The sequence below is a fragment of the Campylobacter sp. BCW_6460 genome (assembly GCF_001762705.1).
GTDB classification, from domain to species: Bacteria; Campylobacterota; Campylobacteria; order Campylobacterales; family Campylobacteraceae; genus Campylobacter_D; species Campylobacter_D jejuni.
Genome location: NZ_MJXI01000021.1, coordinates 1 through 46,335, shown reverse-complemented (window position 1 = coordinate 46,335; position 46,335 = coordinate 1). Strand labels below are relative to the sequence as shown.

General features: G+C 30.5%; 41 protein-coding genes and 2 pseudogenes. 27 read left to right on the top strand and 16 right to left on the bottom strand.

Annotated elements, in window-relative coordinates; genetic code table 11:
• The first annotated feature begins 303 nt into the window (after window positions 1-303).
• The 10 genes and pseudogenes from AJ881_RS04360 (at window position 304) to AJ881_RS04315 (ending at window position 14,151) form a co-directional block, all read left to right on the top strand.
• A complete protein-coding gene (locus AJ881_RS04360) occupies window positions 304-1,485 on the top strand; it encodes a hypothetical protein (protein WP_070282592.1) in 1,182 nt (393 codons plus the stop codon).
• Between the two features lie 208 nt (window positions 1,486-1,693).
• Window positions 1,694-2,485, top strand: a complete 792-nt coding sequence (locus tag AJ881_RS04355; RefSeq protein WP_002880628.1) for an HrcA family transcriptional regulator — start codon at window positions 1,694-1,696, stop codon at window positions 2,483-2,485.
• Entirely contained in the window at window positions 2,482-3,012 is a 531-nt protein-coding gene (grpE, locus tag AJ881_RS04350; RefSeq protein WP_002880629.1) for a nucleotide exchange factor GrpE, read from the top strand. The genes AJ881_RS04355 and grpE overlap by 4 nt, the downstream gene beginning before the upstream one ends.
• A 22-nt stretch (window positions 3,013-3,034) precedes the next feature.
• A complete protein-coding gene (dnaK, locus tag AJ881_RS04345; RefSeq protein ID WP_002871433.1) occupies window positions 3,035-4,906 on the top strand; it encodes a molecular chaperone DnaK in 1,872 nt (623 codons plus the stop codon).
• A gap of 130 nt (window positions 4,907-5,036) precedes the next feature.
• Window positions 5,037-6,944: pseudogene (locus AJ881_RS04340) on the top strand (N-6 DNA methylase).
• The gene (locus AJ881_RS04335) at window positions 6,941-8,230 is read left to right on the top strand and encodes a restriction endonuclease subunit S (RefSeq protein WP_070282590.1); all 1,290 of its coding nucleotides are present in this window, start codon (window positions 6,941-6,943) and stop codon (window positions 8,228-8,230) included. The pseudogene AJ881_RS04340 and the gene AJ881_RS04335 overlap by 4 nt, the downstream one beginning before the upstream one ends.
• A 13-nt stretch (window positions 8,231-8,243) precedes the next feature.
• The gene (locus AJ881_RS04330) at window positions 8,244-9,764 is read left to right on the top strand and encodes an ATP-binding protein (protein ID WP_070285342.1); all 1,521 of its coding nucleotides are present in this window, start codon (window positions 8,244-8,246) and stop codon (window positions 9,762-9,764) included.
• A gap of 2 nt (window positions 9,765-9,766) precedes the next feature.
• A pseudogene (locus tag AJ881_RS04325) lies at window positions 9,767-12,682 on the top strand (type I restriction endonuclease subunit R).
• A 26-nt stretch (window positions 12,683-12,708) separates the two neighbouring features.
• On the top strand, window positions 12,709-13,740 hold the full coding sequence (locus tag AJ881_RS04320) for an MBL fold metallo-hydrolase (RefSeq protein WP_070282588.1): 1,032 nt from the start codon (window positions 12,709-12,711) through the stop codon (window positions 13,738-13,740).
• A 69-nt stretch (window positions 13,741-13,809) separates the two neighbouring features.
• Entirely contained in the window at window positions 13,810-14,151 is a 342-nt protein-coding gene (locus AJ881_RS04315; RefSeq protein WP_070282586.1) for a cupin domain-containing protein, read from the top strand.
• A gap of 61 nt (window positions 14,152-14,212) precedes the next feature.
• Here AJ881_RS04315 and AJ881_RS04310 read toward each other — a convergent pair whose 3' ends face one another.
• The 15 genes from AJ881_RS04310 to AJ881_RS04240 all read right to left on the bottom strand — a co-directional run bounded on the left by AJ881_RS04310 (window position 14,213) and on the right by AJ881_RS04240 (window position 29,787).
• Window positions 14,213-15,382: a pyridoxal phosphate-dependent aminotransferase gene (locus AJ881_RS04310; RefSeq protein WP_070282584.1), complete on the bottom strand. Its 1,170-nt coding sequence runs from the start codon at window positions 15,380-15,382 to the stop codon at window positions 14,213-14,215.
• Window positions 15,383-15,554: 172 nt separating this feature from the next.
• Window positions 15,555-16,193: a serine O-acetyltransferase gene (gene cysE, locus AJ881_RS04305; protein ID WP_070282582.1), complete on the bottom strand. Its 639-nt coding sequence runs from the start codon at window positions 16,191-16,193 to the stop codon at window positions 15,555-15,557.
• Complete coding sequence (speA, locus tag AJ881_RS04300; RefSeq protein WP_074487182.1) at window positions 16,194-18,029, bottom strand: biosynthetic arginine decarboxylase; 1,836 nt, start codon at window positions 18,027-18,029, stop codon at window positions 16,194-16,196.
• Window positions 18,026-19,252, bottom strand: a complete 1,227-nt coding sequence (hisS, locus tag AJ881_RS04295) for a histidine--tRNA ligase (RefSeq protein ID WP_070282580.1) — start codon at window positions 19,250-19,252, stop codon at window positions 18,026-18,028. The genes speA and hisS overlap by 4 nt, the downstream gene beginning before the upstream one ends.
• A complete protein-coding gene (gene tmk / locus AJ881_RS04290) occupies window positions 19,249-19,827 on the bottom strand; it encodes a dTMP kinase (RefSeq protein WP_004316950.1) in 579 nt (192 codons plus the stop codon). The genes hisS and tmk overlap by 4 nt, the downstream gene beginning before the upstream one ends.
• Window positions 19,818-20,294 carry a pantetheine-phosphate adenylyltransferase gene (gene coaD, locus AJ881_RS04285; RefSeq protein WP_002852633.1) on the bottom strand — a complete coding sequence of 159 codons (477 nt, stop codon included), beginning with the start codon at window positions 20,292-20,294 and terminating at the stop codon, window positions 19,818-19,820. Before coaD ends, tmk begins: the two co-directional genes overlap by 10 nt.
• A 39-nt stretch (window positions 20,295-20,333) precedes the next feature.
• On the bottom strand, window positions 20,334-20,897 hold the full coding sequence (locus tag AJ881_RS04280) for a UbiX family flavin prenyltransferase (protein WP_070282578.1): 564 nt from the start codon (window positions 20,895-20,897) through the stop codon (window positions 20,334-20,336).
• Window positions 20,894-21,556: a flagellar basal body P-ring formation chaperone FlgA gene (flgA, locus tag AJ881_RS04275; protein ID WP_002852578.1), complete on the bottom strand. Its 663-nt coding sequence runs from the start codon at window positions 21,554-21,556 to the stop codon at window positions 20,894-20,896. The genes AJ881_RS04280 and flgA overlap by 4 nt, the downstream gene beginning before the upstream one ends.
• Before the next feature lie 83 nt (window positions 21,557-21,639).
• Complete coding sequence (locus AJ881_RS04270) at window positions 21,640-22,416, bottom strand: MetQ/NlpA family ABC transporter substrate-binding protein (protein WP_052950160.1); 777 nt, start codon at window positions 22,414-22,416, stop codon at window positions 21,640-21,642.
• A 9-nt stretch (window positions 22,417-22,425) separates the two neighbouring features.
• Window positions 22,426-23,196: a MetQ/NlpA family ABC transporter substrate-binding protein gene (locus AJ881_RS04265; protein WP_002857015.1), complete on the bottom strand. Its 771-nt coding sequence runs from the start codon at window positions 23,194-23,196 to the stop codon at window positions 22,426-22,428.
• Between the two features lie 48 nt (window positions 23,197-23,244).
• On the bottom strand, window positions 23,245-24,018 hold the full coding sequence (locus tag AJ881_RS04260; protein WP_070282576.1) for a MetQ/NlpA family ABC transporter substrate-binding protein: 774 nt from the start codon (window positions 24,016-24,018) through the stop codon (window positions 23,245-23,247).
• Between the two features lie 191 nt (window positions 24,019-24,209).
• Window positions 24,210-25,121, bottom strand: coding sequence for a methionine ABC transporter permease (locus tag AJ881_RS04255; protein WP_070282573.1), 912 nt, complete (start codon window positions 25,119-25,121; stop codon window positions 24,210-24,212).
• Window positions 25,118-26,128, bottom strand: a complete 1,011-nt coding sequence (locus AJ881_RS04250) for a methionine ABC transporter ATP-binding protein (RefSeq protein WP_002872109.1) — start codon at window positions 26,126-26,128, stop codon at window positions 25,118-25,120. Before AJ881_RS04250 ends, AJ881_RS04255 begins: the two co-directional genes overlap by 4 nt.
• Window positions 26,129-26,132: 4 nt before the next feature.
• Window positions 26,133-28,745, bottom strand: a complete 2,613-nt coding sequence (locus AJ881_RS04245) for a valine--tRNA ligase (protein WP_070282571.1) — start codon at window positions 28,743-28,745, stop codon at window positions 26,133-26,135.
• Between the two features lie 22 nt (window positions 28,746-28,767).
• A complete protein-coding gene (locus AJ881_RS04240; RefSeq protein WP_070282569.1) occupies window positions 28,768-29,787 on the bottom strand; it encodes a hypothetical protein in 1,020 nt (339 codons plus the stop codon).
• Window positions 29,788-29,915: 128 nt separating this feature from the next.
• Here AJ881_RS04240 and AJ881_RS04235 point away from each other — a divergent pair, with 128 nt between their 5' ends.
• The 14 genes from AJ881_RS04235 (at window position 29,916) to purU (ending at window position 42,575) form a co-directional block, all read left to right on the top strand.
• Window positions 29,916-31,946: an ATP-dependent helicase gene (locus AJ881_RS04235; protein WP_070282567.1), complete on the top strand. Its 2,031-nt coding sequence runs from the start codon at window positions 29,916-29,918 to the stop codon at window positions 31,944-31,946.
• Window positions 31,947-31,993: 47 nt separating this feature from the next.
• Window positions 31,994-32,734, top strand: coding sequence for an AcfC family adhesin PEB2 (gene peb2, locus AJ881_RS04230; protein ID WP_002861424.1), 741 nt, complete (start codon window positions 31,994-31,996; stop codon window positions 32,732-32,734).
• 98 nt (window positions 32,735-32,832) lie between these two features.
• Window positions 32,833-33,360, top strand: a complete 528-nt coding sequence (gene tpx, locus AJ881_RS04225) for a thiol peroxidase (RefSeq protein ID WP_002856712.1) — start codon at window positions 32,833-32,835, stop codon at window positions 33,358-33,360.
• A gap of 223 nt (window positions 33,361-33,583) precedes the next feature.
• Window positions 33,584-36,358 carry a periplasmic nitrate reductase subunit alpha gene (napA, locus tag AJ881_RS04220; RefSeq protein WP_070282565.1) on the top strand — a complete coding sequence of 925 codons (2,775 nt, stop codon included), beginning with the start codon at window positions 33,584-33,586 and terminating at the stop codon, window positions 36,356-36,358.
• A 17-nt stretch (window positions 36,359-36,375) separates the two neighbouring features.
• On the top strand, window positions 36,376-37,116 hold the full coding sequence (gene napG, locus AJ881_RS04215; RefSeq protein WP_070282563.1) for a ferredoxin-type protein NapG: 741 nt from the start codon (window positions 36,376-36,378) through the stop codon (window positions 37,114-37,116).
• Complete coding sequence (gene napH, locus AJ881_RS04210; protein ID WP_074497852.1) at window positions 37,113-37,895, top strand: quinol dehydrogenase ferredoxin subunit NapH; 783 nt, start codon at window positions 37,113-37,115, stop codon at window positions 37,893-37,895. Before napG ends, napH begins: the two co-directional genes overlap by 4 nt.
• A complete protein-coding gene (locus AJ881_RS04205; RefSeq protein WP_010891887.1) occupies window positions 37,892-38,416 on the top strand; it encodes a nitrate reductase cytochrome c-type subunit in 525 nt (174 codons plus the stop codon). The genes napH and AJ881_RS04205 overlap by 4 nt, the downstream gene beginning before the upstream one ends.
• A 4-nt stretch (window positions 38,417-38,420) precedes the next feature.
• Window positions 38,421-39,335, top strand: a complete 915-nt coding sequence (locus AJ881_RS04200) for a WD40 repeat domain-containing protein (RefSeq protein WP_070282561.1) — start codon at window positions 38,421-38,423, stop codon at window positions 39,333-39,335.
• Window positions 39,328-39,666, top strand: a complete 339-nt coding sequence (locus AJ881_RS04195) for a chaperone NapD (protein WP_053872750.1) — start codon at window positions 39,328-39,330, stop codon at window positions 39,664-39,666. Before AJ881_RS04200 ends, AJ881_RS04195 begins: the two co-directional genes overlap by 8 nt.
• A 12-nt stretch (window positions 39,667-39,678) precedes the next feature.
• On the top strand, window positions 39,679-39,852 hold the full coding sequence (gene tatA2, locus AJ881_RS04190) for a Sec-independent protein translocase subunit TatA2 (protein WP_002876097.1): 174 nt from the start codon (window positions 39,679-39,681) through the stop codon (window positions 39,850-39,852).
• A 78-nt stretch (window positions 39,853-39,930) separates the two neighbouring features.
• Window positions 39,931-40,179 (top strand): tetratricopeptide repeat protein, encoded by a 249-nt coding sequence (locus tag AJ881_RS04185; RefSeq protein WP_002859818.1) that lies wholly within the window; start codon window positions 39,931-39,933, stop codon window positions 40,177-40,179.
• On the top strand, window positions 40,176-40,667 hold the full coding sequence (locus AJ881_RS04180; protein WP_044794316.1) for a CiaD-like domain-containing protein: 492 nt from the start codon (window positions 40,176-40,178) through the stop codon (window positions 40,665-40,667). Before AJ881_RS04185 ends, AJ881_RS04180 begins: the two co-directional genes overlap by 4 nt.
• The gene (locus tag AJ881_RS04175) at window positions 40,636-41,754 is read left to right on the top strand and encodes a CCA tRNA nucleotidyltransferase (protein WP_044779453.1); all 1,119 of its coding nucleotides are present in this window, start codon (window positions 40,636-40,638) and stop codon (window positions 41,752-41,754) included. The genes AJ881_RS04180 and AJ881_RS04175 overlap by 32 nt, the downstream gene beginning before the upstream one ends.
• Entirely contained in the window at window positions 41,751-42,575 is an 825-nt protein-coding gene (gene purU, locus AJ881_RS04170; protein ID WP_070282559.1) for a formyltetrahydrofolate deformylase, read from the top strand. The genes AJ881_RS04175 and purU overlap by 4 nt, the downstream gene beginning before the upstream one ends.
• Here the strand turns inward: purU and AJ881_RS04165 are convergent.
• Window positions 42,572-43,846 carry an aminotransferase class V-fold PLP-dependent enzyme gene (locus AJ881_RS04165; RefSeq protein WP_074497849.1) on the bottom strand — a complete coding sequence of 425 codons (1,275 nt, stop codon included), beginning with the start codon at window positions 43,844-43,846 and terminating at the stop codon, window positions 42,572-42,574. The genes purU and AJ881_RS04165 overlap by 4 nt on opposite strands.
• A 35-nt stretch (window positions 43,847-43,881) precedes the next feature.
• Here AJ881_RS04165 and AJ881_RS04160 point away from each other — a divergent pair, with 35 nt between their 5' ends.
• From AJ881_RS04160 to AJ881_RS04150, 3 genes are all read left to right on the top strand, one after another.
• Entirely contained in the window at window positions 43,882-44,754 is an 873-nt protein-coding gene (locus AJ881_RS04160; protein WP_070282557.1) for a DUF234 domain-containing protein, read from the top strand.
• Window positions 44,755-44,763: 9 nt separating this feature from the next.
• Window positions 44,764-45,783: a fla regulon two-component system sensor histidine kinase FlgS gene (flgS, locus tag AJ881_RS04155; protein ID WP_044794323.1), complete on the top strand. Its 1,020-nt coding sequence runs from the start codon at window positions 44,764-44,766 to the stop codon at window positions 45,781-45,783.
• Between the two features lie 98 nt (window positions 45,784-45,881).
• Window positions 45,882-46,335: Cj0814 family flagellar-dependent secreted protein (locus AJ881_RS04150; protein ID WP_410002330.1), on the top strand; the 454-nt coding region annotated here is incomplete at its 3' end.

Here is a 46,335-nt window from a genome sequence, read left to right as displayed (position 1 = left end):
ATCGTGGGTGATGATACTACGCCTTACTGGCAGGGGGAAAGTAGCTCATTGCGGACTTGTTAAATGTCTTCATTACTTACTTTATATATAAATCCTATGTTTATTTTTATTGTTGTTTTAGATGATGCTTAGAATTGTGTTTAAAAAAGAGTTTGTTGCTGTTTAGGGTTTTTAAGAGAATAGGGTGTTTTTAGGAGTTTGGAAGGTAATAGAGGATAAAAATTTAAAATTTTCTAAGTTAAAATTACGTAAAATATATTAGCAATATTTTTGAAAAGATGTCGAAAATTTGAAGGCATCAAAATGGATTTTATAAAATTTCTTAATCATTTTCAACCCATATCTAAATCTTCTCAGCAAGCTAGTGTATATAAATCTTTTAAGTTGAATTTAAAACCAAAGATTCTTAATGAAAAAGACGAAAATTCCTCTTCATTTCAAGATCAAAAAACAGATGTAGCTCAAACTATGCTTCAAAGATTAGAAGATGAAAAAGTTTTCAATCAAAAGGTAAGTGATAAAGTGAAAAAAGCTGAAAGAGGTATGACTACTATATATTTTAGAGATCCTATTACAAATAAACTCGTTCGTAGTGCTTTAAGTTCAACAGCCATCAATAAAATGGGGATTGAATTTGACAAAGAAGATATGACTAAAAGACTTGATGGATCATATATATTAAGTGGAAAAGCTGAAAATTTCGTGGCTGGATGGTATGCTGATATAGCATATACTAGAGCTTATGTAGCTAGCGATAGAAATAATGATGGATATTTAGAAGATTATGAGCTTGAAGATACGAAAAGTGGTTTTGTAGCACAGGAAACAAATTTAGGACTTTTTGTGCAATCTTATACACAATTAAATGGTAGCGTGGATACTCTATTTGGTTTTGAAAAAGATTTTAGAGAAATGCGTCCAGATGATACTAAAGATACAGATTATGCTGGTAGAACTATAGGTTTAGAGCTTGATAAAATGATAAGACAAGATGGAGATTTTAATGGAGAGCTTAGTTTTAGCGAAACTGGCATGCAAGTAGTAAAAACCAAAGCTCCAAATTCTGGATGGACTGAAAGCGTAGGTATGTTAACTTTAACTAAATTTAATCAAACTAATACAATAGAAATTAAAGATATCTTGGATAAATTAGGTAAAGGTGTAAAATATGATGATTTAAGTGAAGATGAAAAATCTTTACTTAAAATGCAATTATCTGATAAAATTTTTGATGAAGTTGAAAATAAAGAAACTGGGGGTAAAAAACTTGTTTTTAATCCGGATAAATTTAAAATTTTCTATGAAGGTTTTGTGGATTTATTCAAACAAAGAAGTGCAAAAATGCTAGGTTTAAAACCTGAAGATGCAACTAAACTTAATTATGACAATCTTGGTGAAATTGTCAACGAAATGAAGCAAACTTATTTTGATACAAATTCTACAAGTTATGGAAAAATATCTGATTTGATTAAAATTTGGGCTTAGTTTTTATAATTATCTTATAAAGTGTATTGTTATTTTTATTTTGATATATTGTATTCTTATAAAAAAGTAACTAATAAAAGTTTAGTCATATAGACTAAATAAAATTAAGTATATTTTTTTATATTTATACTTGACAAAATAACACTCAATGTTGTATAATACTTCTAGCAATCAAAAAATAGAGTGCTAAAAATTTAAGGAAAGAGCTATGAAAAGCCGAGATAAAAAGGATTTGATTTTAGATTCCATCATCCAAACTTATCTTTTAGATAATGCTCCTATTGGTTCAAATGAATTGAATTTAAATCTTTGTATTCCTGCTTCAACTATACGCGTCTATCTTAAAAGGCTTAGCGACGAGGGGTTGATCACTCAGCTTCATATAAGTAGTGGTAGAATTCCTACTATTTTGACAATGCAAAATTATTGGCAAAGTTTTTGGAAAAAAGAACAAGATCAAGATATCAATATCAAAAGTGAGAATTTTTTAAAAGAGTTGAGCAAAGAATTTGAAATTTACTGTCTTGTTTATGGTGGAAGAAGTTTAGTGCTTAAAGAAGTGCTTGATCTAAATGCTAAGTTTATAGTGCTTGATTTTAAAGAAGAAGAGCTAGTTTTAAAATATGAAAAAGAAGCATGGAATTTTTTACAAAGTCTTATAGGATTAGATCTTTTTAGCATAGAAAGAATAGCTTTGAGAGTTCATTTTATGGATCTTGTAGAAAAAATAGCTAGCTTAAGACAAAATTTGATTTGCTATAGAAGTAATGAAGAAAGAGCTTATCAAATTTATCAAAATGATGAATTTGTTAAGCTCTTAGATTGTGGAGTTCATCGTTATTTTAAAGAAAGTCTTGAATTTGAACCTTTATTTAAAGAAGGTTTTATGGGGCTTAAGGTGGATGCGCAGTTTTTGGGTGAAGATGTAAATATTATCTTAGCAGGTAGTGTTTATACGGATTATAAAAAAATATTACAATACATAAAGGAGGCGGCGTGAGCGAGCAAAAGCAAGAATTTGAAAACGAAAACGCAGAAAATTCTGAACATTTACAAGATGAGAATTTGCAAAATATCGAAGATGTTGAGCAAAACAAATTGCAAAAAGACTATGATGAATTAAAAGACAAATATATGCGTGCAAACGCTGAATTTGAAAATATTAAAAAAAGAATGGAAAAAGAAAAGCTAAGCGCTATGGCTTATGCAAATGAAAGTTTTGCAAAGGATTTGCTTGATGTTTTAGATGCTTTAGAAGCAGCTATCAATGTCGAATGCCATGATGAAATTAGCTTAAAAATCAAAGAAGGAGTGCAAAATACTTTAGATTTGTTTCTTAAAAAACTTGAAAGGCATGGAGTGGCTCTTATCAAAGAAGAAAAAGAGTTCGATCCAAATTTACATGAGGCAATGTTTCATGTAGATAGTGAAAATCATCAAAGTGGTGAAGTGGTTACCGTGCTTCAAAAAGGCTATAAAATAGCCGATCGCGTAATCCGCCCAACTAAAGTTAGTGTAGCAAAATAAATTTTAATAAAAAGGATAAAAAATGAGTAAAGTTATAGGTATAGATTTAGGAACAACCAATTCTTGTGTTGCTGTGTATGAACGCGGTGAGAGTAAAGTAATCCCAAACAAAGAAGGTAAAAATACAACTCCTTCTGTGGTAGCTTTTACAGATAAAGGCGAGGTTTTAGTAGGAGATAGTGCAAAACGCCAAGCGGTGACTAACCCTGAAAAAACTATTTATTCTATTAAAAGAATTATGGGTTTGATGATCAATGAAGACGCGGCTAAAGAAGCTAAAAACAGACTTCCTTATCATATCACTGAAAGAAATGGCGCTTGTGCGATCGAGATCGCAGGTAAAATTTATACTCCGCAAGAAATTTCAGCAAAAGTTTTAATGAAACTAAAAGAAGATGCTGAGGCTTTCTTAGGCGAGAGTGTTGTAGATGCTGTTATTACTGTACCTGCATATTTTAACGATGCGCAAAGAAAAGCGACAAAAGAAGCAGGAACGATAGCAGGACTTAATGTATTAAGAATTATCAATGAGCCTACTTCAGCAGCTCTAGCTTATGGACTTGATAAAAAAGATAGTGAAAAAATTGTGGTTTATGATCTAGGTGGGGGAACTTTTGACGTTACCGTGCTTGAAACTGGCGATAATGTAGTAGAAGTTTTAGCAACAGGTGGTAATGCTTTCTTAGGGGGTGATGATTTTGATAATAAACTTATAGATTTTCTAGCTAATGAATTTAAAGATGAAACAGGCATAGATCTTAAAAATGATGTTATGGCTTTACAACGCTTGAAAGAAGCAGCAGAAAACGCTAAAAAAGAATTAAGTTCAGCTAATGAAACTGAAATTAATTTACCATTTATCACAGCAGATGCAAGTGGGCCAAAACATTTGGTTAAAAAACTCACTAGAGCTAAATTTGAAGGTATGATTGATTCTTTAGTGGCTGAAACCATCACTAAAATCAATGAAGTAGTAAGTGACGCAGGTCTTAAAAAAGATGAGATCAAAGAAATCGTTATGGTAGGAGGCTCTACTCGTGTTCCTTTAGTGCAAGAAGAAGTGAAAAAAGCCTTTAATAAAGATCTTAACAAGTCTGTAAATCCTGATGAAGTTGTGGCTATTGGTGCGGCGATTCAAGGTGCGGTTATAAAAGGCGATGTTAAAGATGTGCTTTTACTTGATGTTACTCCGCTCTCTTTGGGTATAGAAACTCTAGGCGGGGTAATGACTAAGATTATCGAAAAAGGTACAACTATCCCAACTAAAAAAGAGCAAGTTTTCTCAACCGCTGAGGATAATCAAAGTGCTGTAACTATCAATGTTTTACAAGGGGAAAGAGAATTTAGTCGTGATAATAAATCTTTAGGAAATTTCAATCTTGAAGGAATTCCACCAGCACCACGCGGTATGCCACAAATCGAAGTTACTTTTGATATTGATGCAAATGGTATTTTAACTGTTAGCGCAAAAGATAAAGCAACAGGTAAGGCTCAAGAGATCAAAATCACAGGTTCAAGCGGACTTAGCGAAGAAGAAATTAACAACATGGTAAAAGATGCTGAACTTCACAAAGAAGAAGATAAAAAACGCAAAGAAGCTGTAGATGCTAGAAATGCAGCTGATAGCTTGGCACATCAAGTAGAAAAATCTTTAAGTGAGTTGGGTGAAAAAGTTGCCACTGCTGATAAAGAAAACATCCAAAAAGCTCTTGATGATTTGCGCGAGACTTTGAAAAATCAAAATGCAAGCAAAGAAGAGATTGAAAGCAAAATGAAAGCTTTAAGCGAAGTTTCTCATAAATTAGCTGAAAACATGTATAAAAAAGATGAGCCAAATGCAGCGAACGATAAAAAGAAAAAAGATGACGATGTAATCGACGCTGAAGTTGAGTAATCCTAAAATCTTCATTCAAGCCTTGTTAAAAGGCTTGAACTCAATTCTATTTTATCTTATTTAATTTTTAAAAATTTTTTAGTAGTGATTTTATATAATATATTATTAATAAAAACATAAGGAACGCATCATGGAACAAAGCCAATTCCAACCCATTATCAACTTCATATGGAGTGTGGCAGATGATTTGCTTCGTGATGTTTATATGAAGGGTAAATACCGCGATGTTATCTTACCCATGACAATCATAAGAAGAATTGATGCGGTTTTAGAGCCTACAAAAGATAAAGTTCTAAAACCTACAATACCTATAAAGATGAATTTGAAAATTTAGAATCTTTGCTAGGTGGAAAACAAGGGAATAATCTAGGCTTTTTTAATTATTCTCGATTTAATCTACAAACCCTTCTAAACGATCCAAAAAACATAAGAATAAATTTTGAAAATTATTTGGATTGTTTTAGTGAAAATATCAAAGATATCATTTTAAAATTTAAATTCAAAAACCAACTTGACACCTTAGAAGAATCAAACATACTTTTTGGAGTGATAGAAAGATTTTGCTCGCCTAAGGTAAATTTCGGTATAGAAGATATTTTAGATGAAAAAGGTAATGTTATCCATAAAGGCTTGAGTAATCTTGGCATGGGGTATGTTTTTGAAGAGCTTATCCGTAAATTTAACGAAGAAAATAATGAAGAAGCCGGAGAGCACTTTACCCCAAGAGAGATTATAGAGCTTATGACTCATCTTGTATTTTTGCCTGTAAAAGAGCAGATCAAACAAGGAACATGGCTTATTTATGATAATGCTTGTGGAAGTGGTGGTATGCTAACAGAATCAAAAGAATTTATCACAGATCCTGAAGGACTTATACAGTCAAAGGCAAATATTTATCTTTACGGACAAGAAATCAACCCTGAAACTTATGCTATATGTAAAGCAGATATGCTGATAAAAGGCGAAGATCCAGATCATATAAAATTTGGTTCTACCTTAAGCAATGATCAACAAAACTTACAATTTGATTTCATGCTTAGCAATCCACCTTATGGTAAGTCTTGGGAAAATGATCAAAAAATTCTAGGCGTAGAAAAGAAAGGCTCAAATTCAACTTGCAATGACTCAAGATTTAGCGTAGGTATCACGAGCAAAAGCGATGGGCAAATGATGTTTTTGCTCAATACGCTTAGCAAGATGAAAACAGATACCCCTTTGGGTTCTCGTATCGCAAGCGTGCATAATGGAAGCTCACTTTTTAACTCAGATAGCGGTATGGTAGCTATAAGAAAGCATATCATAGAAAACGACTATCTTGAAGCTATAGTCGCCCTACCTACTAATATGTTTTATAACACCGGCATTCCCACTTTTATATGGATCATCACCAACAAAAAGTCAGAACACAAAAAAGACAAAGTCCAGCTTATAAACGCTACAAATGAAGAATATTTTTCAAAAATGAAAAAGTCTTTAGGCTCTAAACAAAATGAAATGACTAAAGAACATATAAAAAAATCACTAAATTATTTTTAGAAAATGCAAGCAACAAAGATTGCAAGATTTTGGATAATGAAGACTTTGGCTATACTAAAATCATCATAGAAAAACCAAAAAGCATAGAATTTCTAAAAGATGATGAAAAATTTGCAAAACTAAAAGACAAAGATAAAATCTTAGAAAAATTACAAGAATTAGAACAAAATCCACAAGACTTTAAAAACAGAGAAGAATTTATCAAATTTTTAGGTGTAAAGCTTAAAAAAGCGAAGAAAATCTCATCATCGATAGTGACAAAACCAACAATACTGAAAAAATTCCACTCAAAACAGACATACAAAACTACTATGACACAGAAGTAAAGCCTTATGTAGCAAACTCTTGGATAGCGTGGGAGAGTGCAAGTGTGGGCTATGAAATACTTTTTAATAAATACTTTTATACCTACACACCACCAAGAAAGCTAGAAGAGATAAATAACGAATTAGAAAAGCTAGAAAAAGAAGTGCAAGATCTTTTAAGAGAGATTATGCAGTGAGAGTTTTTAAAGATAGTGGCATAGAATGGCTTGGAGAAATTCCAGAGCATTGGGAGATAGTTCCTATTAGATATTGTTTTAATGAATTTAATGTAAGATGTAATGATAATAACTATCCATTGTTATCTGTAACTATAGCAAATGGTGTGGTTTATCAAAATGATATAACAAACAAAAAAGATACTTCTAATGATGATAAATCAAGTTACAAAATAGTTCCTATAGGTGCAATAGCTTACAATAAAATGAGAATGTGGCAAGGTGCTGTTGGTATAAATATGCTTGAAAAAGGTATAGTAAGTCCTGCTTATGTTGTAGCTATTCCAAATAAACAAATAAATATTAGTTTTAGTTATTATTTATTAAAATCAAAAAATATGATTAGTGAATATGAAAAATATTCTTACGGACTTTGTTCGGATATGAATAATTTAAGATATGAAGATTTTCAAAATATTAAAATTCCACTTCCGCCCTTAAAAGAGCAAGAGCAAATTGCAAATTTTTTAGATGAAAAATGCGAGCAGATAGCAAATTTCATAGAGAAAAAAGAAAAACTCATTAGCCTTTTAAAAGAGCAAAAACAAGCCTTTATAAATGAAACTATCACAAAAGGACTTGATAAAAATATAAATTTCAAAGATAGCGGTATAGAACATTTAGGGGAGATTCCACAACATTGGAAGATTGTGAAATTAAAATATTTAGGAAGCTTTCAAAATGGAATAAGTATCAATTCTGAAGCATTTGGAGTAGGATATCCTTTTGTTAGTTATGGAGATATTTATAATAATATTTGTATCCCTTATAATATTAAAGGGCTTGTGAATTCTACAGAAATTGATAGAAAAATATATTCTGTAAAACAAGGTGATATCTTTTTTACTAGAACTTCTGAAACTATTGATGAAATAGGTATAAGTTCGGTATGTTTAAAAACTATTGAAAATGCAGTATTTGCAGGTTTCTTGATACGCTTTAGAGCTGATAAAAAAGTTTTAGATAATAATTTTGCAAAGTTTTATTTTAGAAGAAGCTTTAATCAATCCTTTTTTGCAAAAGAAAATGGTTTAGTAACTAGAGCTTCTCTTAGTCAAGAGTTGTTAGGTAGATTATCCGTTGTTATCCCACCCCTAAAAGAACAAGAGCAAATCGCAAAATTTCTAGATTCTGAAATTTCTAAAATAGATGCTATAATAGAAAAAACCAAAAAACAAATAAAACTCATAAAAGAATACAAAACCACACTCATAAACCAAGCCGTTTGTGGTAGGATTAGTTTATAAAAAGGAGAAAACAATGAAGATTATTCAAGTTAAGATAAAAAATTTTAGAAGCTATGCAAATGAAGTTATAGTTGATTTTGAAGATTTAACGGCATTTGTCGGAAAAAATGATATAGGAAAATCTACTATTTTAGAAGCTTTAGATATTTTCTTTGATGGAGGTGTAATCAAAATAGATAAAAACGATATAAATAAAGAATGTGTAAAAAATGGAGATAATGAAATTCAAATATCTGTAGTTTTTGATAATTACCCTAAAAAATTAGTTTTAGATGCATCAAATCTCACCAATTTAGAAGAAGAATATTTATTGAATCAAAACAATAAATTAGAAATTATTAAAAAATACCCAAATGCAGGAAAACCTAAAATTTTCCTCAAAGCATATCATCCAACTAATGAAGAATGTAAAAATTTGCATTCTTTAAAAATTACAGACCTTAAAAAAATTACCAAAGAAAAAAATATAATGTGTGATAATTTAACAAAAAGTGCAGAATTAAGAAAGGCTATTTGGCAACATTACTCTGATAATCTTCAATTGCAGGAAGTGGAAATAGAGCTTAATAAAGAGGAAGCAAAGAGTATTTGGGAGCAATTAGAAAGAAAATTGCCACATTATGCTTTATTTCAAAGCGATAGAACAAATAATGATGGAGATAATGAAATACAAAATCCTTTAAAAAGTGCAGTAGCTCAAATTTTTAAAGACGAAAAAATTTCTGATAAACTTCAAGCTATAGCCGAAGAAGTAATAAATAAACTACAGGAAGTTACAAATTTAACTCTTGAAAAATTAAAAGATATGAATCCAGAAATTGCTAAAACTTTAAATCCTAAAATTCCGACCATAGAGCAACTTAAATGGGCTGATGTGTTTAAAAGTGTATCTATTGCTGGAGATGAAGACATTCCTATTAATAAAAGAGGAAGTGGGGTGAAAAGAATGATACTTTTGAATTTTTTTAGAGCTGAAGCTGAAAGAAAGAAAAATAATAATGAAAAAAGCAATATTATTTATGCCATAGAAGAACCTGAAACTTCACAACACCAATATCATCAAAGATTACTTATAGAAGCATTAGAAAAATTATCCAAAGAGGAAGGAATTCAAATTATTATTACAACTCATAGTCCAAGCATTGTTAAACAACTTCAATTTGAAAATATAAGATTAGTTAAAAACAATAATAATATAAAAGAAATTGTAAAATTGCAAAAACATGTACTTCCTATTCCTTCTCTTAATGAAATCAATTATTTGGCTTTTGATGAAGCAGATGAAGAATATCATAATGAATTGTATGGTTATATTGATTTGCAACAACTTTTAAAAGAATATTTTAAAGATAAGCCGACGCAAAAATATGTAAATAGTAAAACTGAAAAAGAAGAGTATCCTGCAAAAACAAAATATATAAGAGATCAAATACACCATCCTGAAAATACACATAATCCTAAATTTACTTTTGAAGAGTTGCAGCAATCTATTAAAGATATGCGAGATTTTATTCAAGCTAATAAAGGGAGCTAACAATGACTAACTACCAAGAAAAAGATTTAGAAGATTTCATAGAGTCTTATTTGTTAGAAAACCATGCCTATATCAAAAGAACAAATGAAAATTACGATAAAAATTTATGTTTCGATACAGAAATTTTTGAGAATTTCTTGCAAGCTACACAAAGTGTAGCATTAGAAGAGCTTAAAAAGCGTTGTGGGCAAAACTATAAAAAAGAACTTTTTGATCGTATTTTCTCACAGATCAAAACTAAAGGCATAGTTAAAGCCTTGCAAGGCTATGTAGAGATCAAAGGTATCAAAATTTACCTAGCCTTTGCCAAGCCAAATACCAATGCAAACGAAGAAAGCGTGAAAAAATACGAGCAAAACACCCTTTCTATCATACGCCAGCTTTACTATAGCACGCAAAATAAAAACTCCCTTGATATGGTGATCTTTTTAAATGGCTTGCCTCTTATCACCATAGAGCTTAAAAACCATTTCACCGGACAAAATGTCTTTCACGCTATAGAGCAATACAAAAAAGATAGAAACCCAAAAGAAGCTATATTTAACTATACGATAGTGCATTTTGCGCTAGATCATGATCTTTGCTATATGAGTACGAAATTAGATCAAGATGCGACTACATTTTTACCTTTTAACCTTGGTTTAAATAATGGTAGTGGCAAAATAGGCCTAGCAAATGGAGCAGGTAATCCGCCAAGTGATGGTATAAAAACAGCTTATTTGTGGGAGAAAATCTTTAAAAAAGATACTTTGCTAAATTTATTTTTTAATTTTGTGCAAGTTGTAAAAAAGAAAAATGAAGAAATCATCATATTTCCTAGATGCCATCAATTCGATGTAGTAGAAAAGCTACTCGCCCATGCAAAAGAAAACGGCACAGGGCAACGCTACTTGATCCAGCATAGTGCAGGAAGTGGCAAGAGTAATTCTATATCTTGGCTTGCACATAATCTCGTAAGCTTGCATAGACTTGAAAAAAATATCTTTGATTCTATCATCGTAGTAACCGATAGAAAAGTGCTTGATAGTCAAATAAGAGAAAATGTAAAATCCTTTTCGCAGACAAAAAATTTAGTAGAAGCTATCACTCATGGAAGCAAACAGCTTAAAAATGCTTTAGAAAAAGGTAAGAAAATCATCATCACAACTATACAAAAATTTCCTTTTATTTTAGATGAAATCAAAACTTTAAAAAGCAAAACTTTTGCTATCATTATCGATGAAGCTCATTCAAGTCAAAGCGGAAGCAATGCTCAAAAATGGCAGAAGCCATAAGGGATAAAAGCGGCGATGAAAGTCAAAATTTAGATGATGAAAATTTAGAAATCATAAAAAATAAAAAACTCCAAAGTAATGCTTCTTATTTTGCATTTACTGCTACGCCTAAGCCAAAAACCTTAGAAATGTTTGGTATGCCTTGTGATGTTAATGGAGGGCAAAGGTTTATCCCTTTTCATCTTTACTCGATGAAACAAGCCATAGAAGAAGGTTTTATACTTGATGTATTAAAAGGCTATACAACCTATAAAAGTTACTATAAAATCATATCTTGTACAAATGATAATCTAAAATACGACAAAAAAAGAGCAAGCGCAAAACTAAAAGCCTATGTCCAAAACAATATCAAAACAATCGAACAAAAATCACAAATCATGTGTGAGCATTTTTTTCAAAATAGCTTTAAAAAGATAAATGGTAAAGCAAAAGCTATGATTGTAACAAGCTCAAGAGAAAATGCTGTAAAGTATTATCTTGTTTTTAGGGAATATTTAAGAAAAAATTATCCACATTTTAAAGCCATTGTAGCTTTTTCAGGTGAAGTAAATTTAGAAGGTGAAATTTATAGCGAAAGTGCTTTAAATGGTTTTGCGGAAAATGTTTTAAAAGATGAGTTTAAAAAAGATGAGTATCGTTTTTTAATCGTTGCGGAAAAATACCAAACCGGATTTGATGAGCCATTATTACATACTATGTATATGGATAAAGCATTAAGTGGGGTAAGTGCAGTACAAACTCTATCAAGACTAAACCGGAACTTGCAAAAACAAAGAAAACACTTTTGTGCTAGATTTTGTAAATACTCATGAAGATATAGCAAAATCTTTTAGTATATTTTATGAACAAACTTATTTAAGTGAAGCCACAGATGATAATAGAATTTTTGATTTAAAGGCAAATCTAAATGAGTATGAAATTTATACCCAAGAAGAAATAGATGATTTTGCAAATGCTATTTTAAGAAAAGAAAAAGAAAATATCATTCATGCAAAATTGGACATAATGCTAGATAGATTTAATCAAAAAAGTGATGATGAAAAATTAGATTTTTATAATAAAGCAAAAACTTATCTTAAAGAGTATTCTTTTCTTGCACAAATATTGCCTTATGAAGACATAGAGCTTGAAAAACTCTATATATTACTTAAAAAACTTGCTAGTAAGATCATCTTGCTTAAATCAGAGGATTTAGCTAAAGGAATTTTAGATAATGTGGATTTTGATAGTTATCGCTTACAACTTGATAAAACACAAGACATCGTTTTACAAGGAAATGGAGAGCTAAAGCCTTCTTTTGCAGATGGTTCGAGCAAAAGTGTTGAAGCTGAATTAGCAGAACTTTCAAACATCATCAAAGATTTTAATAACAAATACGCAAATATAGACTTTAATGAAAGCGATAAAATTGCTAAAATCTTATATGATATAAAAGATGATATAGCAAAAAATGAAAGAATACGTGAAACTTTTAGCAAATCCGATATACAAAATTCTCGTATCGAGTTTGATGCGCTTTTAAAAGATAAAATTCAAGATATCTTGGAGTTAAATTTAGAACTTTTTAAACAATTTAATCAAAATATAGAATTTAAAGACAAGATAGCAAATACCATGTTTAATATGGTTTGTAATGATTTTTAAAGTATAAAATTGTCAAAAAAGGATAAATGTTCGTGAGTGTAGATTTTTTTAAAACCTTTGATATTTCAAATAATGAAAGATTAAAAGCTAAAAAAGTGCAGGGTAAAAAATATGAAATTTTTCTTAATGAAAACGAGCAAAGTCTTATAACTCCTAAAGTGTCTTTTAAAGAAATTTTGAGGTATTATTATCTTTATCCAAAAAATGCCATTCCTTCTTTTAAATTACCTTTTTTCAAGCCTGATTTGAGTGGTTTTAGCACTCCGCATATTACTTGGCTTGGACATTCTTCGCTTTTTATAAGTTTTAAAGAATATAAAATTTTGATTGATCCTATTTTTAACACTCATGCTTCGCCTATTTCTTTTATCAACAAGGCTTTTAAAAATGCTCCTATTTATAATGTAAATGATTTTAATGAAATTTTTGCTGTGATTATCACGCATCCACATTTTGATCATTTAGATGCTAAGAGTATAAAAGCTTTAAAAGATAAGGCTAAAATTTTTATCACACCTTTAAAAGTGGGAAATTATCTAAAAAGCTATGGGGTGAGTGAGAAAAAAATCATAGAGCTTGATTGGTGGAGTGGCATAGAATTTGGTGATTTAAAAATCATTGCAACACCTGCACAACACAGTTCAAGTAGGGGAGATGGTAAAAACAAAACCCTTTGGGCTTCTTTTGTGATGGAATTTTTAAGTGTAGATAAGAGAGTGTTTTTTAGCGCAGATGGAGGGTATTTTACACATTTTAAAAAAATAGGTGAGTATTTTGGAGATTTTGACTTAGCTTGTCTTGAAAGCGGACAATTTAATATCGCCTGGCCATATTCACACTCTTTTCCTGAGCAAATTTTAAAAGAAGCAAAAGATCTTAATGCAAAAGCTGTCATGCCTATACATTGGGGGAGATTTTTAGCAGGAACTCATGCGTGGAATGAGGTGGTAAAATTTCTTTATGAAAATTTAGATTTACCCCTTATCACACCAAAAATTGGCGAGGCTTATGAAGTAGGAGCTAAATTTAAACAGGATTTTTGGTGGAAAGAAGAATAAATTAACACAAGTTTATAATTTATATTTTGGTTTTTGCTATAGTTTTATAAAACTAAAAAAGGAGATTTTGTGAAAATCATTCAATGGAATAGGGCGGAATTTAGCTCAAAAGAAGTGAAAATCAATGTTTTAATTGACAATGAAAAAGGTAAAGAAATTCAAATTTTATTAGCTAAAGATAGTGTGATGAAAGAGCATAAAGCTCCTTTTGCTATACATGTTCAAGTTTTAAGCGGTAAAATTTGGTTTGAAGTGGAAAAGGAAAAATTTGAATTAAATGCTTTAGATATGATAAGCCTAAAGGCAAATGTAGCGCATTCTTTAGGTGGATTAGAAAATTCTATAATAAGATTGAGTTTAAATAAATCAGATAGTATTCAAAGGGTAAATGCTGTGCTTAAAAAGCCTTGATTTTATTTTGATTTTATAAGGTTTTAATTTGCCTAAATAATTCTAGGCTTTAACCTAAGAATTATTTATAGTTTTTAATGAAATTTGCTATTCTTTCTAAACCTTTTTTGATAAGCTCATCGCTTGTGGCATAAGAAAGTCTAAAGTATCCATCCGTGCCAAAACCTATGCCTGGAACAACGGCAACTTTTTCTTGTTCAAGTAATTTTTGGCAAAATTTCATAGAATCTTTTTCTATTTTTTGTATATTTACAAAAAGATAAAAAGCACCTTCTGGTTTATAAACACTGATATTTGGGATTTGTTTAAGCATATCTAAAGCTAAGTTACGGCGTTTTTCAAAGGCTTGACGCATTTTTTCTATATCTTTATCACATTTCCCATTTAAAGCAGGAATGGCTGCATGTTGAGTAATGGAGCAAATATTTGAAGTGCTTTGTCCTTGAAGTCTTTTAACGGCTGAAATTAGGGCTTTATTTTTGCTTGCCATATAGCCAAAACGCCATCCTGGCATAGCTCCACATTTGCTAAGTCCGTTAATAGTCACAGTGCGTTTTAAAGCGTCTTCGCTTACACTTGCAAAAGCTATAAAATCAAAACCATCATAGCGAAGTTTTTCATACATTTCATCACTTAAAACGGTAATTTGAGTTCCTTCTAAAACTTTAGCAATTTGAGTTAATTCTTCTTTAGAATAAATCGATCCTACAGGATTTGAAGGAGAATTTAACATTAAAACCTTGGTTTTAGCTGTGATAGCTTTTTTTAGTTGTTCAGCGGTAATTTTAAAGCCATTTTCTTCTAAGCCTTCTATAAATACAGGTTTTCCACCTGCAAATTTTACCATTTCAGGATAGCTTACCCAGTAAGGACTAGGGATAATCACTTCATCATCTTTTTCTACTAAGCATTCTATACATTCAAAAAGAGAGTGTTTTGCACCTACATTGGTGATGATTTCATTTGTTTCGTAATTAAGATTATTATCTTTTTTAAATTTGGTTTGAATAGCTTTTAATACTTCAGGAATTCCTGCAACAGCAGTGTATTTTCCACATCCTTTTTCAATAGCACTTATAGCGGCATTTTTGATGGTTTGTGGTGTGTCAAAATCAGGTTCACCTGCTGAAAAACTAATAATATCTTCGCCTTTAGCTTTAAGTTCATTGGCAAGCGCAGTGATAGCTAAAGTGATAGATTCTTCTAAAACTTGAGATCTTTTTGTAAGCATTTTTCAATCCTTAATAGTTTTTGTTTAATTTTAGCAGAAAATTGCATTTTTGTAATAAATTTAATTTAAAAATGAGTTATAAATTTCAGCAAATGTGAAAATTTGTATTAATTTTGTAGGAAAAATTAATACGCATAATAATATGTATAATTTTATGTATTATAAAAAATTATTATTTTTGTGATTCAGGTCGTTTTAATATAAGATTTTCAAGTTCTAAAATTTTCTTTTCTAGCTTTTCTAGTTTGTCATCGCAATTTGCATCTATAGCTCTAATGTTTTTATTTTTACGCTCTTCGATAATATAAGCAGGAATGCCAACGGCGGTTAAATTTGCACCTACATCCTTAACAACTACGGCATTTGAACCTATTTTAGCATTTTCTCCTATGGTGATATTGCCAAGTATTTTTGCGCCTGAACCTATAATCACTCCTTTTTTTATGGTTGGATGACGTTTAGCACCTTTTTCAAGGCTTGTTCCACCTAAAGTAACGCCTTGATAAATTAAAACATCATCTTCTATGATCGCTGTTTGACCTATAACCACCCCATTGGCATGATCTATAAAAATACGTCTTCCAAGTTCTGCTCCAGGATGTAAATCTACTCCAGTTAGAAATTGCGAAATTCCACTAATCATTCTGGCAATGCGTTTAAAATTTCTTATGTAAAAAAAATGTGCAAAACGGTAATTTACCACAGCCCATACTCCAGGGTAATTAAAAAAAAGTTCTATAGAAGAATTAAAAGCTGGATCTTGTGCCTTTGGTTGAGAAAAATCTTCTTTTATAATACCCCAAAAATTCATCTAAACTCCTATACTTTTTAAATAACCATTATCATTTAAGAAGAGATAAAGTTCCCCTAAAATATGTTTTTTTTGTTTGTCATTGACAAGCTTAGAATTACTTATGCGTTCATTAAGTATATTCATGATAGCGTGTATATCATAGTCTAAATCTTCTAAGGCATCAAGTATGGACTGTGCTTCTATAATCCCCTCAACTTCATAGCCTTTTTCATTGATACTTATAATAGCTTCAGTAGGATGAGTAAAAAGATTGTGTTTCATTCCAAGTACTTCTTGATAGGCGCCTACAAGGAAAAACCCTAGAAAATAATTTTCTTTTTCTACATCTACATCGTGCAAAAATAAAGGTTTATCTTTAGAGTATGAAATTTCTCCATCACTATCGCAGGTTATATCCCAAATACTTGCACTTCGAGTCGGTTCTTCATCTAAGCGATCAAGTGGCATGATGGGGAAATTCTGTTCTAAGCCCCAAAAATCAGGTATGCTTTGAAAGAGCGAAAAATTTACCAAATACCTTTCTTGTACTTCATCTTGTATGGCAAGTAAATCCGCAGGATTTTGCTTATCGCCTAAAAGCAAGATGGCTTTTTTTGTAATCAAATGAGTTAAAATTTCAGCATTGGAGCGATCTTGTAAATCCACATAGCCCAAATCAAAAAGAGTTAAAATACTCTCTAAATGATCTATGCTATCGTGCAAGTATTCTAATGCATTGGAAGGTTTTATGCTTTTATAAAGATCATAAAGCTCATCGATAAGTTTTGGATTTTGTTTTTTAAGTATGAGTTTGTTTTCTGCATATTCTTGAGAAAAAAGTTCCAATACAGGAGCGATTAAAACAGCGTGATTAGCTGCTACAAAACGTCCACTTTCTATAAAAATATCAGGTTCTAAATCTTTTTTTTGTTCAGCTATATTTTTTAGGATAAAAACTACATCGTTAGCGTATTCTCTTAGGGTGTAATTTCTACTTTTTTCATTTTTAAATTGTGAGTATTCTACAGCCAAACCACCACCAAGATTAATAGCTTTTAGATTTTTAGCCCCCATTTTTCTAAGTTCTGTATAGATATTTCCTGCTTCATTTAGGGCTTTTTTTAAAGGATGAATTTCGGTAATTTGTGAGCCTAGATGAAAGTGAATCATGGTAAATTGTTCTAAAAGTTTGTTTTCTTTGAGTAAATTTACTGCTTCTATGAGTTCAGTGGATGTAAGTCCAAATTTAGAATTAATCCCACCGCTTTTTGCCCAAATTCCAACTCCAGCAGAATGCAAACGCACACGTAAGCCTATATTTGGTTTAGGTTTAAAGCGTTCTTTGGCTATGTCTATGATAGCTTCAAGTTCATTAAGTCCTTCTATGGTTAAAGTGATATTATGCCCCATTTCAGCTGCGATAAAGCCTATATTGATAAGTTCTCTATCTTTAAAACCATTTACTGTAATAGGTGCACCTTCGTTATTATAAGCCATAGCGAGTAAAAGCTCTGCCTTAGAACCTGCTTCAAGTCCGTAGTTATAGTCTTTTCCAAGCTTTACAAGATTTTTTACAAAACCAGGGTATTGATTTACCTTTAAAGGATAAACAGCGTTAAATCCTCCTTTATAGCCAAATTCCTTTCTTGCTTTATTGAAATTTCCGTAAATATTTTCAATTTGTTTTTGAATAAGATGAGGAAATCTCAAAAGCAAGGGTCCTTTATACCCATCATCTCTTAATTCTTTGACTATATCGATGATGGCAGGTTTTTTTTCGTGATTGATGCAAACTTTACCATTTTTGATAATGAAATTTTCATTTCCCCAAATATCAATACCATAATCCATTATAAAACCTTCTTTAAGTCTGAAATTTTAATCATTTTTTCTTCTTTTTTTGCTAAATTTTTATAAAACAAACTTTCACTTTGTGCTTCATTTTCTCCCATACAAAGAAAAATTTCAGCATTATTTTTATCTGCGTTTTCAAGATGTTTAGCTAGTTTTCTTGCTTCATAGCTTAAAAACACTTTATATTCTTTTCTTAAATTTGTAGCGATATGCAAAAGTTTTTGGATATAAATTTCATCCATAGCACAAAGATAAATTCCTTCTCTTTGAACCTTTTCTTCTTTTTGTTCTAAAATAGCTATAATTCTTTCTATGCCCATGGCAAAACCTACACCAAAACCACTTTTTCCATCAAGATATTCAATAAGTCTATCATATCTTCCGCCCCCAGCAATAGCAGCTTTTGCACCAATTTCATTGCTAATGAATTCAAAAGCCGTTTTAGAGTAGTAATCAAGCCCTCTAACAAGTTTAGGATCCACTTCAAAATCCACTCCATTTTCTCTTAAAACGCTTTGTAAAATTTCAAAGTCTTTTTGACAAAATGAGCATAAATTTTGATTTAAAAGCGGAGCATCGTTAAGTAAGCTTTGGCAATGTTCATTTTTACAGTCTAAAACACGAATGGGATTTAAGTTTTTTCTACGCAAACAATCCTCGCAAAAACCTTTTTTGCTATCTAAAAAATGTATTAAATTTTCACGATATTTTGGCATACATTCTAAACAACCTAAAGAGTTAATCAGTAGTTTAAATTTAATATCTAAGCGTGAAAAAATTTCTACCAACATTAAAATAATATTTGCATCTTCATAAACGCTTGCATTTCCAAAACTTTCAACGCCAAATTGATGAAATTCTCTTAAGCGTCCCTTTTGGGGTCTTTCATAGCGGAACATAGAGCCATGATAAAACCATCTTTTTACACTAGTGTTTTTATCGAGTTTTTTTTCTATATAGGCACGCACCACCCCAGCAGTTCCTTCAGGGCGCATGCAAACATGATTTTCGCCTTTATCAATAAATTCATACATTTCTTTACCTACTATATCAGAACTTTCTCCTACGCTTCTTTTAAAAAGGGTGCAAAGTTCTAAATGCGGCGTGTTGATAAAAGTAAAGCCATAGTTTTTAGCTACTTCTTCACAGGTTTTAATCACTTTTTCATAATAATATGCATCTTTATCTAATAAATCTTTCATTCCTTTTAAAGCGTTAATCATTGTAAAAATTCCTTTATTTGTTGGTGTAATTTTTCTTTATTTTCTTTTGCGTTAAGTGTTAAAATTTCTATAGAAATTTTTTCTTTTAAAAAATGAAGCACTTTTTCGAGTTTATCTTGCACGCTTAAAAAATACTCAATGCCACGTTTTTCTATGCTATCTAGTTCTTTTTGATTGAGGCGTTCTTGGATAAGGTTTGCATCTCCTTTTAAAAAGATAATTTTTTGTGGAAAAAAATTTTCTAAAGCAAAACTATTTAAAGCAAAAAGCAAATCGTTTTCAAAATCTTTGGCATAAGCCATGCCTGAAATAAAACTTCTATCGCTAATAATGAGTTTGTTTTGATTGGTTTTTAAGATTTCTTCAAAATGTTGAGCACGATCAGCTAAAAAAAGCAAGAGTTCAGCTCTTTTGCTAATAGGATGAGTTTTATTAAGTAAAATTTCTCTTAAATGTTTTCCAAGTTCTGTTCCGCCAGGTTCGAGTGTGAAAATGGCGTCTTTATAAATTTCTTTTAAAAGTGAAATTTGCGTACTTTTTCCTACGCAGTCAATACCTTCAAAAACTACATACAAGATTGATCCTTTAAAAAAGGTAGAATTTCTTTTGGAACAAGAGAACTTACATCACCCCCATGTGCTACTATAGAACGCACAATAGAACTTGAAATAAAAGCATGTTTTAGACTTGGCATAAGATAAATGGTTTCCATATCTTCCCAAAGTGCGTGATTTGCATAGCCAATTTGCAATTCGTATTCAAAATCACTCACCGCTCTAAGTCCACGGATTATAGTATTAACTTTTAATTCTTTGGCTAAATCTACAAGTAAATTATCAAAAGCAATGATTTTAACATTTTTTAAATTTTGTGTTGCAAGCAGGGCTAGTTCTTTGCGTTTTTCTAAATCATAGCAAGGTTTTTTATGTTCACTTTTTGCTATGGCAACGATGACTTCATCAAAAATTTTTAAAGCTCGTTTTATAACATCTAAATGCCCGTTGGTAATAGGATCAAAAGTCCCAGGATATAAACAAGTCATTTTTGCTCCAATTTTTTTTAAAAATATAACAAATTTAAACTAAAAATTTTGCCATTTTTCATATAAATTGTGTTTTATTTCTAAAAGATCTAGCCATTTACCTACGATAAAATTTTCCATTTGTTCTAGATTGTTTGCTTTAGAATAACTTGCGATAATAGGAGGTGCGATAATAACTCCCATTTGGCTAAGTTTTAACATATGTTCTAAATTTAAAGTAGAAAAAGGCATTTCACGTACGCCTAAGATGAGTTTTTTTCTTTCTTTTAAGGCCACTGCTGCAGCACGCATTAAAAGAGTGTCTGCAAAACCAGCGTGAATTTTTGCTAAACTTGAAATCGAACAAGGAACAATGATAGTTTTTTCTATTCCAAAAGATCCACTTGCTACACTTAGACTTAAATTTTTATCATCTAAAAAATGAGTGTATTTAAAATTTTCTTGACAAATTTCTTCTAAATTTGCTTCATTTTCAGCTTTGAAACTAAGTTTTGCACCTTGAGTTAAAATACAATAAAGTTCGCATTGATTTTCTAAATTTTTTAATAATTTTAAGCCTAAATTGACACTGCTTGAACCAGAAATTCCTAATAAAACCTTCATTGTATAATCATCCTATTTTTACCCACTACGATGCCTTGCATAACTTTACCTTCTTTGTTTTTTGCACGAATCCTTTCGCCCATATTTGCACTTTGCAAAGCCACAAGTTCGATTAAAACATCAACATTTGCTTCACTTAAAACTCCGATTATAGGATCATTTCGGCGTATTAAAGCTGTGGTTTTAAACATATTTGCTCTTAAAATGGCGTTTTTGTTAATATTGCTTTTAGCTACAAGATTATCTACATCATCTAAGGTTAAGGCATTTAAAGGAACTTTATCAAAATCAATCAATACGCTTTTATAGTCAAAAGCTCCAAGTTTATCTCCTCTTTTTATAGCGCGTTCGCTTTTTAAAACTTCTAAATTTGCTTGAATGAAATATCTAAAAAATACATTTTTTTGTATATTTTGCGGAGTTTTAAATTCAGCCCTTAAAAAGCCTTGCGCTTGATTAAAACGCCCATTAGCGATTCTTAGAAATTCATATTGATCAAAATCTTTAGGCAATGATGTTATTTTTAAATCAATTTGAGAAATTATAATTTTAGGAAAATTATTTCTAAATTCTTTAGCTAGTGCTGTTTTGATTTCTTCTAAACTAGCTGCTTGGATATAATTTATCACAATAAAAAAAGTTAAAAAAATAATTTTCATTTTTATCCTAAGAATTATAATGCAATAAATAGTATTTTAGCTTTTATAAGTTTAACAAAGCCTTTAGAAGGCTTTGTATAGAGTTAAAAAGTAGGGATAACAGAGCCTTTGTATTTTTCTATGATAAAATTTTTAATTTTATCGCTTGTTAAAATTTCTTTAATAACAAGACTTTTTTGACTTGTTTCTTCACCTTTTCTTGTAGCTAAAACAATAGCATATAAACTATCTTTATCTTCTATAAAAATACCATCTTTTAAAGGGTTTAAACCTGCTCCAAGAGCATAGTTTGTGGTAATAACAGCCAAATCAGTATCATTTAGGGCTCTTGGAAGTTGCGCGGCTTTAAGCTCTATAAATTTAAGTTTTTTTGGATTTTTACTTATGTCAATAGGGGTTTTAAGGGTGTTTTGACTTTTAAATTCTATTAAATTTGCTTTAGCTAGTAAATCAAGGGCTCTGCTTTCATTGGTAGCATCATTAGGTATAGCGATTTTAGCACCATTAGGAATGTCTTTTATATCTTTTATGGAGTTAGAATATATAGCCATAGGAACTAAAACAATAGCACCTAAAGAACTTAAATTTGTTCCTTTGTGGGTATTAAAATCATCTAAAAAAGGTTTATGCTGATATAAATTTGCATCTAAATCTTTCTCATTTAAAGCGATATTAGGTATATTATAGTCATTAAATTCCTTAACTATTAACTTCCAACCTTTTTCTTGAAATAAGGGTTTGGAGAAATTTAAAATTTCAGCATAAGGCGTTGGTGTTGCACCTATGATTATGGTTTTATCTGCTCCAAAACTAAGGCTAATTGTAAATAAAACACTTAAAAATATTTTTTTAATATTCATGCTATACTCCTAAAAAGCTGGGATTAATATATCTTTATAATGTTCATTAATGATGGCTTTAAATTTATCGCTTCTTAAAATTTCATCAATTACTTTGGTTTTTTCGCTATTTTTATCTTCTGAGCGTACCACAACATAATTTACATAAGGGCTATTTTTATCTTCCCTAAAAATAGTATCTTTACTTGGATTCAGACCGGCTCCAAGTGCGAAATTAGAATTAATTATAGCAATATCAACATCATCTAAAGCTCTTGGAAGTTGTGCGGCTTTAAGTTCTATAAATTTAAGTTTTTTTGGATTTTTGTTTATGTCCAATGGGGTTTTTAGAGTATTTTTGTTAAGCTCTATTAATTTTGCTTTCTCTAAAAGCTCTAAAGCTCTGCTTTCATTGGTCGCATCATTAGGTATAGCAACTCTAGCACCTTCTTTAAGATTTTCTAAATTTTTGATTTTTTTACTATAAACTCCTACTGGAGCTATAAGTACAGGCGTTGTTGCAATTAAATTTGAACCTTTTTTTAGGTTGTATTCTTCTAAAAAAGGTTTGTGTTGATATAAATTTGCATCAAGTTCTTTTTCCTCTAATGCACGATTGGGCAAAATATAGTCTGAAAATTCTACTATTTTAAGCTCATACCCTTTGTTTTTAAAATCATCTTTCATTAGTTCTAGTAAGCTACCAAAAGGATTTGGAGTGGCTCCTATAGTAATGTTTTGTGCAAATAGGCTAGATAAATTTAGAATGCAAGCGAGTATAATAATTTTAAATAAATTCATAAAAACTCCTTTGTATTTAAGAAAAAAGTCCCTAGGTAAGGGACAAAATTAAAAAGCAGGTAAAACAGATCCGTTGTATTTTTCTATGATAAATTGTTTGATTTTATCACTTTGTAGAGCTTGAATTAAGGCTTTGATTTTTGGATCGTTTTCATGTTCCACTCTTACAACAAGAATGTTTGCATATGGACTTTCTTTATCTTCGATAAATACGCTATCTTTTGCAGGATTTAGATTTGCAGAGAGAGCGTAGTTGGAATTAATTACAGCAAAATCAACATCATCTAAAGCTCTTGGAAGTTGTGCGGGCTTTAATTCTACAAATTTAATTTTTTTAGGATTGTCTATAATATCAAGAGGTGTTTTTAAAGCCTTGTCTTTAAATTTTACCAAACCTTTTTTTGCAATAATATCTAAAGCTCTACTTTCATTGGTTGGATCATTTGGAATGGCGATTTTAACCCCTTCTTTAATATCATCTAGACTTTTATATTTCTTGGAGTAAACAGCCATAGGTTCTATGTGTATGGCAGCTACTTTGATAAGTTTGGTGCCTTTGTTTTTATTAAATTCTTCCAAATAAGGAGTATGTTGGAAAAAATTTGCATCGGCTTCTCCATTATCAACAGCTAGATTAGGCAAAACATAATCCGTAAATTCTTTGATTTCAAGTTTATAGCCTTGTTTTTCTAGATCAGGTTTTGCTTGTTCTAGGATTTCAGCATGAGGGACAGGGGTTGCTGCAACTGTGATGGTTTCTAATGCATTTGCATTAAGACTTAATGTTAAAATACTTGCTATAAATAAAGATTTGATTTTCATTTTTTTCCTTTTTAGTCATTTTGTGCTTGCTTTAATCTTAATAAATTCACTCTGACTATCAGGAAGAAGCATATAAAAACTTGTTGATAGTCAGATTAACGCATCTGATACATCATTTTAATTCCTTTAATTTTTTGTTTAAATTTTACTTAAAAAAACTTATATTTATCTTAAAAGGAGATATAATCTCCTTATTTTTTGAAACCTTTATAAAGCAAACTTCCTAAAAATAAGATAAAAACAATTACTTGCCAAAAGAAATTTTCATCATTGTTTATATTGATAACTATGCTAACTCCAAGTAAAATCAATAGAGTGGCAATGATATATGTAGTTTTACTATTTTTAGCCCAAGTATAAAATAAATTACCTAGAATTTGAACTAACTGAACTAATATAAGTAAAATAACTACAGTTTGAATCATAACTTCTTTGTTAAATCTTTCATAACCATAGCGAATAGCGACATCTCCCAAACCTCCACCACCGACAGTTCCAGCAAGAGCAGAAAAACCAATGGTAAAGATCAAAGTTAGGGTAATTCCGCTAATTATAGCAGGAAGAGCTTCACTAAAGATAACCTTGAATATAATTTGAATATTGCTAGCACCATAACTTTTTGCTGCTTCTACGATTCCTTTGTCTATTTCTTTAAAAGCGCTTTCAAGCATCTTTGCCAAATAAGGAGCTATTCCGATAGCTAAAGGAACTATGGCAGCATTTGTGCCTATGCTTGTGCCTACTATGATTTTAGAAAGCGGTAAAAGAACAACTATAAGAATTAAAAATGGAAAGGCGCGTAATATATTGGTAATAAAATCTAAAATACTATAAGCGATTTTATTTTCTTTAATTCCGTTTTTATCCCAAATAGCAAGTAAAATTCCAGGAATGATAGCCAGTAAAAATCCGAATAGTACAGCCATTAAACTCATATAAATTGTTTCATTAAGCGCAGGTTTTAAAATGTTTTCATAATTTTCACTGAAACTTGTAATAGAACTTAAACTCACTTCTTTAATATCCTGCCAAGAAAATTCATTAAAAAATTGAGAAATTCTACTAAAAAAAGCACTGATGATAGAGATGTTTTCTTCATTCATGATGCCACCTCCCATAATACTCCACTTTTTTCTATGTAATCAAGAACCTTGTCTTTATCCTTTTCATTTATATTTATAACTAAATTTCCTAAGGCTTTTCCATTCAGTTTTTCTATTTTGCCCCAAACTATGTTAAAGTCTATATTTAGAGTTCTTGCCATATGAGTGATGACGCTATTTTGGGCAACTTCTTTTGGAAAGTAAAGTTTGATATTAAGTCCGTGTTCAGGTAAGAAATCACTTTCTCCTAAAAATTCTTTCATTTTGTCATTAGGTCTTAAAAAAAGCTCATCAATTGCTCCGCTTCCTATGATTTGTCCATGTTCAAGCAATAAAGCTTTTTGAGCTATGTCTTTTACCACATCCATTTCGTGAGTTACTAAAACAACAGTAATCCCAAATTCAGTATTGATTTTAGATATAAGCTCTAAAATATTTTTTGTAGTGTTTGGATCAAGAGCCGAAGTAGCTTCATCGCTAAGTAAAATTTTTGGGTTTAAAGCTAAGGCTCTAGCAATAGCAACGCGTTGTTTTTGCCCCCCACTTAGTTCTCTTGGGTAGGATTTGTTTTTATGATCAAGTCCTACGATTTCAAGCAAAGAATTGACTTTTTGGGCAATTTCTTTTTCGCTCATGTATTCTTTATTAAAAAGCTTGGCATGAAATTTACACTGAGTATAGTGTGTTCTTAAAGGCATAGCAACATTTTCAAATACATTTTTGCGCTCCATTAGGGCAAAATTTTGAAAAATCATCCCTATATCTTTTCTAAGCACTCTCAGCTCTTTTGATTTTTTTTGACTTAAATCTTTAATTTCTTGATCAAAGACTTTTAAGCTTCCTTCTTGATAATTCTCAAGTCCATTAATACATCTTAAAAGAGTGGATTTTCCAGCTCCACTATGACCTACTATGGCGTAAATTTCACCCTTTTTAATCTCCAAAGAAACATCGTTTATCACGAGTTCTTTGCCATAATATTTTTTCAAATTTTTTATTTTTATCAAATTTTCAACCTCTTAGATTTTGAAGTTCAACTGATATTTTTTCAAGTTGAATTTTTAAATTTTCTAGAGCTTCTTTATTTTGCTCCACCACCTCTTTAGGTGCGTTAGCAGTGAATTTTTCATTTGAAAGCATGGAGTTAAGCTTGAAACTTTCTTTTTCAAGCTTATTTTTTTGATTTTCAAGTCTTGTTAAAATACCACTTAAATCAACATTTTCAAGCGTAATAAAAATTTCTAAATTCTCGCTAACATCACATATTGCCTTTGGTAATTTTTCTTCACTAAATTCTATTTGCTCGCATTTTGCGAGCATCATGATAAAATTCATATAAGCTTTGATTTCATCTTTGATTTTTTTATCGTTAAATTTGATATAAGCTTTTTCTATTTTAGAATTTCCAAGATCGATTAAACTTTTAGCACGGCGGATACCAACTATGCTTTCTATGAGCAAAGAAAAGATTTTTTCTATATTTTTATCTTGTTCTTTAAATTTTGGATATTTGCTTATCATAATAGAAGGGCTTGTTCTAAGTTCTGTATCGCTTAGTTTGTGGTATAAATACTCGCTGATAAAAGGCATGAAAGGATTTAAAAGTTTTAAAGCTTCTTTGAAAATACTACCAAGTTCTTTAACGCTTGATTTTTCTGCTTTGCTAAGCTCTATACCCCAATCGCAAAAATCATCCCAAAAGAATTTATATAGAGTATTGGCTGCATCATTAAAGCGATAATTGTCTAAATTTTCTCTTACATCCTTAACACAAGTTTGAAATTTGGCATAAATATATTTTGCTAATTCTGAATGAAGTGTGATATTTTCCAAATCTTCAAATTTACTTTCATTTAAAAGCAGATAATTTGTAGCATTATAAATTTTATTTGTAAAATTTCTAACTTGTAAAAGTTTATCATTACTAAGTTTAATATCGCGTCCTTGTATAGCAAGAAGCGCTAATGTAAAGCGTAAAATATCAGCACTATATTCTTTAATGCTTTCATTTGGGTCGATAACATTTCCAAGGCTTTTGCTCATTTTTCTACCTTGCTCGTCTTTCACAAGAGCGTGTAAATAAATATCTTTAAAAGGAAGTTGATGTAAGGCATTAGTGCTTTGAAACATCATTCTAGCTACCCAGAAAAATAAAATATCAAAACCTGTAATGAGTAAAGAATTGGGATAAAAATCTTTTAAATCCTTTTCAGACCAAATTTTATCTTTGCCCCAGTTTTCATTTCCCCAGCCTAGAGTACTCATAGCCCAAAGCCCTGAAGAAAACCAAGTATCAAGCACATCTTCATCTTGCTTGAAATTTTGACTTTGGCATTTTGGACAAGTTTTAGGTGTATGTTGGCTTGCCCATTCATGAGAGCACTCGCAATAATACACAGGAATTTGATGTCCCCACCAAAGTTGTCTTGAAATACACCAATCTCTTAAATCTTTCATCCAAGCATTAAAGCTATTTATCCAATGATTTGGGTAAAATTTATTTTCTCCAAGCGCAACTTTTTCTATACTTTCTTGGGCGATTTCTTTTTTTACAAACCATTGTTTGGAGATATAAGGTTCAACTATGTTGTTGCAACGATAACAATATCCTATTTGATTGTTATGCTCTTCTATTTTTTCTATAAAACCAAGACTTTCAAGTTTAGCTACGATTCTTTCTCTTGCTTCTAAGCGTTCTAAACCTTGAAACTCTAAACAATGCTCGTTTAAAATTCCTTTTTCATCAAAAACACTTATAAAATCTAAATTATGTCTAAGTCCTACTTCATAATCATTCATGTCATGAGCGGGAGTAACTTTTACAACTCCTGTTCCAAATTCTTTTTCTACATGTTCATCAGCTATAATTTTAATGGCTTTTTTGCTTATAGGCAAAATCACTTCTTTGCCCACAAATTTAGTATAGCGTTCATCATCAGGATGCACCATAACTGCAGTATCGCCAAAAAAAGTTTCAGGACGCGTTGTGGCTACTACTAAAAATTCATCGCTATCTTTTAAAAAGTATTTAATATGATAAAGTTTTCCTTTGTTTTCTTTGTATTCAACTTCTATATCACTTAAAGCGCCATCGTGAGTACACCAATTGATCATATAGTTTCCACGTACAATAAGTCTTTTATCATAAAGTTCTACAAAGGCTTTTTTTACGGCATTAACCAAACCTTCATCCATAGTAAAACGCAAGCGACTCCATGCAGGAGTGATGCCTAGTGTTCTCATTTGGTCTAAAATTTTTCCACCACTTTGCTCTTTCCACTCCCAGACTTTTTCTATAAATTTTTCTCTACCTAGTTCTTCTTTTTTAATGCCTTGAGCAAGGAGTTGTTTTTCTACAACATTTTGAGTAGCAATACCTGCGTGATCAAGCCCTGGTTGATAAAGAACCCTATAGCCATCCATTCTTTTGTAACGCGTCATAATGTCTTGTAGAGTAAAGGTTAAAGCATGTCCTATGTGTAAAACTCCAGTGACATTAGGAGGAGGCATCATAATGCAGAAATTTTTATCTTTTTCTTGTATGGTTTTATTGCCATCGATCTCAAAATATCCGCGTTCTTCGCAAATTTGATAATACTCTTTTTCTAAATTTTTATCATACATTATTTGCCTTTATTGTTTTAGCTTATTTAATAGAGCTAATTTCTATAATTTCGCAAAACGGGAAGAAATATTGTGCTGTATTAAGTCCAGTTTTCAAACTTTTGATATGTTTAGAAAAATCACTTCCTTTGCCATCTTTTTTAATTTGAAGTTTAAGTCTTTCTAAAATTTCTTCACGTGCTACATGTTCATTTAATTCTTTTGGATTGTTTAAATATGGGCTTAATCTATCTAAGCTAATATATTTATAAGCTTTTTTCATATCTGAAAAGATAATTTCTTTGTTATAGATAGTTAATTTCATTTCCCCTTTTGGTAGCATTTTAACAAAAATACTTAGATAATAATCTTTTGCATTATCTTGTATAACGCTTAGCATATCTTTTAACAGATTGATTCTATATTGGCTTAAAAATTTTCCATCTAAAATATAAACTTTCATATTTTCTGTACTAAGTTCAGGTTCTAAACGACTGTTTTTTCCTATGCTTAGATACTCTCTAGCGGTATTTAGATATTTATTTTTGTTTGACTTGTTTGATTGAAGTTCTTTTTTTACGGCTCTCTCTCTTTCTAAGATCTTTTGTTGTTTGCTGATTTCTTTTTTAAGAGCTTCTATTTTGGCTTGTTTATTTTCTTGTTTTAATTTTTCTTTATCCGTATCTAAAATTTGCTTATTTTCATTTGTATTAATATTATTATTTGTATTGGTGTCATTATTTAAGCTTTGATTGTTTTCGCTTATTGGCGTATTAAATGTATTGTTATTTAAGCTTTGATTTTCATCTAATGGGTTTGTTTCTTGCTTTTGGATGGTATTGTTATTAATATTTATATCTGATGAACTATTGTTGGTTTGGATCGAGGGCGAATAGGAATTATCGTAGTTATTAGTATACGATTTTTGCTCGGTGTAAGTGTTGGTGTTTAAGGTGTAATTCTTTGGTTTTGAATATTCAAAAAGATAATAATAGGTTCCACCTAATATCACAATAATAGCAATTAATATGCCAACAATAATAGAAAAAATTTTCAAATTCATTTGCTATCCCTTAAAAACAGAAAGTTAAATAATTTTAGCATTGTACTATAATCTAATATAAAGTAATTTTAAATTTTTATATTTTTAAGTAATTTTTTTTTATAATTTTAACTTTTATAAGGAAAATAATGCCACTTTCAAAATTAAATAATGAACAATATCTTGCTGCTACTGCTGATTTTGGACACAATCTTGTTATTGCAAGTGCAGGGACGGGAAAAACTTCTACTATTGTTGCAAGAATTTCTTATCTTTTAAGCAAGGGAGTGACACCTCAAAAAATTATGCTTTTGACTTTCACAAATAAAGCCAGTAAAGAAATGATAGGGCGTTTAGGGAAATTTTTTGATAAAAATATTACCAGTAAAATACTTGCAGGAACTTTTCATAGTACGGCTTATACCTTACTTAGAAATGCGGATAAAAATATAGCCTTAAAGCAAGCAAGCGAGTTAAAAACTCTACTTAAAAGTGTCTATGAAAAAAGAACTTTTAGGCATTTAAGTGATATAAAACCTTATCAATCAAGTTATTTATATGATCTTTATTCTTTGTTTCAAAACAAAGCACACAATCAAGATTTTTATACTTGGTTTTGCCAAAACTACGAAGAACAAAGTATTTATGCTGAAATTTATGAAGATATTTTAAAAGAATATGATAATGAAAAAAAGCGTTTTAATTATGTAGATTTTAATGACTTGCTTATCAATCTAAAAGAGCTTTTAAAAGAAGAAAAATATGAATTTGATGAAATTTTAGTGGATGAATATCAGGATACAAACACTTTGCAAAGTTCCTTAATAGAGGCTTTTCATAGTAAAAGTTTGTTTTGCGTGGGGGATTATGATCAAAGTATTTATGCTTTTAATGGAGCGGATATTAATATCATAGGTGGGTTTAAAGATCGTTTTAAAGATGCAAAAATTTTTTCTTTAAATAAAAACTACCGTTCATCAAGAAGTATTTTAGCTTTGGCTAATAAGGTGATTTTAAATAACGAAAGATTATATCCAAAAGAACTTATTGTTACAAGAAATGATGAGCTTAAAGCCCCATCTTTGCTTACTTTTGAAGAATTATTTGATCAGTATCAAAATATAGCCAAAATGATACTTACAAGCGGAGTAAGCTTGGAAGAAATTGCTGTGATTTTTCGCAACAACTCAAGTGCTGATGGGGTTGAAGTAGCTTTAAGGGAGCAGGGCATTGCAAGTGTGAGAAAGGGAAGTGGAAGTTTTTTTGAAAGTTTAGAAGTTAAAGCTTTTAGCTCCATGCTTGCTCTTGTGGTAAATCCTAAGGATATTATGGCTTTTATTCATTTGGTTCAATATACCAAAGGTGTGGGTGGAGTTTTAGCAAAAGAAATTTTTGACGCACTTTTAAAATTAGGGCATGGAAGTTTAATAAAAGGTTTTTTAGATCCTGATAAAAATGTAAATTTGCAAAATCATCAAAAAAGAAATTATCAACTTGGACTTTTTGCGGATTTAGAAGAATTAGCCAGCGAAACTCGTTTTAAATTTGAGAGTGAATTTGATGCACATCCTATTTTAAGACTTTCAAAAATCAATGATTTGTGTGCTAGAAATTTGGAAAAAATCTATCTTTTTTTAAAAAAAGCTATGGAAATAAAACACTCTTTGGCTTTGGTAAATTTAATTTGCGAAAATTCTTTTTATAGAGAAATTTGTGAAGAACTTGCAACCAAAAGAGCGACAAATAAAGCAGGACAGGTAGATTTATTAAGAAAGAGTGAAAATTTAGAAAAAATAGAAACAAAATTCAATGTCTTAAAAGAGCTTACAAAAAATTATAGCGATATTTACAAGTATTATAATTTTCTAACTTTAGGTGCAAGCGAAATGAGTAGTGGCAAAGGAGTTAATTTGCTTAGCGTGCATGCAAGCAAGGGTTTGGAATTTGATCTTGTTTTTGTGATCGATCTTGCACAAGGTCGTTTTCCTAATCAAAAGCTTATGGGAATGGGTGGAAGCTTAGAAGAAGAAAGAAGACTTTTTTATGTTGCAGTAACTAGGGCAAAAAATATACTTTATTTAAGCTATGCTAAATACGATAAAAACAAAAAAACTTCTTTCGCTCCTTCTCGTTTTCTTATAGAAGCAGGGCTTTGCAAGGGAGAGTTAACTATAGATTGATAAAATTTCCTTTCAAGTAAGTTATATTATAAAGAAAGGTTTATTTTATGAAAAAAATATTAATTTTAAGTTTAGTAGCAGCAAGTTTTTTAAATGCTGAAATTTTAGTTTATGGTCCAGGTGGTCCTGCTCCTGTACTAAAAGAGCTTGCTTTAAAATTTGAAGAAAAAACAAAAGAAAAGGTGATTGTAACCGCAGGTCCAACTCCAGCTTGGATAGATAAAGCAAAAGAAAATGCAGATTTGATTTTTTCAGGCAATACTTCAATGATGGATGATTTTGCTAAAAAAATTCCAAGTTTAAGTTTAGAAAATTTAAGCGTTTTAAATATGCGTCCATCAGGTATTATCGTGCGTCCAAATAATCCAAAAAATATTAAAAATTTTGAAGACATTTTAAAAGATGGCGTAAATGTTATGGTGGTTGATGGTGCAGGACAAGTTGGACTTTATGAAGATATGGCTTTAAAAAGTGTAAAAAGAGAAAATTTGGTAAAATTACGTAAAAATATAAAAATTTATGCTAAAAATTCCAAAGCTGCTGTAGATGAGTGGAATAACAATCCAAATATTGATGCTTTAATCATTTGGTCTCATTGGGCAAAGGCTTTAGGCGATGATAAAGCTTTATTTATCAAAGATAAAAATGCAGTGATTTATCGTGCAGCTGAAATAGCTCCTACAAAAAAAGGTTTAGAAAATAAAAAAGCTTTAGAATTTGTAGATTTTATTAAGAGTAAGGAAGCTCAAAAAGTGTGGAAAAAATATACTTGGAAAGAAGTAAAATAATTTTCAGTGAAATTAAAAATAATTAATGTTTATAGGATATAATCACTCCTAAAACATTAATTGCAATAATGTTTAAAATATCAAAAAAAGGAAATTAAATGAGTACAGTAAATTTTAAAGGAAATCCTGTAAAACTTAAAGGAAATTCAGTAGAAGTTGGAGCAGATGCTCCTAAGGTAAATCTTAAAGCTAAAGATTTAAGCGTGATTGAAATCGGTGCAGCGGGTAAAACTCAAATCATTTTAAGTGTTCCAAGCTTAGATACGCCAGTTTGTGCTACAGAAGCTAGAGAATTTAATAAAAAAGTAGCCAGCTACAATGGTGCTGAAGTAATTGTAGTAAGTATGGATTTACCTTTTGCTATGGGAAGATTTTGCAGTACAGAAGGTATTGAAAATTTAAGTGTTGCAAGTGATTTTGTGGCAAAAGAATTTGGTGAAAAATATGGTGTTTTGATAAATGAAGGTGCTTTAGAAGGGCTTTTAGCTCGTGCCGTATTTGTGATTAAAGAGGGTAAAGTGGCATATAAGGAACTTGTAAATGAAATCACAGAAATGCCAGATATTGCAAAACTTGATGCATTTTTTGGTGGTTCTAGCTGCTGCGGTGGTTGTGGTTGCCATTAATTTTGATTAAGCCCATTCTTAGGGCTTAATTTTTACATCTTCATTTTTTTATTATTTTAAGTTGATTATTTTTAATATTTATTTTGTGTAAGAATAATATAAAAAGGACAATAAAACTCCTATAAAATAGAGCTTTAAAATTATTATTTTTATTAAAATTTCAAGAGATTTTTATACTCCATTTTTTATAATAAGATGATTTTTTTATTTTGGAGGAATAAGGATGAATAGAAGGGATTTTATTAAAAATACCGCTATTGCAAGTGCTGCTAGTGTTGCAGGACTTAGTGTTCCAAGCTCTATGCTTGGCGCGCAAGAAGAAGATTGGAAATGGGATAAGGCTGTTTGTAGATTTTGTGGAACTGGCTGTGGAATTATGATAGCCAGAAAAGATGGCAAAATCGTAGCAACAAAAGGTGATCCTGCGGCACCCGTAAATCGCGGACTTAATTGTATCAAAGGTTATTTTAATGCTAAAATCATGTATGGTGAAGATCGCCTTGTTATGCCTTTGCTTCGCATGAATGAAAAAGGCGAATTTGATAAAAAAGGCAAATTTCAACAGGTTTCTTGGCAAAGAGCTTTTGATGAAATGGAAAAACAATTTAAAAAAGCCTACAATGAACTCGGCGTTACAGGTATAGGGATTTTTGGTAGTGGGCAATACACTATCCAAGAAGGTTATGCTGCTTTAAAACTTGCAAAAGCGGGTTTTAGAACAAACAATATCGATCCAAATGCAAGACATTGTATGGCCTCTGCAGTGGTTGGTTTTATGCAAACTTTTGGTGTAGATGAGCCATCAGGCTGTTATGATGATATAGAACTTACAGATACTATCATCACTTGGGGAGCTAATATGGCTGAAATGCACCCAATCCTTTGGTCAAGAGTAAGTGATAGAAAACTAAGTAATCTTGATAAGGTCAAAGTTGTTAATCTAAGCACTTTTTCTAACCGTACTTCAAATATTGCTGATATTGAAATTATTTTTAAACCAAATACAGATTTGGCTATTTGGAACTACATAGCAAGAGAGATTGTTTATAATCATCCAGAGGCTATGGATACGAAATTTATCAAAGAACACTGCGTATTTGCAACTGGTTATGCTGATATTGGTTATGGTATGAGAAATAATCCAAATCATCCAAAATTTAAAGAAAGTGAAAAAGATACAGTTGAAAAAGAAAATGTAATCACTTTAGACGATGAAGAGGCTACTTCTTTATCTTATCTTGGCGTTAAAGCGGGTGATAAATTTGAAATGAAACATCAAGGTGTGGCTGATAAAAACTGGGAAATTTCTTTTGAAGAATTTAAAAAAGGTTTAGCCCCTTATACTTTGGAATACACTGCAAAGGTAGCCAAAGGTGATGATAATGAGTCTTTGGAAGATTTTAAGAAAAAACTTCAAGAATTAGCTAATCTTTACATAGAGAAAAATCGCAAAGTCGTAAGTTTTTGGACTATGGGCTTTAATCAACATACAAGAGGTTCTTGGGTAAATGAACAAGCTTATATGGTGCATTTTTTACTAGGAAAGCAAGCTAAACCAGGTAGTGGAGCCTTTTCTTTAACAGGACAGCCAAGTGCTTGCGGAACGGCTAGGGAAGTAGGGACTTTCTCCCATCGTTTGCCTGCGGATATGGTTGTGGCAAATCCAAAACACAGAGAAATTTCTGAAAAAATTTGGAAAGTTCCTGCAAAGACCATCAACCCAAAACCAGGTTCTCCTTATCTTAATATCATGAGAGATTTAGAAGATGGAAAAATTAAATTTGCATGGGTGCAAGTGAATAATCCATGGCAAAACACTGCAAATGCAAATCACTGGATCGTAGCAGCAAGAGAAATGGATAATTTTATTGTTGTAAGTGATTGTTATCCTGGAATTTCAGCAAAAGTAGCTGATCTTATTTTACCAAGTGCTATGATTTATGAAAAATGGGGTGCTTATGGTAATGCTGAAAGAAGAACTCAACATTGGAAACAACAAGTCTTACCTGTAGGTGCTGCCATGAGTGATACTTGGCAAATTTTAGAATTTGCAAAACGCTTTAAGCTTAAAGAAGTTTGGAAAGAGCAAAAAGTGGATAATAAGCTTACCTTGCCAAGTGTTTTAGAAGAGGCAAAAGCTATGGGTTATAGTGAAGATGATACACTTTTTGATGTACTATTTGCCAATAAAGAAGCAAAAAGCTTTAATCCAAACGATGCTATCGCAAAAGGCTTTGATAATACTGATGTTAAAGGCGATGAGAGAAAAATTCAAGGCAGTGATGGAAAAGAATTTACAGGCTATGGCTTTTTCGTTCAAAAATACCTTTGGGAAGAATATCGTAAATTTGGCTTAGGACACGGCCATGATTTAGCGGATTTTGATACCTATCATAAAGTAAGGGGTTTAAGATGGCCTGTGGTTAATGGCAAGGAAACACAGTGGAGATTTAATACTAAATTTGATTATTATGCTAAAAAAGCGGCTCCAAATTCAGATTTTGCTTTTTATGGTGATTTTAACAAAATGCTTACAAATGGAGATTTAATAGCTCCTAAAGATGAAAAAGAGCACAGTATTAAAAATAAGGCTAAAATTTTCTTTAGGCCATTTATGAAAGCACCTGAAAGACCAAGTAAAGAGTATCCATTCTGGCTTGCAACAGGAAGGGTTTTAGAGCATTGGCATAGTGGAACTATGACTATGCGTGTGCCTGAGCTTTACCGTGCTGTCCCTGAAGCGCTTTGCTATATGAGTGAGAAAGATGGAGAGAAATTAGGCTTAAATCAAGGTGATTTGGTTTGGGTGGAATCTCGTCGTGGTAAAGTAAAAGCAAGAGTAGATATGCGTGGAAGAAACAAACCGCCTGTAGGACTTGTGTATGTGCCGTGGTTTGATGAGAATGTATATATCAATAAAGTTACTTTGGATGCGACTTGTCCGCTTTCAAAACAAACTGACTTTAAAAAATGTGCTGTAAAAATTTATAAGGCTTAATTTAGGGTTTTGATTAAATGAAAGGTAGAAGAGAATTTTTCGTTAGCGCCTTTAAGGCTGCATGTTTATGTACAGGAGGTGGATTTTTGGTTAATTTGACTTTAAAAGCCTATGATAATTATGCCTTGCGTCCTCCTGGGGCTGAAGATGAAGCTAGATTTTTAAGCAAATGTATTCGTTGTGGGCTTTGTGTAAAAGCCTGTCCTTATAATACTTTAAAGCTCGCTAGCTTGTTAGATAGTCCAAAAAATGGCACGCCTTTTTTTAGAGCAAGAGAAATTCCTTGTTATCTTTGTAAGGATATTCCTTGCATTAGAGAATGTCCAACTGATGCTTTAGATAAAAAGCATTTAGAGCAGGGTATAGAATCCTTGAAAATGGGTATTGCTATTGTTGATAGTGCTTCTTGTGTGGCACACTGGGGAATTCAATGTGATGCTTGTTATAGAGCTTGTCCTTTGATAGATAAGGCTTTAAAACTTGAGCTTAAACGCAATGAACGCACCGCCAAACATGCTTTTTTACTACCTAGTGTGGATCATGAAGTGTGTGTAGGTTGTGGGCTTTGTGAACTTGCTTGTATTACTGAAAAACCGGCCATTCGTGTTTTACCAAGGGAGTATGTATTGGGAAAAGCAGGATCTCATTATGTAAAAGGCTGGGATGAAAAAGATGAAGGTCGTATAAAAAATGCAGATACTTCAAAACATTTTAATGTTAAAAAAGCAACCAATTATTTAAATGATGGAGAACTGTGATGAAGTATTTAATTGCTAGACGCATCGTTCAGCTTGGAATTTTAGCGCTTTTTAGTTTTAAAGCTACAGATTTTATCTTGCAGGGAAATTTAAGTTCTTCTAGACTTTTTAATACCATACCTTTAAGCGATCCTTTTGCGGTTTTGCAAATCATTTTAGCAAGCTGGAGTATAGATTTAATGGCTTTAATGGGAGCTTTGATTATATTTTTTATCTATGGTTTGCTTTTAGGAAGGGTTTTTTGCTCTTGGGTTTGTCCTGTTAATTTAATCACAGATTTTGCTACTTTTGTGCGAAATAAATTAACCCTTAATAATAAATTTTTAATTTTGCCTAAAAATTTACGCTATTTTGTGTTGGTATTGGTTTTAGTCCTTTCTTTTGTATTTTCATTACCTGTGTTTGAAAGTTTTTCTTATATAGGAATAATACATAGAGGGATTATTTTTACTACAAGTTCTTGGATTTTTGTAGCCTTTATACTTTTTTGTATCGATACTTTTTTAAGTCCTAGGGCAATTTGTTCACATTTTTGTCCATTAGGAGCTTTTTATGCTTTTATTTCTCGTTTTGCTTTGCTTAAAATAAAGCATGATAGTGATAAATGCACTAAATGTTATGAATGTATCCGTATTTGTCCTGAAAAACAGGTTTTGTGGATGGTTGGAAAAGAAAGTACTAGTGTGAAATCAGGAGAGTGTATAAGGTGTGCAAGGTGTATAGAAGTTTGTAATGATGATGCTTTGAATTTTAATATTTTTGATTTAAGGAATAAATAATGAAGAAGAAATTGGTTTTATTAGGAAGTGCTGCAGTGGTATTTTTTGCCGCTTGCGCAATGAATAGTGGGGTAAGTTCGGAACAAATTGGACTTAGAAAAGCAAGTTTAGAAAATGAAAATAAAGTAAATTTAGTGGAAGCAAATTTCACAACTTTACAACCTGGGGAATCTACTCGTTTTGAGCGTTCTTATGAAAATGCACCACCATTAATTCCGCATGCTATTGAAGATTTGTTACCTATAACTAAAGATAACAATATGTGCTTAAGCTGCCATGATAAGGCTATAGCAGCAGATGCTGGTGCAACTCCACTTCCTGCTAGTCATTATTATGATTTTAGACACAATAAAACCACAGGAGATATGATTAGCGATAGTCGTTTTAATTGCACTCAGTGTCATGTTCCACAAAGCGATGCAAAACCTTTGGTGGGAAATAGCTTTAAACCTGAATTTAAAAATGAACAATTAAAAAGTCGTTCAAATTTAATTGATGTGATTAATGAGGGTGTAAAGTAAATAAATGAAAAAATTTCTTTTTATTTTGAGTCTTTTTTGTGTTTTGTCTTATGCTTATGAGCTGAAATTAAATGCCAATATAACAGCTTTAAAGCTTGATAAGCAAAACTTATATATAGGCACTGATAAAGGTGAAATTTTACAATATAACATTAAAGATAAAAGTTTAAAAGAACTTTTATCTTTGCCAAAGATTAAAAATTATTATGGTGATGATTTTGCTAAAATTTACAACATTGATATTTTTAAACATACACTTTTAATACTTAGCGAGGGTGATTTTGGTGCTAAAAATTTAAGTTTTTATAAGGAAAATTTACAAATCAAAAAGCTCGAAGAAAATAGCATAATAAAAGCATTTTTTATCAATGAAAATACTTATCTTTTGATTTCTATTGGTTCTGAAATAGAATTGATTGATAAAAGTTTAAAAAATATAAAAAAATTTAATTTTTCCCATTCTAGTCTTAATGATGCAGTTTTAAATGAAGATAAGAGTAGGCTAGTTGCAGGTTTTGAGAGTGGCGAAGTAGAACTTTTTGATTTGAAAAATTGGAAGATGTTAAAAAACTATGATAAAATACATAAAGATAATATCTATCAAGTAGATTTTAAAAATAATGTTATTTTAAGTTGTGGAACGGATAGGCGTATAGGAGTTGTAAAAAATGAAGAGCAAAATTTTTTGCAAAAAGATTTTTTGATATATACTTGCGCTTTAAGTCCTAATGGAGAATTGGCTGTTTATAGTGATAACGAAGCTGGAGTTAGTGAAGTTTTTAGCACAAGTGATTTTAAGCCTGTTAAAACTTTTAATAATGAAAATTTGATGAGTGAGTTTATTATTTTTTTAAACAATAAAGATTTTATTGTTTCAGGCTTTGGTGATAGTATAATGTTTAGGAGTATTGATGAATAATCTTTCTAGTGTTTTGATTTTAGCAAAAGAAGAATATATAAATGATTTAAAAAAGGCTATATCTGAAATTCCTTTTTGTTCTGTAGAACTTTGTAAAAATGAAAAGATTATAGTTGTGATTGAAAGTGAAAATTTAGAAGATGAATTAAACTCTTATAAAATGCTTGAGAAATTGCCAAATATTATCAGTATTAATATGGTTTTTTCTTATCAAAATTTAAATGATGATATCCAAAAAGCAATCAATAGCGGCGCAATAGAAACGATAGAAAAAAATGAAAATGCTGAGAATATTCGCTACTATGGTAGTGTATTTAATCAATTTTCTTAAAGTGTAAAGTATATGGTATTTTTAATCCCATTGCTTATTGTAATTGGTGTTATTTTTGGAATTGATTATGTGTATTTTAAAAATCAAGATTTAAAAGTGCAAGTTAAAAAAGAACAAAAAGAATTAAATTCTAGCTTAGAGAAAGAAAAAAAAGAATATATAGAAAAATTGTTTAAAACAAAATAGACATTAAAAATCATATTATTTTCTTAAAGATAAATTAAAAAGCTTTTTGCTAGAATTAAAGAAAAATTTTAGGAAACAGTGATGAAAAATACAGTCACTGAAGCTTCTATCTATGAGGCTCAAGGGTTAAAAGACGAAGCTTTAGAAATTTATAAAAATATCTTAAAAGAAGATCCAGATAACCAAAACGCTATCGATGCGGTTCGTCGTCTTAGTGGTTTTAGATCCAAGCATAAAGATTTAAACACTCAAATGTTGGATTTTTTTATTAATATGAAAAGCGATGAAGAAATTAATGAATTTAAAAGGTGGTTGATAAAAATATGAATTTGGAAGATTTAGCTAAAAAAACCATTAGCGAAGTTAGCTCTATCATGGAAGAGCAAAGAAGACAAAATGAAATTTTAAAAGAACAAGAATTAAGCAGAAAAACTGAAATAAAAGATGAATTACCACCTATGGAGTTTGTATGCGAAGAACTTGATACTCCGCAAGACTTAGAAGATAAAATTTCTATGGCAAAATTTGAAGAAGAGCAAAAAATACAAAATAATATTGAAATTTCTACTCAGGAAAATAAAGAGTTTAAAAAAGAAGAGCCTTTTTTGCAAAGTGAAATTTTAAATCCCAGTGTTATGACAGAGGTTCAAACGCTTAATGAGGATATTTTTTTAAAACATCTTAGAGAGAGAATTTTAGTTCTTTTTGAAGGTTTAAATAGCATAAAAAAAGATGATCTTGAAAATAGGTTAAACTTGACCATAAATTTTTTAGAGTTTTTGCTTGCAAATATCGAAGATAAGCTTAAAAAATAATCCCGATTTACAGTTTATCGCTGAGTTTTTAAAGCCTTATACTAAACGAGCGTATTTGGTTGGAGGTAGCGTTAGGGATTTGTTTTTAGGCTTAAAAATTTGTGACTATGATATAGAGCTTTATGATATCAAACCTAAAGATTTTGAAAAGATTATGCAAAAATTGGGCGCACAAGGCCTTGGAAAAAGTTTTTTTGTGTATAAGTTTAAAAATTATGATTTAGCTCTTGCTAGAACCGAAAATAAAATAAGCTATGGACATAAAGGTTTTGAAGTTCAAATTTGTAATGATGAAAAACTTGGCGCCAAAAGACGCGATTTTACCATAAATTCTATGATGATTAATCTTTTTAACGATGAGTTTTTAGATTTTTATGGAGGATTAAAAGATCTAGGAGCAGGCTTTTTAAGGCATATTGACAAACAAAGCTTTCAAGAGGATAGTTTAAGAGTATTAAGAGCGGTAGTATTTGCTTCAAGGTTTAACTTTAAGATAACTAGTGAAAGCTTGAAATTGATGCAAAGTATGGATATAACTGATCTTAGTAAAGATAGGATCAATGCGGAGCTTTATAAATTCTTTAAAAGCCCTAGACTTGATGTTGGCTATAGATATTTGCAAGAACTTGACTTAGAAAAACAGATTTTTGGCTTTGAGAGTGTTTTTAAGAGTTTGGAATTTCAAAATTTACTCAGACAAAGTAGAGAATTTGTAAAAAGCGATGCTTTATTCTTGTATTTGTATTTGAATTTTTTTAATTTAGAAAAAGATATATTTTTTAAAAGAACCAAACTTAAAAAAGAATACCTAAAATACGCAAATCAAGCTTTTTATCTTGATGATATAAGTGATTTTGAACTAGCAAAAATTGCTTTTGAAATGCCTTTGAAGGAATGGCTTGGACTTTGGAGTAAAAAGCGTATTGAGCAAGCTAAAAGATTAAGACTTTATGAGAATAAGTTTGAAAGTAAAATTTTAGCAAAAGATTTCATAAATGCTGGATTTTGTGGTAAAATTCTTGGTTTAAAGATTCAAGAAGCAAGAGAGAATGAATTAAAAGAATATATAAAAGGTTTAGCTAAATGATTTCTGTATTAAAAATTTGCACCAAAGATCAAAAAGGTTTAATCTATAGAATTTCTGATGTTATTTTTAAATATCATATCAATATAGTAAAAAACGATGAATTTGTAGGTGAAGGAATGTTTTTTTTTCGTGCTCTTTTAGAAGGTGAGTTTGATAAAGAAGCTTTTATAGGAACGCTTGAGGCTATGCTTGGACAAGAAGCCTTGATAGAGCTTTGCGAGAAGAGAAAAAAAGATATTGTTGTTTTTGCTACTAAAGAAAGTCATTGTTTGGGAGATTTGCTAATAAAGCATTATAGTAACGAACTTGAAGCAAATATCAAAGCTGTGATTTCAAATCACAACTCTTTAAAGGATTTAGTTGAGAAATTTGAAATTCCTTATCATTTTATCAGTGCTGAAAATTTAGATCGTAAAGAGCAAGAAAATCAGATTTTAAAATGTCTTGAACAATATAAATTTGATTATTTGGTTTTGGCAAAATATATGCGAATTTTATCTCCTGATTTTGTTAGGCATTTTGAAGGCAAGATTATAAATATTCACCATTCTTTTTTACCTGCATTTATAGGAGCAAATCCTTATAAACAAGCCTTTGAAAGAGGGGTTAAAATAATTGGAGCTACGGCACATTTTGTAAATAATAATCTTGATGAAGGTCCTATTATCACTCAAGCTGTTTCGCCTGTAAACCATGAATTTACTTGGCAAGATATGCGACAAGCAGGTAGAAATATAGAAAAAGATGTTCTTTCAAAAGCGCTTGATTTGGCTTTTGAAGATAGAATTTTTATACATAATAATAAAACTATAATATTTTAATGCGATAATTTTACTATAGTTTTATTTAAAGCATCGAAAAAATAATCAATATCCTCTTTTTCATGCGTATAATGCAAGCTTATTCTTAACCAGCCTGGTTTTGTTTTAAGTTTTTGATTATCTTTTAAGCCTAGCAAATCATGACCATAAGGCCCAGCACAAGCACATCCAGCGCGTGTTTCTATGTGGTATTTTTTACTAAGTTCGTAAGCGATATCAAAAGGAGAAATTTCTTTGATATTGAAAGCAAAAATAGGCAATCGGGTTTTTAAATTCTTTGCATATAAAATTAAATTAGGTATAGTTTTTAGTTTTTCAAAAAAATAATCTTTTAAAATTTCTTCTTTTTTTTCTATATTTTTAACCCCTATAGAATCTTTGATTTTAAAAGCTAAGCTAGCGCGAATGAGTTGTAAAATTCCAGGTGTTCCTCCTTCCTCTAAAGCTTCTTCATTACAAAGGTAGCATTGTGAAGTGCGAGAAACATAGCCCACAGTTCCACCTGCTGCAAAGCTAGGCTTGTTTCCACAAAGATCTTTTTTGATAGCTAAAAGTCCAGAACCGCCAATACCACCGATTAATTTATGAGAACTTATAAACAACGCATCATAGTATTGACAAGATATGTTTTTATAGGGAATAAAACTAGATGCATCAAAAGCAACTATCCCTTTAAATTTACGAACCATTTCAGAAATGCGTTTGTAATCACTTAGTATCCCAGTAACATTTGAAGCTAAAGAAAAGCTAGCGATTATTTTTCTTTTTTTGTTTTTTTGTAAAGTTTTTTCTAGAAAATCAAAATCAATTTCCCCATTTTTATCCAAGGGAATTCTAATACATTCGCACAAGCCTTCTCGAAATGAAAGTTCATTAGAATGATGCTCATAAGGCCCTACGATAACTAAAGGTAAGGTATTTTTATCAATTTGCGTAAAATATCTTTCTTTTACAAGAGGGGGAATGTAAATGCCGATCAATTCTTGAAATTTTTTAATAGCACTGCTTGATCCTGTTCCGCAGGCTATAAGGGCAAAATTTTCATCTAATGATAAACTTTTTTTTATATCTTTTCTTGCTTGTTCGTAAATTTGTTGAGTTTTAAAAGAATTTAAAGAGCTATCAGAATGTGTGTTTGCATAGGTTGGAAGAATTTTTGAAATTTCTTTTTCTACACATTTTAGAGCTAAAGCACTTGCTGTGAAGTCAAAATGCAAAATACCTTTTTTTAAGATCAATTCTTTTTTTAAATCTGAAATTTGCAAATACAATCCTTATAAAAATTTGCTAAAATTATACTATAAAAATGCTTTATAAAAGGAAAAATATAAAATTTAAGAACTTTGTAGATTTGCATAAGAATTTATCTTTAAGTAAGCTTTTTGATTTTTATAGTGTGTTTGAAGGTTTTGAAAAATTAAACATTTTAAATTTTAAAGACGATGTATTTACAAATATAGAGCGAATTTTGCTTGATGATTACCTAAAAATTAAAAGTTATTTTGCCTTGGATGAAACAAGTTCTTACGCTCTTACTTTACTAGCTAAAAACAATCGCAAGCGTTTTTCTATCAATAGAAAAATTCAGCATTTTAAAGCTTTATCTATACTTAAATATCTTTTAGAAACAGGTATAATAAAACTTGAGTATAGTAAGGAAGCTAAAAAAATAAAAGATAAAAGACAAAAAATCAAAAAAGAACTAAGATCTTATGTTATCCAAGATAAGATTATATTTAGCAACCATTTTACTCGTTTCTTTTTTTATTTTTTAAAGCCCAATGAAAAGCTTATTTTGCAAAATCGTTATAAAGAAGTTTTAGAATGTATTAAGGAAAAATTTGAACTTTATCAAAGTTTTTGTTTTGAACAGCTTTCTAGAGAATTGCTTGAGAAAAAATTCAATATCAATGGAGTGCAAAGTTACTGGGATAAGAATTTAGAACTTGATCTTTATTATCAAGATGAAAATTTGTGTTTTGTCGGAGAGGTTAAATTTAAAAATAAAAAAATTTGTAAAAATATTTTAAATCTTTTAAAATCAAAAGCAAAGTCTTTAAATTTGGCTCCAAATTATTATATTATAATCTCAAAAAATGGTTTTAGCAAGGAATTTGATAAAATATGCGAACAGAATTTGCTTTTATTTGATTTGAATGATTTTAAGATTTTATTATAGGAATGATAAATGAATGAAAGTATTTTAAAAAGTTTAGACTCAAATGAAAAAGAAACTCTACAAAAAGGCTTAGAAAGCCTCATAGAACAAACTTATGTAATAGAAAATGAATACAAAACTTTAAATGAAAACTATAATTCCTTACGCGCAATGGTTGATGAGATTATAGAGGTGTTGCCTAGTGCGCTTTGGATTTTAGATAAAGAAAAAAATATTATTTTACAAAATCAAGAAGCCTTGAAAAATCCAAAATTACTTAATATCATTAGTCTTGATAAAATTCGCGATGAGCTTGAATTTGAAGGTAGGTTTTATGCAGTAAAAATCATAGCACATAATGAAAAAACTATAGTTTCAGCTACAGATATTAGCGATGAAAAACGTAATGAAAGGCTTGCAAGCATGGGTAGTGTAGCGGCTCATTTGGCACATGAGATAAGAAATCCTATTGGATCTATATCTTTACTTGCTTCAACCCTTTTTGCTCGTAGTGAGCTTAAAAATAAGCATATAGTTCTTGAAATCCAAAAGGCTATTGCTAGAGTAGAGCGTATCGTAAATTCAACTTTACTTTTTACTAAGGGTGTGCACATCAATGCTTTAAATTTTAATCTTTTAGAGTTAAAAGAAGAGTGTGAAAGTGCCATTAACTCTTATAATTTTACTTCTCAAATAGACTTTGAAATATCTTTTTTGGATAAGCAGATTTGTGCCGATAAAGCTCTTCTTGGTTTGGTTTTACAAAATTTGATTTATAATGCTATTGATGCGATAGAAGAAAGCGAATGTGAAAAACCTATGATTAAAATTTTAGCAAGTTGTGATAATGAAAAAATATGCATCAGAGTGTATGATAATGGTTGTGAAATAAAAGATGAGAAATTGGTTTTTGAAGCTTTTAAAACAACAAAACTTAAAGGCAATGGGCTTGGTTTGTCTCTTTCTAAAGAAATCATAAACGCTCATAAGGGAGAGTTAAGTTTTCAAAGCGATCCTAAGAATTTTTATTTTACCTTACCTTTGGTGTGATAAATATTTTCTTTTCACCCCAAAACGGAACAGATCTTGCTTATATTATTTTAATATATTTAGGTTGAAGGCAGAAAAATCTAAATCAAGGAATTAATATGAGTATCTTTAGCATCAATGATAACTCAAACTATGGTTCTATACTTTCACAAGCAAAAGCTAATAAAGAAAGTAAAGAAAATTCTAAAATAAGTTTTGCTAATGCTTTTTTAAAACAAAATGCTAGTAAGTTAAATGAAATTCAAAATGCAAATTCACAAACTCTAGCAAGAAGTGAAGTATTAAATTCTACTAATACAACAAATACTAGCAATAATACTAATTTTAGTATAAGTAGTAAGACAAGTTCTCCTAATTATGATATATCAAGTGAATTTAAAAACTCTATTTATACTCTAAAATACAAACAAGCAGATATAAGTAATACTTCTACTAATACAGCCTATGGTTATAGTGTAGATAAAGATGGCTATATGGGAAGTGATTTTAACAAAGCTGCAGGACTTCCTGAAGATTTTAAGATACATAAATCTACTTTGGATGAGATATATA

Excerpts from the sequence above, each read along its gene's own strand:
- AJ881_RS04360 (WP_070282592.1), top strand. The coding sequence starts at position 304 with ATGGATTTTATAAAATTTCTTAATCATTTTCAACCCATATCTAAATCT.
- AJ881_RS04355 (WP_002880628.1), top strand. The coding sequence starts at position 1,694 with ATGAAAAGCCGAGATAAAAAGGATTTGATTTTAGATTCCATCATCCAA.
- dnaK (WP_002871433.1), top strand. The coding sequence starts at position 3,035 with ATGAGTAAAGTTATAGGTATAGATTTAGGAACAACCAATTCTTGTGTT.
- AJ881_RS04330 (WP_070285342.1), top strand. The coding sequence starts at position 8,244 with ATGAAGATTATTCAAGTTAAGATAAAAAATTTTAGAAGCTATGCAAAT.
- AJ881_RS04320 (WP_070282588.1), top strand. The coding sequence starts at position 12,709 with ATGTTCGTGAGTGTAGATTTTTTTAAAACCTTTGATATTTCAAATAAT.
- AJ881_RS04310 (WP_070282584.1), bottom strand. The coding sequence starts at position 15,382 with ATGCTTACAAAAAGATCTCAAGTTTTAGAAGAATCTATCACTTTAGCT.
- cysE (WP_070282582.1), bottom strand. The coding sequence starts at position 16,193 with ATGAATTTTTGGGGTATTATAAAAGAAGATTTTTCTCAACCAAAGGCA.
- hisS (WP_070282580.1), bottom strand. The coding sequence starts at position 19,252 with ATGATTAACGCTTTAAAAGGAATGAAAGATTTATTAGATAAAGATGCA.
- coaD (WP_002852633.1), bottom strand. The coding sequence starts at position 20,294 with ATGACTTGTTTATATCCTGGGACTTTTGATCCTATTACCAACGGGCAT.
- AJ881_RS04280 (WP_070282578.1), bottom strand. The coding sequence starts at position 20,897 with ATGAAGGTTTTATTAGGAATTTCTGGTTCAAGCAGTGTCAATTTAGGC.
- flgA (WP_002852578.1), bottom strand. The coding sequence starts at position 21,556 with ATGAAAATTATTTTTTTAACTTTTTTTATTGTGATAAATTATATCCAA.
- AJ881_RS04270 (WP_052950160.1), bottom strand. The coding sequence starts at position 22,416 with ATGAATATTAAAAAAATATTTTTAAGTGTTTTATTTACAATTAGCCTT.
- AJ881_RS04265 (WP_002857015.1), bottom strand. The coding sequence starts at position 23,196 with ATGAATTTATTTAAAATTATTATACTCGCTTGCATTCTAAATTTATCT.
- AJ881_RS04260 (WP_070282576.1), bottom strand. The coding sequence starts at position 24,018 with ATGAAAATCAAATCTTTATTTATAGCAAGTATTTTAACATTAAGTCTT.
- AJ881_RS04255 (WP_070282573.1), bottom strand. The coding sequence starts at position 25,121 with ATGAATGAAGAAAACATCTCTATCATCAGTGCTTTTTTTAGTAGAATT.
- AJ881_RS04245 (WP_070282571.1), bottom strand. The coding sequence starts at position 28,745 with ATGTATGATAAAAATTTAGAAAAAGAGTATTATCAAATTTGCGAAGAA.
- AJ881_RS04240 (WP_070282569.1), bottom strand. The coding sequence starts at position 29,787 with ATGAATTTGAAAATTTTTTCTATTATTGTTGGCATATTAATTGCTATT.
- AJ881_RS04235 (WP_070282567.1), top strand. The coding sequence starts at position 29,916 with ATGCCACTTTCAAAATTAAATAATGAACAATATCTTGCTGCTACTGCT.
- peb2 (WP_002861424.1), top strand. The coding sequence starts at position 31,994 with ATGAAAAAAATATTAATTTTAAGTTTAGTAGCAGCAAGTTTTTTAAAT.
- tpx (WP_002856712.1), top strand. The coding sequence starts at position 32,833 with ATGAGTACAGTAAATTTTAAAGGAAATCCTGTAAAACTTAAAGGAAAT.
- napA (WP_070282565.1), top strand. The coding sequence starts at position 33,584 with ATGAATAGAAGGGATTTTATTAAAAATACCGCTATTGCAAGTGCTGCT.
- napG (WP_070282563.1), top strand. The coding sequence starts at position 36,376 with ATGAAAGGTAGAAGAGAATTTTTCGTTAGCGCCTTTAAGGCTGCATGT.
- AJ881_RS04200 (WP_070282561.1), top strand. The coding sequence starts at position 38,421 with ATGAAAAAATTTCTTTTTATTTTGAGTCTTTTTTGTGTTTTGTCTTAT.
- AJ881_RS04195 (WP_053872750.1), top strand. The coding sequence starts at position 39,328 with ATGAATAATCTTTCTAGTGTTTTGATTTTAGCAAAAGAAGAATATATA.
- tatA2 (WP_002876097.1), top strand. The coding sequence starts at position 39,679 with ATGGTATTTTTAATCCCATTGCTTATTGTAATTGGTGTTATTTTTGGA.
- AJ881_RS04180 (WP_044794316.1), top strand. The coding sequence starts at position 40,176 with ATGAATTTGGAAGATTTAGCTAAAAAAACCATTAGCGAAGTTAGCTCT.
- purU (WP_070282559.1), top strand. The coding sequence starts at position 41,751 with ATGATTTCTGTATTAAAAATTTGCACCAAAGATCAAAAAGGTTTAATC.
- AJ881_RS04160 (WP_070282557.1), top strand. The coding sequence starts at position 43,882 with ATGCTTTATAAAAGGAAAAATATAAAATTTAAGAACTTTGTAGATTTG.
- flgS (WP_044794323.1), top strand. The coding sequence starts at position 44,764 with ATGAATGAAAGTATTTTAAAAAGTTTAGACTCAAATGAAAAAGAAACT.